This is a genomic window from Rhodococcus sp. UNC23MFCrub1.1 (genome assembly GCF_000686025.1).
Taxonomy (GTDB): domain Bacteria; phylum Actinomycetota; class Actinomycetes; order Mycobacteriales; family Mycobacteriaceae; genus Rhodococcoides.
In genome coordinates, this window is the sequence record NZ_JMLQ01000006.1 from 227,275 (window position 1) to 281,425 (window position 54,151).

The 54,151-nt window shown below is 68.6% G+C and carries 57 protein-coding genes and 1 pseudogene; 38 read left to right on the forward strand and 20 right to left on the reverse strand.

What is annotated here, in order from left to right:
- Positions 1 to 52 precede the first annotated feature (52 nt).
- The 10 genes from BR07_RS0115980 to BR07_RS24965 all read left to right on the forward strand — a co-directional run bounded on the left by BR07_RS0115980 (position 53) and on the right by BR07_RS24965 (position 9,467).
- On the forward strand, positions 53 to 937 hold the full coding sequence (locus BR07_RS0115980; protein WP_027506306.1) for a 3-hydroxybutyryl-CoA dehydrogenase: 885 nt from the start codon (positions 53 to 55) through the stop codon (positions 935 to 937).
- 131 nt (positions 938 to 1,068) lie between these two features.
- Positions 1,069 to 1,872: an MlaE family ABC transporter permease gene (locus BR07_RS24950; protein ID WP_051613460.1), complete on the forward strand. Its 804-nt coding sequence runs from the start codon at positions 1,069 to 1,071 to the stop codon at positions 1,870 to 1,872.
- A 4-nt stretch (positions 1,873 to 1,876) separates the two neighbouring features.
- On the forward strand, positions 1,877 to 2,746 hold the full coding sequence (locus BR07_RS0115990; protein WP_027506307.1) for an MlaE family ABC transporter permease: 870 nt from the start codon (positions 1,877 to 1,879) through the stop codon (positions 2,744 to 2,746).
- Positions 2,747 to 2,752: 6 nt separating this feature from the next.
- Positions 2,753 to 3,799, forward strand: a complete 1,047-nt coding sequence (locus BR07_RS0115995) for an MlaD family protein (RefSeq protein ID WP_027506308.1) — start codon at positions 2,753 to 2,755, stop codon at positions 3,797 to 3,799.
- Complete coding sequence (locus BR07_RS0116000; protein ID WP_231476395.1) at positions 3,796 to 4,821, forward strand: MCE family protein; 1,026 nt, start codon at positions 3,796 to 3,798, stop codon at positions 4,819 to 4,821. The genes BR07_RS0115995 and BR07_RS0116000 overlap by 4 nt, the downstream gene beginning before the upstream one ends.
- Positions 4,818 to 5,798 carry an MlaD family protein gene (locus BR07_RS0116005; protein ID WP_037186128.1) on the forward strand — a complete coding sequence of 327 codons (981 nt, stop codon included), beginning with the start codon at positions 4,818 to 4,820 and terminating at the stop codon, positions 5,796 to 5,798. Before BR07_RS0116000 ends, BR07_RS0116005 begins: the two co-directional genes overlap by 4 nt.
- A 1-nt stretch (position 5,799) precedes the next feature.
- Positions 5,800 to 6,864 carry an MCE family protein gene (locus BR07_RS24955; protein ID WP_051613461.1) on the forward strand — a complete coding sequence of 355 codons (1,065 nt, stop codon included), beginning with the start codon at positions 5,800 to 5,802 and terminating at the stop codon, positions 6,862 to 6,864.
- Positions 6,861 to 7,898 carry an MlaD family protein gene (locus BR07_RS0116015; protein WP_051613462.1) on the forward strand — a complete coding sequence of 346 codons (1,038 nt, stop codon included), beginning with the start codon at positions 6,861 to 6,863 and terminating at the stop codon, positions 7,896 to 7,898. Before BR07_RS24955 ends, BR07_RS0116015 begins: the two co-directional genes overlap by 4 nt.
- Complete coding sequence (locus tag BR07_RS24960) at positions 7,895 to 8,845, forward strand: MlaD family protein (protein WP_037186130.1); 951 nt, start codon at positions 7,895 to 7,897, stop codon at positions 8,843 to 8,845. Before BR07_RS0116015 ends, BR07_RS24960 begins: the two co-directional genes overlap by 4 nt.
- Positions 8,846 to 8,885: 40 nt before the next feature.
- A complete protein-coding gene (locus BR07_RS24965; protein ID WP_051613463.1) occupies positions 8,886 to 9,467 on the forward strand; it encodes a hypothetical protein in 582 nt (193 codons plus the stop codon).
- On the opposite strand, the gene BR07_RS24970 is transcribed toward BR07_RS24965, so the two are convergent.
- Entirely contained in the window at positions 9,440 to 10,267 is an 828-nt protein-coding gene (locus BR07_RS24970; RefSeq protein WP_155957055.1) for a class I SAM-dependent methyltransferase, read from the reverse strand. The genes BR07_RS24965 and BR07_RS24970 overlap by 28 nt on opposite strands.
- A 104-nt stretch (positions 10,268 to 10,371) precedes the next feature.
- Between BR07_RS24970 and BR07_RS0116035 the strand changes: the two genes are divergently transcribed.
- Positions 10,372 to 10,632: a hypothetical protein gene (locus BR07_RS0116035; protein ID WP_027506312.1), complete on the forward strand. Its 261-nt coding sequence runs from the start codon at positions 10,372 to 10,374 to the stop codon at positions 10,630 to 10,632.
- Positions 10,633 to 10,696: 64 nt separating this feature from the next.
- Entirely contained in the window at positions 10,697 to 11,737 is a 1,041-nt protein-coding gene (locus BR07_RS0116040; RefSeq protein ID WP_027506313.1) for an NAD(P)-dependent alcohol dehydrogenase, read from the forward strand.
- Between the two features lie 72 nt (positions 11,738 to 11,809).
- Here the strand turns inward: BR07_RS0116040 and BR07_RS0116045 are convergent, their stop codons facing one another.
- From BR07_RS0116045 to BR07_RS0116055, 3 genes are read right to left on the reverse strand one after another with little or no spacing between them, the layout of a single operon-like run.
- Positions 11,810 to 12,676 carry a PPK2 family polyphosphate kinase gene (locus BR07_RS0116045; RefSeq protein ID WP_027506314.1) on the reverse strand — a complete coding sequence of 289 codons (867 nt, stop codon included), beginning with the start codon at positions 12,674 to 12,676 and terminating at the stop codon, positions 11,810 to 11,812.
- A 30-nt stretch (positions 12,677 to 12,706) separates the two neighbouring features.
- Positions 12,707 to 13,498, reverse strand: a complete 792-nt coding sequence (locus tag BR07_RS0116050) for a SigB/SigF/SigG family RNA polymerase sigma factor (protein ID WP_027506315.1) — start codon at positions 13,496 to 13,498, stop codon at positions 12,707 to 12,709.
- Positions 13,495 to 13,926 carry an ATP-binding protein gene (locus tag BR07_RS0116055; protein ID WP_027506316.1) on the reverse strand — a complete coding sequence of 144 codons (432 nt, stop codon included), beginning with the start codon at positions 13,924 to 13,926 and terminating at the stop codon, positions 13,495 to 13,497. The genes BR07_RS0116050 and BR07_RS0116055 overlap by 4 nt, the downstream gene beginning before the upstream one ends.
- 347 nt (positions 13,927 to 14,273) lie before the next feature.
- On the opposite strand from BR07_RS0116055, the gene BR07_RS24975 reads away from it, so the two are divergent.
- From BR07_RS24975 to BR07_RS24980, 3 genes are all read left to right on the forward strand, one after another.
- Complete coding sequence (locus tag BR07_RS24975) at positions 14,274 to 14,639, forward strand: STAS domain-containing protein (RefSeq protein ID WP_037186133.1); 366 nt, start codon at positions 14,274 to 14,276, stop codon at positions 14,637 to 14,639.
- 120 nt (positions 14,640 to 14,759) lie between these two features.
- Entirely contained in the window at positions 14,760 to 15,794 is a 1,035-nt protein-coding gene (locus BR07_RS0116065; RefSeq protein WP_027506317.1) for a PHP domain-containing protein, read from the forward strand.
- Positions 15,795 to 15,913: 119 nt separating this feature from the next.
- Positions 15,914 to 18,163 carry an EAL domain-containing protein gene (locus BR07_RS24980; RefSeq protein ID WP_155957056.1) on the forward strand — a complete coding sequence of 750 codons (2,250 nt, stop codon included), beginning with the start codon at positions 15,914 to 15,916 and terminating at the stop codon, positions 18,161 to 18,163.
- Here the strand turns inward: BR07_RS24980 and BR07_RS24985 are convergent.
- Positions 18,089 to 19,120, reverse strand: coding sequence for a sensor domain-containing diguanylate cyclase (locus tag BR07_RS24985; protein WP_051613466.1), 1,032 nt, complete (start codon positions 19,118 to 19,120; stop codon positions 18,089 to 18,091). The genes BR07_RS24980 and BR07_RS24985 overlap by 75 nt on opposite strands.
- 126 nt (positions 19,121 to 19,246) lie before the next feature.
- Between BR07_RS24985 and BR07_RS24990 the strand changes: the two genes are divergently transcribed.
- Entirely contained in the window at positions 19,247 to 19,735 is a 489-nt protein-coding gene (locus BR07_RS24990) for a PPOX class F420-dependent oxidoreductase (RefSeq protein WP_037186134.1), read from the forward strand.
- Between the two features lie 7 nt (positions 19,736 to 19,742).
- Here BR07_RS24990 and BR07_RS0116085 read toward each other — a convergent pair whose 3' ends face one another.
- A complete protein-coding gene (locus BR07_RS0116085; RefSeq protein ID WP_155957057.1) occupies positions 19,743 to 20,318 on the reverse strand; it encodes a type 1 glutamine amidotransferase domain-containing protein in 576 nt (191 codons plus the stop codon).
- 204 nt (positions 20,319 to 20,522) lie between these two features.
- On the opposite strand from BR07_RS0116085, the gene BR07_RS0116095 reads away from it, so the two are divergent.
- Both BR07_RS0116095 and BR07_RS0116100 read left to right on the forward strand, forming a co-directional pair.
- Positions 20,523 to 20,777, forward strand: coding sequence for a hypothetical protein (locus BR07_RS0116095; RefSeq protein WP_155957058.1), 255 nt, complete (start codon positions 20,523 to 20,525; stop codon positions 20,775 to 20,777).
- A gap of 44 nt (positions 20,778 to 20,821) precedes the next feature.
- Positions 20,822 to 21,004 carry a hypothetical protein gene (locus tag BR07_RS0116100; RefSeq protein WP_027506321.1) on the forward strand — a complete coding sequence of 61 codons (183 nt, stop codon included), beginning with the start codon at positions 20,822 to 20,824 and terminating at the stop codon, positions 21,002 to 21,004.
- 6 nt (positions 21,005 to 21,010) lie between these two features.
- Here the strand turns inward: BR07_RS0116100 and BR07_RS0116105 are convergent, their stop codons facing one another.
- Positions 21,011 to 21,712, reverse strand: a complete 702-nt coding sequence (locus tag BR07_RS0116105; protein WP_027506322.1) for a TetR/AcrR family transcriptional regulator — start codon at positions 21,710 to 21,712, stop codon at positions 21,011 to 21,013.
- Between the two features lie 276 nt (positions 21,713 to 21,988).
- Here BR07_RS0116105 and BR07_RS0116110 point away from each other — a divergent pair, with 276 nt between their 5' ends.
- The 4 genes from BR07_RS0116110 to BR07_RS0116125 all read left to right on the forward strand — a co-directional run bounded on the left by BR07_RS0116110 (position 21,989) and on the right by BR07_RS0116125 (position 25,162).
- Entirely contained in the window at positions 21,989 to 23,260 is a 1,272-nt protein-coding gene (locus BR07_RS0116110) for a DUF445 domain-containing protein (protein ID WP_027506323.1), read from the forward strand.
- Positions 23,261 to 23,467: 207 nt separating this feature from the next.
- Positions 23,468 to 23,935 (forward strand): helix-turn-helix domain-containing protein, encoded by a 468-nt coding sequence (locus BR07_RS24995; protein WP_037186255.1) that lies wholly within the window; start codon positions 23,468 to 23,470, stop codon positions 23,933 to 23,935.
- Positions 23,932 to 24,801, forward strand: coding sequence for a heparin-binding hemagglutinin (locus BR07_RS0116120; protein ID WP_027506324.1), 870 nt, complete (start codon positions 23,932 to 23,934; stop codon positions 24,799 to 24,801). The genes BR07_RS24995 and BR07_RS0116120 overlap by 4 nt, the downstream gene beginning before the upstream one ends.
- A gap of 67 nt (positions 24,802 to 24,868) precedes the next feature.
- Positions 24,869 to 25,162, forward strand: a complete 294-nt coding sequence (locus tag BR07_RS0116125; protein WP_027506325.1) for a DUF2516 family protein — start codon at positions 24,869 to 24,871, stop codon at positions 25,160 to 25,162.
- Here the strand turns inward: BR07_RS0116125 and BR07_RS0116130 are convergent, their stop codons facing one another.
- The 3 genes from BR07_RS0116130 to BR07_RS0116140 all read right to left on the reverse strand — a co-directional run bounded on the left by BR07_RS0116130 (position 25,163) and on the right by BR07_RS0116140 (position 27,179).
- Positions 25,163 to 26,419, reverse strand: coding sequence for an Nramp family divalent metal transporter (locus BR07_RS0116130; RefSeq protein WP_051613478.1), 1,257 nt, complete (start codon positions 26,417 to 26,419; stop codon positions 25,163 to 25,165).
- A gap of 68 nt (positions 26,420 to 26,487) precedes the next feature.
- On the reverse strand, positions 26,488 to 26,700 hold the full coding sequence (locus tag BR07_RS0116135) for a helix-turn-helix domain-containing protein (RefSeq protein ID WP_027506327.1): 213 nt from the start codon (positions 26,698 to 26,700) through the stop codon (positions 26,488 to 26,490).
- Entirely contained in the window at positions 26,700 to 27,179 is a 480-nt protein-coding gene (locus BR07_RS0116140) for a DUF2975 domain-containing protein (RefSeq protein ID WP_027506328.1), read from the reverse strand. Before BR07_RS0116140 ends, BR07_RS0116135 begins: the two co-directional genes overlap by 1 nt.
- Positions 27,180 to 27,255: 76 nt before the next feature.
- Here BR07_RS0116140 and BR07_RS25000 point away from each other — a divergent pair, with 76 nt between their 5' ends.
- The 3 genes from BR07_RS25000 to BR07_RS0116155 are packed head-to-tail and all read left to right on the forward strand — an operon-like array spanning position 27,256 to position 29,740.
- On the forward strand, positions 27,256 to 28,137 hold the full coding sequence (locus tag BR07_RS25000; protein ID WP_231476397.1) for a MerR family transcriptional regulator: 882 nt from the start codon (positions 27,256 to 27,258) through the stop codon (positions 28,135 to 28,137).
- On the forward strand, positions 28,134 to 29,150 hold the full coding sequence (locus tag BR07_RS0116150; RefSeq protein ID WP_027506329.1) for an alpha/beta fold hydrolase: 1,017 nt from the start codon (positions 28,134 to 28,136) through the stop codon (positions 29,148 to 29,150). Before BR07_RS25000 ends, BR07_RS0116150 begins: the two co-directional genes overlap by 4 nt.
- Positions 29,147 to 29,740, forward strand: coding sequence for a class I SAM-dependent methyltransferase (locus BR07_RS0116155; protein WP_027506330.1), 594 nt, complete (start codon positions 29,147 to 29,149; stop codon positions 29,738 to 29,740). Before BR07_RS0116150 ends, BR07_RS0116155 begins: the two co-directional genes overlap by 4 nt.
- A 13-nt stretch (positions 29,741 to 29,753) precedes the next feature.
- Here BR07_RS0116155 and purU read toward each other — a convergent pair whose 3' ends face one another.
- On the reverse strand, positions 29,754 to 30,644 hold the full coding sequence (gene purU / locus BR07_RS0116160) for a formyltetrahydrofolate deformylase (protein WP_027506331.1): 891 nt from the start codon (positions 30,642 to 30,644) through the stop codon (positions 29,754 to 29,756).
- Positions 30,645 to 30,719: 75 nt separating this feature from the next.
- On the opposite strand from purU, the gene deoC reads away from it, so the two are divergent.
- Positions 30,720 to 31,397 carry a deoxyribose-phosphate aldolase gene (deoC, locus tag BR07_RS0116165; protein WP_037186135.1) on the forward strand — a complete coding sequence of 226 codons (678 nt, stop codon included), beginning with the start codon at positions 30,720 to 30,722 and terminating at the stop codon, positions 31,395 to 31,397.
- Here deoC and BR07_RS0116170 read toward each other — a convergent pair.
- Positions 31,394 to 32,131, reverse strand: a complete 738-nt coding sequence (locus BR07_RS0116170; RefSeq protein WP_027506333.1) for an LmeA family phospholipid-binding protein — start codon at positions 32,129 to 32,131, stop codon at positions 31,394 to 31,396. The genes deoC and BR07_RS0116170 overlap by 4 nt on opposite strands.
- 114 nt (positions 32,132 to 32,245) lie before the next feature.
- Here BR07_RS0116170 and BR07_RS0116175 point away from each other — a divergent pair, with 114 nt between their 5' ends.
- Together BR07_RS0116175 and pabB are read left to right on the forward strand one after the other, a co-directional pair.
- Positions 32,246 to 32,821 (forward strand): type IV toxin-antitoxin system AbiEi family antitoxin domain-containing protein, encoded by a 576-nt coding sequence (locus BR07_RS0116175; RefSeq protein ID WP_051613467.1) that lies wholly within the window; start codon positions 32,246 to 32,248, stop codon positions 32,819 to 32,821.
- A gap of 15 nt (positions 32,822 to 32,836) precedes the next feature.
- Positions 32,837 to 34,909, forward strand: a complete 2,073-nt coding sequence (gene pabB, locus BR07_RS0116180; protein ID WP_027506335.1) for an aminodeoxychorismate synthase component I — start codon at positions 32,837 to 32,839, stop codon at positions 34,907 to 34,909.
- On the opposite strand, the gene BR07_RS0116185 is transcribed toward pabB, so the two are convergent.
- The 4 genes from BR07_RS0116185 to BR07_RS0116200 form a co-directional block, all read right to left on the reverse strand.
- Positions 34,868 to 35,632, reverse strand: a complete 765-nt coding sequence (locus BR07_RS0116185; RefSeq protein ID WP_442970351.1) for a class I SAM-dependent methyltransferase — start codon at positions 35,630 to 35,632, stop codon at positions 34,868 to 34,870. The genes pabB and BR07_RS0116185 overlap by 42 nt on opposite strands.
- Positions 35,633 to 35,713: 81 nt before the next feature.
- Complete coding sequence (locus tag BR07_RS0116190; protein WP_027506337.1) at positions 35,714 to 36,217, reverse strand: DUF2505 domain-containing protein; 504 nt, start codon at positions 36,215 to 36,217, stop codon at positions 35,714 to 35,716.
- Between the two features lie 22 nt (positions 36,218 to 36,239).
- Entirely contained in the window at positions 36,240 to 36,758 is a 519-nt protein-coding gene (locus tag BR07_RS0116195) for a DUF2505 domain-containing protein (RefSeq protein ID WP_027506338.1), read from the reverse strand.
- Between the two features lie 9 nt (positions 36,759 to 36,767).
- Positions 36,768 to 38,360: a Rieske 2Fe-2S domain-containing protein gene (locus BR07_RS0116200; RefSeq protein ID WP_027506339.1), complete on the reverse strand. Its 1,593-nt coding sequence runs from the start codon at positions 38,358 to 38,360 to the stop codon at positions 36,768 to 36,770.
- A gap of 103 nt (positions 38,361 to 38,463) precedes the next feature.
- Here BR07_RS0116200 and BR07_RS0116205 point away from each other — a divergent pair, with 103 nt between their 5' ends.
- Together BR07_RS0116205 and BR07_RS0116210 are read left to right on the forward strand one after the other, a co-directional pair.
- Positions 38,464 to 39,552, forward strand: a complete 1,089-nt coding sequence (locus tag BR07_RS0116205; protein ID WP_081821349.1) for a UDP-N-acetylmuramate dehydrogenase — start codon at positions 38,464 to 38,466, stop codon at positions 39,550 to 39,552.
- A 37-nt stretch (positions 39,553 to 39,589) separates the two neighbouring features.
- Entirely contained in the window at positions 39,590 to 40,771 is a 1,182-nt protein-coding gene (locus tag BR07_RS0116210) for a L,D-transpeptidase (RefSeq protein ID WP_037186261.1), read from the forward strand.
- Between the two features lie 22 nt (positions 40,772 to 40,793).
- Here BR07_RS0116210 and BR07_RS0116215 read toward each other — a convergent pair whose 3' ends face one another.
- Positions 40,794 to 41,561: an SDR family NAD(P)-dependent oxidoreductase gene (locus BR07_RS0116215; protein WP_027506342.1), complete on the reverse strand. Its 768-nt coding sequence runs from the start codon at positions 41,559 to 41,561 to the stop codon at positions 40,794 to 40,796.
- 20 nt (positions 41,562 to 41,581) lie between these two features.
- A complete protein-coding gene (locus tag BR07_RS0116220; RefSeq protein WP_051613479.1) occupies positions 41,582 to 42,469 on the reverse strand; it encodes a TauD/TfdA dioxygenase family protein in 888 nt (295 codons plus the stop codon).
- Between the two features lie 319 nt (positions 42,470 to 42,788).
- Here BR07_RS0116220 and BR07_RS0116225 point away from each other — a divergent pair, with 319 nt between their 5' ends.
- Both BR07_RS0116225 and BR07_RS0116230 read left to right on the forward strand, forming a co-directional pair.
- Positions 42,789 to 44,117 carry an ROK family transcriptional regulator gene (locus BR07_RS0116225; protein ID WP_027506344.1) on the forward strand — a complete coding sequence of 443 codons (1,329 nt, stop codon included), beginning with the start codon at positions 42,789 to 42,791 and terminating at the stop codon, positions 44,115 to 44,117.
- Between the two features lie 22 nt (positions 44,118 to 44,139).
- Complete coding sequence (locus BR07_RS0116230; RefSeq protein WP_027506345.1) at positions 44,140 to 44,868, forward strand: mycothiol-dependent nitroreductase Rv2466c family protein; 729 nt, start codon at positions 44,140 to 44,142, stop codon at positions 44,866 to 44,868.
- Here the strand turns inward: BR07_RS0116230 and BR07_RS0116235 are convergent, their stop codons facing one another.
- On the reverse strand, positions 44,869 to 46,092 hold the full coding sequence (locus BR07_RS0116235) for an alkane 1-monooxygenase (protein ID WP_051613468.1): 1,224 nt from the start codon (positions 46,090 to 46,092) through the stop codon (positions 44,869 to 44,871).
- Between the two features lie 89 nt (positions 46,093 to 46,181).
- Here BR07_RS0116235 and BR07_RS0116240 point away from each other — a divergent pair, with 89 nt between their 5' ends.
- On the forward strand, positions 46,182 to 47,009 hold the full coding sequence (locus tag BR07_RS0116240) for an alpha/beta fold hydrolase (RefSeq protein WP_027506347.1): 828 nt from the start codon (positions 46,182 to 46,184) through the stop codon (positions 47,007 to 47,009).
- A 19-nt stretch (positions 47,010 to 47,028) separates the two neighbouring features.
- On the opposite strand, the gene BR07_RS25005 is transcribed toward BR07_RS0116240, so the two are convergent.
- Positions 47,029 to 48,237, reverse strand: coding sequence for a DUF222 domain-containing protein (locus BR07_RS25005; RefSeq protein ID WP_051613469.1), 1,209 nt, complete (start codon positions 48,235 to 48,237; stop codon positions 47,029 to 47,031).
- A 436-nt stretch (positions 48,238 to 48,673) separates the two neighbouring features.
- Here BR07_RS25005 and mshA point away from each other — a divergent pair, with 436 nt between their 5' ends.
- From mshA to BR07_RS26665, 5 genes and pseudogenes are all read left to right on the forward strand, one after another.
- Positions 48,674 to 50,053: a D-inositol-3-phosphate glycosyltransferase gene (mshA, locus tag BR07_RS0116250; protein WP_442970354.1), complete on the forward strand. Its 1,380-nt coding sequence runs from the start codon at positions 48,674 to 48,676 to the stop codon at positions 50,051 to 50,053.
- A complete protein-coding gene (locus tag BR07_RS25010; RefSeq protein ID WP_037186136.1) occupies positions 50,050 to 50,607 on the forward strand; it encodes a YbjN domain-containing protein in 558 nt (185 codons plus the stop codon). The genes mshA and BR07_RS25010 overlap by 4 nt, the downstream gene beginning before the upstream one ends.
- Before the next feature lie 130 nt (positions 50,608 to 50,737).
- Entirely contained in the window at positions 50,738 to 52,339 is a 1,602-nt protein-coding gene (locus BR07_RS0116260) for an AMP-binding protein (protein WP_027506349.1), read from the forward strand.
- A gap of 98 nt (positions 52,340 to 52,437) precedes the next feature.
- The gene (locus tag BR07_RS0116265) at positions 52,438 to 53,904 is read left to right on the forward strand and encodes a carboxylesterase/lipase family protein (RefSeq protein ID WP_027506350.1); all 1,467 of its coding nucleotides are present in this window, start codon (positions 52,438 to 52,440) and stop codon (positions 53,902 to 53,904) included.
- 105 nt (positions 53,905 to 54,009) lie between these two features.
- Positions 54,010 to 54,151: pseudogene (locus BR07_RS26665) on the forward strand (leucine zipper domain-containing protein); the annotation flags it as partial.

Below are 54,151 nucleotides of genomic sequence, written 5' to 3' on the forward strand. Positions count from 1 at the left end.
GTCTCACCCTCTCGCGTTGTCGCGCAGGGAGTCCCATTTCGAAGGAGTTTTCGTGGCCGTGGACAAGATCGAACGTGTCGGGATCGTCGGCGCCGGACAGATGGGGGCCGGAATCGCCGAGGTGTGCGCACGCGCCCACGTCGACGTGATCGTGTTCGAGCAGACACGGGAACTGGCTGCCGCGGGCAAGGCGCGCATCCTGAAGTCGCTCGACCGCGGCGTCAGCAGCGGCAAGATCACCGAGCGCGAACGTGAGCAAGCCGCCGCACGGTTGACCTTCACGTCCGAGCTGTCCGACTTCGCCGATCGCGAGATCGTCGTCGAGGCCGTGCTCGAGGACGAGGGGATCAAGACGGCCCTCTTCGTCGAGCTCGACAGGGTGGTCACGGATCCCGACGCGGTGCTCGCCTCCAACACCTCGTCGATCCCGATCATGAAGCTCGGCGTGGCCACGACCCGCCCCGAGCGGGTCATCGGCATGCACTTCTTCAACCCGGTGCCGGTTCTGCCTCTCGTGGAACTCATCTCGTCGCTGAAGACGTCCGATGCCGTCCTGGCACGCGCGGAACGTTTCGCGGCGGACGTCCTCGGCAAGCAGGTCGTCCGCGCGGCGGACAGGTCCGGCTTCGTCGTCAACGCTCTGCTGGTGCCGTACCTCCTCTCGGCGATCCGCATGGTCGAGTCGGGCTTCGCCACGCGCGACGACATCGACAAGGCCACGGTGCTGGGCCTCGCGCATCCCATGGGCCCGCTCGCACTGTCGGACCTCATCGGGCTCGACACCGTGAAGTCGATCGCCGACTCGATGTACGCCGAGTACAAGGAACCGCTGTACGCGCCGCCGCCTCTCCTGCTCCGCATGGTCGAGGCCGGCCTGCTGGGCAAGAAGACCAGTGCCGGGTTCTACGAGTACGTCAACGGTCGCATCGCGACCTAGTCCGGGGCCCGATGTTTGTCAGGCGTCACTGAACTCCCGAGAAACCGACTCGATCCCCGTTCTGCCGCGCTAGTTTTCAGCGCGGCGCACCACCTGCGTCCGACTGACTCGAGACGTACGGGGGGATCGACATGGCGCGCAGCATGCCGCTCGTCTCCCGCGTCACCACCGGCACCCGCACGCTGGGTCGTTTCGCCGACCTCGTGGTCGCTGCGTTCGGCCACCTGGTGCGGGACCTGGTGGGCCTGCGCTTCGCCTGGCGCGAGTTCCTCGACCAGGCGTGGTTCATGGTCACGGTCACCGTGCTTCCCGCCGTTCTCGTCTCGGTGCCGTTCGGCGTCATCGTCTCGGTCCAGGTGGGCAGCCTGACCAATCAGATCGGTGCCACGTCCATCGCGGGCGCCGCGGGCGGCCTCGGAGTCATCCGCCAGGGAGCGCCCATCGTGACCGCGCTGTTGCTGGGCGGCGCAGCAGGATCCGCGATCGCGGCCGATCTCGGTGCCCGCACGGTGCGCGAGGAGATCGACGCGATGCGCGTCATGGGCATCGACCCGGTGCGTCGGCTCGCGACTCCCCGGCTCGCCGCCATGCTCGTCGTCGCACCGCTGCTGTGCTCGCTGGTCATCTTCATGGGTCTGGTGTCCGGGTACGTCGTCAACGTCGGGTTCCAGGGCGGTACGCCGGGCAGCTACCTGTCCTCCTTCGCGTCCTTCGCCTCGACCACCGATCTGGTCGTCGCGATGGTGAAGGCCGAGATCTTCGGCATCATCGTGGTTCTCGTCGCGTGCCAGCGCGGATTCGAGGCCACGTCGGGCCCTCGCGGTGTCGCGAACGCGGTGAACGCCTCGGTCGTCGTCGGTGTGCTGTCGGCCTTCATCGTCAACGTCCTCGCCACCCAGTTGGTGTCGATGTTCCTTCCGCAGCGGCTCGGGTGACGCCATGACCGTCGCCCGCTACACCCCGCCCGGCACCGCGCCGCTCGTCCGCGGCGGCAAGCGCATCGCTCGCGTACCGCTCGGGCTGGTCGAGCACCTCGGGCATCAGCTCACCTTCGTGTGGCAGGTGCTCGTCGCGATCCCGCACACCCTGCGTGCCTACCGGCGCCAGACCATGATCGTGCTCACCGACATCACCTGGGGCAGCGGTAATCTCGTGGTCGGCGGCGGTACCGTCTCGGTGCTGGTCATCCTCGGCGTGGCCGTGGGGTCGTCCATCGGGATCGAGGGTTACAACGCCCTGAATCTCGTCGGCATGGGTCCTCTCACGGGCTTCATCTCGGCCTACGCCAGCACGCGGGAACTCGCCCCGATGATCGCCGCGATCGGGTTCGCCTCCCAGGCGGGATGCCGCATGACGGCGGAGATCGGTGCGATGCGCATCTCCGACGAGATCGACGCGCTCGAGGTGGTGGGGATCCGCTCGATCCCGTTCGTCGTCACCACGCGCGTCATCGCCGGCGTGGTCACGATCATCCCGCTGTACCTGCTCACGCTGATCCTGAGCTACGTCTCGTGTGCGTTCATCGTCGCCGCGTTCGGCGATCAGTCGTCGGGGACGTACGACCACTACTTCTCGGCGTTCCTGCAGCCGTCGGATTTGCTGTACTCGCTGCTCAAGGCCACCATCTTCGTCGGCGCCGTCATCATGATCCACGGCTACCAGGGCTACTACGCGACGGGCGGACCCGAGGGTGTCGGCCGTGCGTCTGGCCGCGCGATCCGCGCGTCGCTCATCGTCATCGTCGTCCTCGACATGATCCTCACCGTGGTCATCTGGGGAGTCGACGTCGGCATCAGGATCTCGGGGTAGGGGATCATGGCAGTCTTCGACGATCTGTCCCGCAGATCCGCGGGCCCTCGCTCGCTCCGGGTACGTGGCCTCGTGGTGGCCGTCGTGCTCGTGGTCCTCGGTGTGGTGCTCGGCAAGTACGCCACCGGTGACTTCGAGTCCCGTTTCGATCTCACGATCGACAGCACCGCCGTCGGTGACGGCCTCGCGGTCGGGTCGGACATCAAGTACCGCGGACTCCCCATAGGCCGTGTCGACGAGATCGAGCCGCTCGGGTTCGGATCGCAGCGAGTGCACGCCCACATCGAGCCGGCCGTCGCCTCGGTCCTGACCGACGACGTCACCGCGCGGTTCTCCTCCGCGACTGTCTTCGGAGCGACGGTCATCGAATTGTACTCGGAGGGACAGGGATCCCCGCTGCGCGAGGACACCGTCCTGGCACTGGGCGACGACACCGAGACGGCGACGGTCACCGGCGTCTTCCGCCGACTCGCCGATCTGACCGACGTGCTGGACGCGGACAACACCGAGCGGGTGCTCGACCTGGCGTCCCGCGTGTCGTCGGAGTTCGGCGACAGCCTGAAGCCCTTCTTCGACACCGCGCAGATGATGGCCGAGACCCAGCGTGCGCCGCTCGCCTGGAAGCTGCACCGCGGTGGTGAGTTGGCGGACGGGCTGGGCGCCTCCATCGGACCGGTCACCGACGTGATCGACCAGGTCGTCACCAGCAGTGAGTACTTCGAGAATCCGGAGAACAGTGCGCGGGCGATCAAGGCCATGTCCGGACTCGGATCCGGCCTCTCGATCCCACTGGGAGATCTGTTGCGCGACAACGGTCCGTACCTCCGCCCGCTGCTCGACACCCTGCTGGACGTGTTGCTGCCGGTGGCGCTCTCGGCGGGAACGCTCGCGCCGGCATACCAGCGTGTACCCGACGTGATCTCCGGCGTCGAGGACGCTTTCCCGAACGTCGACGGCCGGACCCAGCTGCAACTTCAGGTGATCGTGAAGAACATGCCCGCCATGGCCGGTCCGGCGGAAGCCTTCGCGGCGCGACTGGGCGGTGTGCTGTGACGCGCTCGTCGGTGGTGGGGACGCCGGTGGCGACCCTGGTGAAGCTCGGTGCGTTCGCGCTCGTGGCCGTGTTGTGTCTCGTCCTCGTGGGCGGCGCGCTGCGCAACGGCGGCGGCGACGAACGGTCGACGTTCGACGCGCGTTTCGACGACGTCTCCGGTCTCTACGCCGGTGACGACGTCCGCCTCTCGGGCGTGCTCGTGGGGTCGGTGAACGACATCGAACTCGACGGGAACCGGGCCAGGGTGTCCTTCGAGGTCGACTCCGACCGGCCGGTGCTCACGACCACGAAAGCTGCTGTGCGCTACGAGAACCTGCTGGGTCAGCGGTATCTCGAGCTCATCAGCACCGACGACTCGGGATCCGAGTTGGCACCGGGGTCCTCGCTGGCGGACGACATGACCGTGCCGTCGTTCGACATCACGACGCTCTTCGACGGGTTCCAGCCCATCTTCGAGACCATCGACACCGACCAGGTGAACCGGTTCGCGCAGAACGTACTCGATCTCGTGCAGGGCGACGGGTCGGGCCTCGGGCCGGTCCTGCGCGACCTGGACGGGCTGACCACCTATGCCTCGCAGCGCGAGGACCTCATCGTGCTCCTCATCCGCAACCTGGGCGCCATCTCCGGTGTGGTGGCCGAGCGCTCGGAGCAACTGGGTCGACTGTTCGCCGAACTCGACCGCGTGGTGTCGACGTTCGCCGACAGGGCCGACACCCTGCTCTCGTCCGTCGACGACATCAATTCCGGTCAGGGACCGTTCATCTCGATCGGGGAGCAGTTGCGCGACACCTACGACTCCGAGTACGGCCCGGTGGATTCGGCGTTCAAGCGGCTCGTGCCGGGAGCTCAGCAACTGGTGGACCTGCTCGCGATGGTGCCCAGTCTGCTGCGCGGTGTCGACCAGACGGTGCGCAACGCCCCCGAGGGGCAGGTCTCCGCGTGCTCGGCCGGCGACACCGAGATTCCCGGCATCGGCTCGGTCGTGCTCGGAACCCAGCGCCTGGTGGTCTGCCGATGAGCTCCGTGCGTCAGGGAAGCCAGACCGTCTGGGGAATCGTGGGTGTGCTCGCGCTCGTCGTCGCCGTGGTGGCCGCCGTCGTCGTGTACTCGCTTCCCATCGGGCATCGCACGTACACAGCGGCATTCGAGACGACCGGCGGAGCGCACGCCGGGGACGACGTCCGCATCGCCGGTATCTCGGTGGGATCGGTGACGTCGATGAAGCTGGACGGCGACCACGTCCAGGTGGCCTTCGAGGTGGACGAGAACGTCGAACTGGGCGACGCGACGTCGTTCGGGGTGCGCCTGCTGACGCCGGTGGGGGGCCACTACTTCTCGCTGACTCCCGGCGGTACCGGAGAGCTGCAGGACGGGGAGATCCCGCTCGAGCACACCCGCGTGCCGTTCTCGCTGTCCGACACGGTCGAGGCGGCGACGCCGATCCTCCGCGATCTGGACGGAACGTCGTTGCGGCAGAACATCGCCGAGATCGATCGGGCCGTGCAGGCTCAGCCGGAGTCGATCCGTGACATCACCACGACCCTGACGTCCATGACCGGTGCGATCGCCGATCGCCAGGACGATCTCGACCGGAGCCTCGACGTGGCCGACGAGTACATCGGCGAACTGGCGACCGATCGCGAGATCCTGCTGGGGCTGCTGAAGCAGATCGGCATCATCACCTCCAAGCTGGGCGCGAAGCGCGCCGACGTCGCCGCGGCCGCCGACAAGCTCTACCGGCTGTTCTCGCTCCTGCACCGACCGATCATGGCGCTCGACGAGGGGCTCGGCCCCACGATCGACGAGGTCGAGAATCTCGTGGCCTCGCTGAAGGAGCGCACGGGGTCCATCGACGACGCGATCTCCGCGGGCCGCGAGTTCTCCGAGTCCATGGCCGGCCTTCTCGACACCGGCGCCGGGCCCGTCATCGACCGCAGTGCCGCCGTCGTCACCGGATCGACGCTGTGTGTCCCGGTTCCCGGAAAGGTGTGCTGACGTGGCCGCTCGCAGCAAGGTGGTGGCAGTGGCCGTCGCCGCCGTCGTCCTGGTCGGCGCCGGGACCGCGGCGTCGTCCGCAGCCCAACTCGTCGGGACCCCGCGCTCGGATCTGTGCGCCGAGATGACCGATTCGGTCGGTCTCTACGAGGGGAACGACGTCACGCTCCTCGGCATCCCCGTGGGCGAGGTGACCGGCATCGAGCCTCGCGGCGACCACGTCCGGGTCACGATGTCCGTCGAGGACTCGCTCACGTTGCCGGCCGACGTGGGTGCGGTGACGATGTCGGACTCCATCGTCACCGATCGCCGGCTCGAACTGACCACGCCGTATCGCGACGGCGTGCCCCTCGATCGCGACGAGTGCATCCCGCTCGAGCGCACCCGCACCCCCATCGGGATCAGCGACACCCTCGAGGCGGTGAACAAGCTCGGCGCGGAGCTTCTCGGAACGACGTCGACTACCTATCCGGACAACCCGCGGCCGCCGGACGAGGAGATTCTCGGCGACACCCTGCGCTCGCTCGACACCGCACTCGACGGCAGCGGGGAGCAACTCGGGACCGCGCTGTCCCAGGTCTCCGATCTGGTCGGCAATCCGGCGAACAAGGACACCCAGGTGCGCCGCATGGTCGACAGCGTCGACACGCTGACGGCGACCCTGGTGGACCGGTGGCCGGACATCACCCTGCTGATCGAGAATCTGAAGCAGGGGCTCGGGGCCGCGGGCGACTTCTCGGAGCGGTTCGCCCAGGCGATCGATCTGACGGTCGAGTTCCTCCCCGTCCTCGAGAAGACGCTGCCGAAGTTCGCACCCACGCTCTACCGCGTGCTCGACGTCGTCGTCCCGATCGTGGCGATCATCGTCAGCAGAGTCGGCGACATCGCGAGCATCCTGTCGCGGGTGCCGAAGCAGACGGAACAGCTCGCCTCCCTCCAGGATCCGGACACGCAGGCCGCCCGGCTGACGTTCGCACCTCCGCAGTTCGCGGTGCCCGTCGCGGGTGGGTCCACCGTGAACGTCGATCTGGTCCCGCTCGTGCTCGGATCGGCAGGGTCCCGGTGAAGCGGCTCCTGGCGGCGCTGACCGTGGTGGCCGCGGCCGTGACGGCGTCGGGCTGCGGTGCCTCGATCGCCGACCTGCCCGTGCCGGGCAGTTACGTTCCGGGCCCGACCTACCGGGTCGACATCGAGTTCTCGAGTGTGCTGAATCTGCCGGCGCGGGCCAAGGTGGTCCTCGACGGTGTGGACGTCGGGCTCCTGGAGTCGGTCACCCTCACCGGCTCGACCGCCGTCGCCGCCGTGAACGTCGATCGCACCGTCGCACTGCCGGCGCTCACGCGAGCGGAACTGCGCCAGGGCACGATCCTGGGCGAGATCTACGTCGCGTTGCAGCGTCCGGAGGACGGATCCGACACCTCGGGTGCCACCCTGCAGGACGGCGACGTCATCCCGCTCGAGCGGACGACGCCGGCGGACAACGTCGAAGACGTGCTGCGCGGGCTCTCCGAGGTGGTGGCCGGCGGGCACATCGTCGACTTCCAGCGGTCCATCGATCGGTTCAACCGGGCGATCCCACCGGATCCGGCGACGGTCGACCTGATCAACGACAAGGCCCGAGAGGCGTTGCGGGACCTGGCGACCAACACGACGGAGCTCGACCGCATCCTGGGCGGCGCCGAGGCGGTGACCCGGTCGTTCGCCGAGAAGACGGACACGCTCGACACCATCCTGACGAGTGGTCCGGAACGTGTCGCGGGACTCGCGGACGCCCTGCTGGTCGTGGTCGACGCCCTGATCGATCTGGGGTACATGTCGCGGAACATCGGTGCCGTGATCAACCCGGTGGCGGGAGATCTGCACGACGTGATCGCCACTCTGCAACCCATGATCCGCACTCTCGCCACGGCCGATCTGACGGCGCCGATGCTGGCGTCCCGCATGGACGCCCTGCTGCGCGAGAAGCTGGTGCCGTTCTTCACGTCGTCGCCGAACGTCCGCATCGCCTCCGTCTCGGGCGACACACCCGCGGGAGAAGCACCCGTCGATCAAGCCGACGAGATGATTCAGGTTTTGCGATCGATCGGATTCGTGCGATGAGGGGTTCGATCCTGTCCGCCACGGCGCTCGCGGCGGTCGCCGTGCTGGGTGTCGGATACCTGTCGTTGAACGTCCTGGACATCGATCCGCGACGCGACCACGCCGAGATCACCGTGCCGCTCACGACGTCCGGCGGCCTGATCGACACCTCTCAGGTGACCTTGCGAGGATTCGCCATCGGCAGGGTCGAGCGGATCGACGTCGAGGGCGGTGGACTCCGTGCGGTCGTCAGAGTGGATGCCGCGCAGAAGATTCCGGTCGACACCGAGGTGCGGGTCTCGAATCTCTCCGCGGCGGGCGAACAGTTCCTCGACTTCCGTCCGCATTCGGACTCCGGGCCGTACCTGGCGGACGGGGACGTGGTGGACGCGGCGGACGTCTCGGTCGCTCCCAGCGTCAGCGACACCCTCGCGGTCGCCGAGGCACTCACGCGCGAGATCGACACCGATGCGCTGGGCGGCATCGTCGACACGGTCGACACCGCCACGCGTGGCCGGGAGTCGGACATCGACAACGTCGTCGAGGTGTTGCGGCTGCTGTCCCTCACGTTGGCCGACAAGAAGGACGAGATCCGGCGGCTGTATCGCAACCTGCAGGTGCTCGGCGAGAACGCGTACGCCGATGCGCTGGGCCCGCGGCTCGCGGACGCGGTTCCCGAACTGAACGCCTCCGGAGCAGGTCTCGACCACCTGATCGGTTCGTACCAGGACTACTCGTACGTCGGCGAGACCGTGTGGGACGGCGAACTGGCCCGGTTGGTGCCCAAGATCGACGAGTACCTGAGTCAGTTGTCGCCGGACCTCGGCTTCATCGCCACCGTGCTGCGCCCGGTCACACAGCCGATCCGCCCGCTCCGGGTCGATGCCGGCGCCCTGGTGACGATGCTCGAGCAGGTCTTCCCGCGCGGCGGACCGGCTCGGGTGGCCGTGACCCTGCCCGGCAACTGACGTACCCCTCCTGCATCAGACGGACGACGAGAAGGCCATCATGACAACAGAACTCGACACCACCTCGACCGAGGACGACGCGGCGCCGGACACGGCGGTGCCCGCGGTGTCGTCCCGGACGCGCCTCGTGGCGATCGTCGCCACCGTGGTCGCCGTGCTCGCGACCGTCGCTGCCGTGGTGGCAGGAGTGCAGTGGCAGTCCGCCCACTCGGCCCTGGCCGCGGAACGCGGAGCCGATGCCGACCGCGCCACCGCCGAGAACACGGCGCGGGCGTACACGGAGCGGTCGTTGACCTACGACCACACGGACATCGACGGCTTCTTCGGGGGCGTAGAGGAGGGCACCACCGACGCTCTGCGTGAGCGCTTCGACGGTGTGCGCGAGGTGCTCACGCAGATCATGACCGACTCGCAGGTGGTGGCGTCGGGTCGGGTGAACGCAGCGACGGTCACGGCGCAGGAGGGCGACACCTACACGGTGTCGGTCTTCGCGACCCAGACCACGCAGAACCTGCAGCAGCCCGAACCCGGTGCCGTGCCGACGCTTCTGACGGTGACCGTCGAGCACACCGGCGACGAGTGGTTGGTCTCGGACTACGGAGCCGACACCGGCACGTCCTGATCGCTGCGGCTCAGCCGCCCGGTGACGAACTGGGCTGCGCCGTGGATGCGCTGCTCCACATGCTCGACCCCGCGTTCCCGCAGGACGTCGGTGATGTCGTCGCGTCGGAACATCTCCAGTCCCACGGTGCTCGCTGCCGCGGCGGTGACCGCCCCGACCGGCTGTGGGCCGCGCCGCACCGTCGTCATGAGCGCGATGCGGCCGCCCGGTCGCAGCACCCGGATCATCTCGTCGAGGACCCGGTACGGCTCCGGCACCAGGTACAGCGCGGCGTAGCAGCACACCGCGTCCACGGCGTCGTCCTCGAACGGGATCTCTCGCGCGTCCCCGAGCAGGTAGGCGACGTGCTCGTCGTCGTCGGTGTCCGCCGACGCGCGGGCGATCATCGGCTCCGACGCGTCCAGGCCGATGACGAGAGGCCGACCGTGCGCTCCGGTGAGCATGGCCTCGGCCAGCGATCGCGAGAAGTTGCCGGGTCCGCACGCGACGTCCAGGACGACCGACACGTCGGGGGACACGAGACCGAGGTCACGCACCGCGTAGGCCCGCTGTTCCTCCACGGAGGGCCCGCCGGCGCCCATCCACAGGCGGAACAGAGGCCGCCACGCGCGTTCGTAGACGGCCGCGAGGGGGGAGAAGGTCATCAGGCGCCCGGCGACGGACGATGCGGAGGCGGGGGACGCCTCTCGCGCTGTGGAGTCCGTCACCCGGACGTCGAGCACTCCGCGCATCGGCGACGACGCGTCGACACCCGTTCGGAGTAGTTCTCGGGTCCGCCGTACCGCGGGTGTCTCGGCCATACCGACCACGCTAGCGCGACCACGCCCACGGCGGTGCGGACGTTGCTACTGTGACCGACGGGGTCCGGTCGGACCCGTTCGCGTACAGGGGAGGACGTCACGTCATGGCTTCGATCACGGTGCCCACCATCGCTGGAATCGGTCTCGCTGCAACAGGTGCCGCGCACTTCGTGGCGCCCGACGCCTTCCGCTCGATCACCGAGCCGGCGTTCCCGAAGGACACTCGTACGTGGACCTACCGCAACGGTGCGTCGGAGCTCGTGATCGGCACCGCCATCGCCGTCCCGGCCACGCGCAAGGTCGGTCTCGTCGCGCTCGCGGGGTACCTCGGCTTCCTCGGGTACCGGATGGCCACCGCTCGCTGATCCGTCGCCGGGGACGAATCGGACATGGTTTACGAGTCAACGATGCACGGGTAGACATGTGTACATGTCCACAGCAACCGCATACGCCGCCACCGCACCCGACGCACCGCTCGAGAAGACCACCATCGAGCGACGAGAGCTCGGTCCGAACGACATCCTGATCGACGTCAAGTTCGCCGGTATCTGCCACTCGGACATCCACACCGCCCGCAACGAGTGGGGCGGCACCACGTACCCCGTCGTCCCCGGCCACGAGATCGCCGGCATCGTCGCCGAGGTCGGTTCCGACGTCACCAGCCGCAAGGTCGGCGATCGCGTCGGCGTCGGCTGCTTCGTCGACTCCTGTGGCACCTGTGAGGCCTGCAAGGACGGCGACGAGCAGTACTGCACCAAGGGCGTCGTCCAGACGTACAACTCGAAGACGTACGAGGGTGAGTTCACCCACGGTGGCTACTCGACGCAGATCGTCGTCACCGAGAAGTTCGTGCTGGGCATCCCCGAGGGCGTCGAGCTCGACGTCGCCGCGCCGCTGCTGTGCGCCGGCATCACCCTCTACTCGCCGCTGAAGCACTGGGGCGCGGGCCCCGACAAGAAGGTCGCCATCATCGGCATGGGCGGACTGGGCCACGTCGGCGTCAAGATCGCCCACGCGCTCGGCGCTCACGTCACCGTGCTCAGCCAGACGCTGAGCAAGGAGGAGGACGGCAAGCGACTCGGAGCCGACGAGTACTACGCCACGAAGGACACCACCGCGCTGAAGGACCTGCGCGGGAAGTTCGACCTCATCCTCAACACCGTCTCCGCGAACCTGCCGATGGGCGACTACCTCGGCCTGCTCGCCCGTAACGGCACGCTCGTCGAGTTGGGCGTTCCCGAGAAGCCCCTCGAGGTCCCGGCCTTCAACCTGCTGGCGAACCGTCGTTCGTTCGCGGGCTCCATGGTCGGCGGCATCGCCGAGACCCAGGAGATGCTGGACTTCTGCGCCGAGCACCACATCGGCGCCGAGATCGAGGTCATCTCCGGCGACCAGATCAACGAGGCGTACGACCGCGTCGTCAAGTCGGACGTGCGCTACCGCTTCGTGATCGACACCGCCACCCTCTGATCCACGGGCGCAGCGCCACAGCTGCGAACACCACCTTCGGGCGCCGACCTCGCGGTCGGCGCCCGTCGGCGTTCACGGCCGCGGCAGGGACGCCAGACGCTGCTTCTCGTGCTCCACGTCGAAGTCCGCGGGCGGCCACTGCAGGTCCAACGACGTCAGTGCTCCCGTCAGCAGCTCCGTGACGGCGAGGCGGCTGTACCATTTGTGATCGGACGGCACCACGTACCAGGGCGCCCACTCCGTGTCGGTGCGATCCAGGACCGCCTGGTACGCCTCCTGGTAGGCGACCCACTTCTCGCGCGCCTCGATGTCGCTCGGGTCGTACTTCCAGTACTTGTCCGGCCGGCGCAGTCGACGAGCGAGACGCTTGCCCTGCTGCTCCCACGACAGCGCCATGGCCACCTTGACGATGGTGGTGCCGCTCTCGACCACGCGGCGCTCGAAGTCGTTGATCTCGTCGTAGCGCGTGCGCCACACGCTGGGATGAGCGAGTTCGTTCACACGGACGATGAGGACGTCCTCGTAGTGGGACCGGTCGAAGACCCCGATCTGGCCCGGTCGCGGCAGCTTCTTCTCCACGCGCCACAGGAACGGGTGCGCCCGCTCCTCCTCCGTCGGGGTGCCGAAGGTCGCGTGATCGACACCCTGGGGCTCGACCATGCCGAGCACGTGCCGGACCATGCCGCCCTTGCCCGAGGTGTCCATCCCCTGCAGCACGAGCAGGACCGACCGGTGGTCGCCGCTCTTGCCGCAGGCGTACAGACGCTCCTGAAGTTCCGACAGGATCTTGCCGCGCGCCGACATCAACTCCTTGCCGGCGTCCTTGTCGCGATCGAAACCGGGCGTCGACGCGGCGTCCACCGTCGACCACGACGTGCCCGACGCGGCCAGGGCCGCGGGCAAATTCGTGGTGAAGCCGGGCGACGGTGAGCTGCTCATCCCGCGAGCGTAGGCGTACGCCCCGCTTCTCTAGTGCAGTTCCTCGCGGAGTTGGGCGAGTGTCCGGGCGAGGAGACGCGAGACGTGCATCTGCGAGATCCCCATCTTCTCGGCGATCTGCGTCTGCGTCATGTTGCCGAAGAAGCGCAGCAGCAGCACGTTGCGCTCACGCTCGGGGAGCTTCTCGAGCAGGGGACGGAGAGCCTCGTGGTTCTCGACGTTCTCCATCTCCTTGTCGTAGTCACCGAGGGTGTCCGCCAACGACAGGCCCTCGGAATCGCTTCCGCTGGAAGCACTGTCGACCGAGAGTGTCTGGTAGGCGTTGCCTGCAGTGAGCCCCATCGCGACCTCGTCGCGGTCCAGGTCGAGATACTCGGCCAACTCGGAGACGGTCGGTGACCGCCCCTGCGTCTGCGACAGATCCGCGATGGCACGGGAGAGCTGCAGGTGCAGTTCCTTCATGCGCCGAGGGACGCGGACGGCCCATCCCGCGTCACGGAAGTGCCGGCGTACCTCGCCCATGATCGTGGGTACCGCGAAGGACACGAAATCGGATCCGCGTTCGACGTCGAAGCGATCGACCGCGTTGACCAGCCCGACGCGGGCGACCTGCACCAGATCGTCGTGCGCCTCACCGCGGCCGTCGAATCGGCGGGCGATGTGTTCGGCGAGTGGCAGGCACCGCGTCACCAGCTCGTCGCGCAGCTTGCCTCGCAGGGGATCGCCCTCGGGCAGCGTGCGGATGCGGGTGAAGCGCTCGGCGACGTCGGCGTACTCGTCCGCCGAGCGCCGTGACTTCGGCTTGCGTTCGCTTGTCGTCACTCGTCCCAGCCGTGCTTGCTCTTGGTGAACTCGATGGTGGTCGAGACGACACCGCGCTCGTCCTCGGACTGCGACGTCGACACGGAGTCGGTCAGGGCGTTGAGAACGTGCCAGCCGAAACCGCTGGCGTCGAGATCGGCGCCGGCCTCGGTCGTCGTCGTCACCGACACGTGGAGAGCGTCGTCCGCGGTGAGGAAACGGCACACCATGCGGGCACCCGGGGTGGCACGCACGATGAGGCGGCTGCAGGACTCGTCGATGGCGAGCCGGATGTCGGCGATGCTGTCCAGATCGAAGTCGTCCTGGGCGGCGAGTGTCGCGGCCACGGCGCGAGTGACCGACAGCTGGCTCGCGTCGGCGTGGACACCGAGCTCGATGGTGGCGTCGGCCCCCTCCGTGTTCGGCTCCGTCGTGATGGCCCGTGTCATGAGGTCTCCCACTTCTTCGTGTCGCGTGTCGGTTCAGACGAACCTCGTACGTGTTCGACCGGTCGAGATTACCCGGGGGCCGTCGTCGCAAAACGTGCACCGTACCGGCGGCGTCTCCCGCGGCGTCGCTCGATGTTCACCCGGATCCTCACCGAAGTGGTTGGCAGACCGCTCCGGGTAGCGTAGGTTCAGAGACAGGTTGAGTCAGCAGCCGACGTACGAAGCACCGTCGATGGTCGCTCGGACTCCTTTCCATCAACCGCCACTCATTCTGCAGTCGCGGACGGGTTCTTTCTCCTGCAGCACCATTGCTCTGCTTCTCCAGCTAGATCGGCATTTGGAGAATCATGACTGTTTCGACTTCACACGCATCCACCACCACCACTCTCGGCGACGACGTCGTCATGCTCGGCGGACTCATCTCCGTCGTGCGCACCGACTCGGAGACCACGTACCGCGTCACCGGCAGTGTGGACCTGTCCAACTCGTCCACCTTCTCGGACGTCGTGAGCAACGACGTCGAGGCGGGACGAAGCATCGTGCTCGATTTGTCCGGAGTCGACTTCTTCGGCACCGCAGCACTTTCCGTCGTGGCGGGTCTCGACGACCGCAGCGCGGCGAACGGTTCCCACCTGACCCTCGTGGTCGGCGACGCGGTCACCCGCGTCATGGGTGCCGCTCGGTGGGAGCCCACCGCACGCGTGGTCCGCTGACCACCCTGCACCGAAACTCGGCGTGATCCGGTTCGTCCGGGTCGTCGCTCCCCCCTGCCCCTGTCGCCGGTTCCCGGTGGCAGGGGCAGTGTCATGTCCGGGGCCGTAGGCTCTGACGGCATGGAACCTGTTGCCGCACTGCGAGAGGTGGCGTTCTGGCTCGAGCGGTCGCGGGCCGAGACGCGCCGGGTCAAGGCCTACCGCACCGCCGCCGACGTCCTGGCCGCACTGGACGCCGACAGGATGGCCGAGCTCGCTCGCACCGACGGCTGGACCACCCTGCGCGGCATCGGTCCGAAGACCTCCGCGGTCGCCGCGGCGGCCGCGGCCGGCGAGGTTCCCGAGTACCTCCTGCAACTGCGCGCCGAGGCACAGCCCATCGGTGTCGGCGGCGAGGAACTGCGAACAGCTCTGCGCGGGGATCTGCACACTCACTCCGACTGGTCGGACGGGGGAAGTCCGATCGAGGAGATGGCGGAGACCGCGCGCAGGATCGGGCACGAGTACTGGGTGCTCACCGACCATTCACCGCGTCTGACCGTCGCCCACGGGCTCTCCGCCGACCGACTGCGCGCCCAGCTCGAGGTCATGGACGAGGTGCAGCGACGCTTCGAGACCGACGGCGGGCGGCCGATGCGGGTGCTGACCGGCATCGAGGTCGACATCCTCGACGACGGGTCGCTGGACCAGGAGCCGGAGCTGCTCGACGACCTCGACATCGTCGTCGCGAGCGTCCACTCCCACCTGCGCGCGGACAGCGCCACGATGACGGCGCGCATGATCGCCGCGGTGACGAACCCGCAGGTCGACGTTCTCGGCCACTGCACCGGCCGTCTCGTCGAGGGCGGACGCGGCACCCGCCCCGAGTCGACGTTCGACGCCCGTGCCGTGTTCGAGGCGTGCCGTGACCACGGGACCGCGGTGGAGATCAACGCGCGTCCCGAGCGCCAGGACCCGCCGGAGCGGTTGATGGAGCTCGCTCTGGAGATCGGCTGCCTGTTCAGCATCGACACCGACGCGCACGCCCCCGGCCAACTCGACTGGCTCGGCCACGGTTGTGCGCGTGCCACCGCGGTGGGCGTTCCGCCGGACCGTATCGTCACCACCTGGCCGGTCGACCGGTTGCTGGACTGGGCGTCGTCGGACGGAGCGTGACGCGGGCAGGTACCGGTCCCCGAGAGGAAAAGCGGGCAAAGAACGGGCAGAGTGCGTCGAAGGTGGAACAATCGCGAGGTGTTGCTGGGGGCGGAAACGGGTCTGGGGGCGGAGACGTGGTGACGGGAAGCCTGAACTCGGGTGGCCTGAACTCTGGTGGTTCGGACTCGGGCGACGCCGGCGACAGGCGCACCGTTCTGGCAGCGCTGACGGCGATCTCCGAGTCGTCCCAGGACGGCGTCGTGGTCTTCGATCGCAACACCTCCGTGCGGTACGCCAATGCCGCCGCCCGCACCATCCTCGAGTTCCCGGCCCACGAGAACCCGTCCGCGCGAGACCTCGTCGCGGACACGGCCGCCTCGACACTCGACCTCATTCTCGCCGAGCTGAACGCCACGGGAGCCTGGACAGGTCGGGTCGCGGTGGGAACTCCGGCCCGACCGATCCTGGTGTCCGCCTGGGTACTCGGGCCCACCGACGGCCACGAGGTCGTGGTCGCGACACTCGTGGACGGCTCCGAGCGGCAGGAGCGCGAGGAGGAGCTCGTCGACGCCCTCACCGCCGTCCGCCGCCGAGCGCGCGAGCAGCGCATCGTCGCCGGGCTCAACCGTGCGGCGCTCACCGGATCCTTCGACGACCTCGTGGCCACCGCTCTGCAGTCCATCGTGGACCTTGTCGGTGCCACGCACGCCGTGGTGTTCCGCCGACGCGGTGCGGACCGCCTGGCCGTCCACGCGGCCACCTTCGAGCCGCCGGACGAGGAGACCCTGCCCTCGGGCACCGCGACGCTGGCCGGCTACGCGCTCGAGCGCGAGGAGGTGATCGTGTGCGCGGACAGCCGCGACGAGACCCGCTTCGACGTCACCCTGCTCGAGGACCACGACCTCCGCAGCGGTATCGCGGCTCCCGTCCGCGGGGGCGACGGCACGTGGGGTGTCCTCGTCGTCTATCGCACCGAGCCGCACACGCCGTCGGCCGACACGTTGTCCTTCGTCGTCACGGTGGCCGCGGTGCTGGCGTCCGCCGTGCGCCGGTCCGACCTCGAACGCGAGCTGCGATACCGCAGCCTGCACGACCCGCTGACGCAGTTGGCGAATCGCACGCTCGCGTACCAACGCATCGATTCCGCGCTCGGAGTCTCGCGCGAGGACGGCACGCTCACCGCGGTGATCCTGGTGGACCTCCACGACTTCCGCACCATCAACGACAGCTTCGGCCACGGAGCGGGGGACGCGGTGCTCACGGCGGTGGCGCCGATGCTCACCCGCACCGTCAGGCCCTCCGACACCGTCGCCCGCTTCGGCGGCGACGAGTTCCTGCTCGTGTGCCCGGGCCTGCGCAGCACCTTCGACGCCATCGGCGTCGCCCAGGGTGTGCTGGCCATGTTCCGCCGTCCGCTCACCATCGGGAACCGGACGACGACCGTCACCGCCTGCATGGGCATCTCGGTCGGGTACGGCGAGCACACCGCCGCGGAGATGGTCCGCCAGGCGGACGTCGCCATGGGCGGCGCGAAGAAGGAGGGGCCGGGGAGTTACGAGCTGTACGACAAGGTGCAGGGCGGAGAAGCGTTGCGGCGCTTGACCATCGCCTCGGAGCTCCGGTCCGCGATCGAGAACGACGACCTCGACGTGGCGTACCAACCCGTGTTCGACATCCGATCCGGACGCATGACCGGGGTCGAGGCGCTCGCGCGGTGGACCACGTCGAGTCTCGGCGTCGTCGGGCCCGACGAGTTCGTTCCCGCCGCCGAACGCGCGGGCCTGATCGGGCCGCTCGGCAGCTGGGTGCTGCGCCGGGCGTGCACCGAGGCCGCGCGCTGGCAGACCGGTGATCCGGTGGAACTTCGCGTCAACGTCAGTCCGCTGCAGCTTCGTCAGCGCACGTTCGCGTCGTCCCTCGCCGACACGCTCGAGCGCACCGGTCTCGCCCCGGATCTGCTGGGCATCGAGATCACCGAGACCCTGTGGCTCGAGGACACGTCCGCCGTGAAGAACAACCTCGACGAGCTGCACCGGATGGGCATCAAGATCCTGCTGGACGACTTCGGTGTCGGCCACAGCTCGCTGGACTACCTGACGCGCTTCCCGATCCTCGACGCCATCAAGATCGATCGATCGTTCGTCGCCGACCTGCCGACCGAGCAGTCGGAGGCGGTCATCCGCGCCGTCGTGTCGGTGGCCGACGCGTTCGGTCTCGACGTGGTGGGCGAGGGCGTGGAGACCACGGCCCAACTCGACAGCCTCGTCCGGTGCGGATGCGGGTACGCCCAGGGCTACCTGATGGCGCGACCACTACCGCCGGGCGACGTGACCGCCCTGGTGGCGTCCGGGGGTCGGATGAATGTCGATGCCGGACCTGCTCGGTGACCGACGCTTCGACACGTACATGTTCTCGTCCGCGAGCGACCACGACGCGGTGATGCTGCCGGCCTCGGTGACCGTGCTCCAGCCGACCGACATCGGCACATCCGCCGCGTGGGCGGAGGACTCCAGGGCCGTGAGCATGCCGTCGACGTCGGTGGCGTCGCGGTCGAACACCAGGACTCCGAACTCGTCGCCGCCGAGACGGGCCACGACGTCCGACTCGTGAGCCCACGCCCGCAGCAGTTCGGCGGCGCGTCGGATCACCCGGTCTCCCGCGGCATGGCCGTGCCGGTCGTTCACCTGCTTCATCCCGTCGAGGTCGACGACCACCACGGCGCCGGGGTCGGCGAAGCGAGTCCAGCGCGCGTCCTCGGGCTCGAGCACCCGGTTCCATCCCCGCCTGTTGAAGAGTCCGGTGAGGGGGTCGGTCTCCGCCTCGCGCCGAGCCAGTTCGGCGGACCGCTCCGCGACCGCGCGGGCGTGGTCGGTCTCGAACACCGTGGTGAGCAGCCCGGACAGGAGATCGAGCAGCGCGGTCATGCCGGCGGGCAGCGGCCCGCTGATCGGCCGCGAGCCGAAACCGCACATCGTGCCGAACAGCGAGCCGTCCGCCCGCCGGATGGGCACACCGATGTACGACCGGACCGGGTCGTGCCCGGGTACGCCGATGCGCGGGATGCCCGCGTCGTCGAGGTCCTCCACGACGGACGGGATCTCGCCCTCGGTCATCGAATGGCACAGCGACTCGTTCCACCCCACGACGAGGCCGGTGTCGATCCCCAGGCCGTTGGTGTTGGTGCGCAGGAAGATCTGCTTGTCGTCGACGACGCGCGAGACGGCCCAGGCCGTCGCGGGAAGGATGCTGTCGAGATACGCGACGACGGCCGCGCCCGCGGCGTCGAAGGTGGAGAGCGCGGAGGGCGGCGGTGCGATCGAGGGGGGACGAGGTGGAACGGTCACGGTCTGTCCTGAGGGCGGAAGGTCGACCGCGGCACCCCCGGAACCGCGTGGCCGGTGAGTCCGGACCGAGTGTCGTCTGTCGGCACCGATTCTAGCCCCCGGCGGGCGAGCACCTACCCTCGAATCATGGCACCGACGTACGCAACAGCCGACCGAGTCGATCTCGATGCCCTGCATCGCTTCGTCGCCGAGCGGCATCACGCCACCCTGGTCACCACGAAGCAGTCCGGTGGACTGCAGATCTCACCCGTGACCTGCGGGCTCGACGCGCAGGGGCGCATCGTCGTCTCGACGTACCCGCAGCGCGCGAAGACCGTGAACATCCGTCGGTCCTCGGCCGTCACGCTCTGCATCCACTCCGACGACTGGAACGGCCCCTACGTGCAGATCGACGGCACCGCGGAGGTCATCGACCTGCCCGACTCCGTCGAGCCGCTCGTGGACTACTACCGGGCGATCGCGGGCGAGCACCCCGACTGGGACGAGTACCGGCAGGCGATGGTGACGCAGGGCAAGTCGATCATCCGGATCGCCATCGACACGTGGGGACCGATCGCGACCGGCGGATTCCCGCCGCCCGCGCAGGATCAGCCGGCCGACGAGTCGAACGGCTGACCCCGGCTCACTCGGCCGCGTCGAGAGCGGTGACGGCCTGGACCACGGCCTCGCAGAACGCGGGGATGTCGTCCGGGTTGCGGCTGGAGATCAGGTTGCCGTCCACGACGACCTCCTCGTCCACCACCGTGCCGCCGGCGTTCCTGATGTCGGTACGCACGCTCGGGTACGAGGTCAGCGTGCGACCGCGTACGACGTCGGCCTCGACGAGCGTCCACGGGCCGTGGCAGATCACCCCCACCGGTTTGCCGGAGTTCACGAAGTCGCGGACGAACGACACCGCGTCGGTGTCGAGGCGCAGCGTGTCGGGGTTGGTCGTTCCACCCGGCAGGACCAGCGCGTCGAAGTCGTCGACGGAGGCCTCGGCGACCAACTGGTCGACGGCGAAGGTGTCGGCGGGTTCGGTGTCGTTCTCGAAGGCCTGGATCTCACCGTGGGTCAGCGAGAGCAGCACCGTGGTCGCTCCGGCCTGATCGAGTGCCTCGCGGGGAGCGGTGAGCTCGATCTGCTCGACACCGTCCGTCGCGAGGAACGCCACGGTGCGGCGGGCCGACCCGGAGTCGGTGTTCGGAGTGTCAGTCATCGTGAACCTCTCTCGTTCTCGCCGTGTCGCGGGACGCGATGCGGCTGTCCCGATCTACCCGGCACCCGGTGGTGGGAAACGGCACACCCTCGGCGGGTTGGATCGGCCCGGGCGCGGGTATCTGCCCTTCGACCGGATGGTGAGCACGTCCGATCGAGGCGCCGCTGCGTTCACCGAGAGGTGACGCGGGAGAGGGGAACACCAGTGAGCACACCGACAGTGGACGCGGCCGGAGCGGTCGTGCCCGACACCGCCGGCGATGCCGCCGAGGCACCCGTGATGACCTGCCTCTTCGAGCACACCACGGCGGGAATCGTCCTGATGGTCGCCCTGTGCGCCGGGATGGCGGCCTTCGTGGCGGCCGCGGTGAACTCCTTCGCCCTGGGAGCCCTGGTCGGTGTCCTCATGATCGGTATGGCCGGTATGGCCGTGGTGTTGGTTCCGGTCGAGCGCCGGTAACCTCGGAACGGCCCACGCAGACTCACCGAGGGAGGGAACGACAGATGCCCGATTTCACGAGCCCGGAACTTCCCGTCGAGGACGCTCTCGAGCAGGAGCGGGACACGGTGCGGGACGACGACACCGACGCGGTCACGCCCACGGTCGCCGTGACGTACGACGCCTCCGACGCGGACCTGCTCGAGCAGAGTCGCGACGTCCCGCTCGACGACGAGCACGACCGCTAGGCGCCTCTATTCGTCGACGAGTGGGTGGTCGACCGCGTTGAAGCGTGAGGGCGAACCGCCCGCTTCCGCGACACCGTGGATGCCGCCCCACACCATCATGGTGAGGTAGTCGATGAGGTCCGCTGCCGACATCGACCGGTTCGAGATCCACCAGTGCGTGGCCAACTGGACGCCGCCCACGATCCCGTACGACCAGGGCAGCGAGCCGCCCGAGTCCATCTCCATCCGGCGCAGGCGCTCACCGAGCACCGTCGCCAGCAGTTCGGCGATCATGCGCTCCGACTCGGCGACCACGTCGCGGTTCGGCCCCGAGCTGTTCGACATCGCGTACAGGTAGACCTCGGGGTCGTCCGCGACGGTCTCCACGTACGCGGCGACCACCTGGCGGGTGAGGTTGTACTCGTCGAGCTCGACGCTGATCGCGTCGTAGATCCGCGGTGCGAGAGTCGTCTCCACATATCGCTCGAGCGTCGCGTTGGTCAGATCGTTCTTGTCGTGGAAGTAGCGGTACAGAACGGTCTTCGAGATACCGATCTCGGTGGCGATCTCGTCCATGCCGATGTTGCGGCCGCGCAGCCGGATGGCGGCGAGAGTGCCGTCCACCAGTTCCTCGCGACGGGCGATCTTGTGCTCGCGCCAGCGTCGCTTGCGGCCGTCCGGCTTGTCCGTGCGGGCGTCGGTCGCGGTGTCGTCGGAATCCGGCTTCACCGTCTCGGCCCTGGCGGAACGGGTTCGCCCGGTCTTCCGGGCCCCGGTCTCGTCGGCGTCCTGGTCGGCGGTGTCCCCGTCGCTCTTCCTCGCTGCCGATCTGCTCGCCACGCGCGTGTACTCCGTCCCGATGTCCGACTGCGCTTCTGGCGCACTCGTGTGCGGCGGCGCATGTCACGTCGCCCACTCCAACAGTAGTGCCCGGCGCCGTCGGACCCGCGTCCGGGCGAGACGTCGTCGCCGGTCGGGGCACGAGTCGCGCGCCGACCCTGCACAATGGAGTCGGTGCAGCTCATGACATTCGACGAGGACGTCAAACGACGCGACCTCCGCAAGATGAAGATCGTCGCCACCGGCTTCCTGGTGTTCGCCTCCATCGTCTATCTCTTCTGCCGGTGGCAGGAGTCCCGCGGCGCCGGCGGCTGGGTCGGTTTCGTCCGGGCGGCGTCGGAGGCGGGCATGGTCGGCGCGCTCGCCGACTGGTTCGCCGTCACCGCTCTCTTCAAGCACCCCATGGGTCTGAAGATCCCGCACACCGCGATCATCAAGCGGAAGAAGGACCAGCTCGGCACCAGCCTCGGATCGTTCGTCGGGCAGAACTTCCTCGCCGTCGACGTCGTGTCGCAGAAGGTCGAGTCCGCGCGCATCCCGCTGCGCCTCGGCACCTGGCTCGCCGACCCGGCCCACGCCGACCGTGTCGCGGAGGAGACGGCGACCGTGCTGCGCGGCTTCCTCGACGTGCTCGACGACGAGGACATTCAGCAGGTCATCGACAACACCATCGTCAAGCGCCTCGGTGATCCGCAGTGGGGCCCGCCGATCGGACGCGTCCTGGGCTCGCTGCTCGAGGACAACCGGCAGAAACCACTGATCGACCTGCTCGCCGAGCGCGCACACGAATGGGCCCAGAACAGCCTGCCGACCATCGACCGGATCGTGTCGAGGGACTCTCCGTCCTGGTCGCCGAAGTTCGTCGATGTGCTTCTCGGAGAACGCATCCACCGCGAACTCGTGGAGTTCACGTGGAAGGTCCGGTCGAACCCGCAGCACGAGTTGCGGCTCGCGGCCGACAAGTTCCTCACCGACTTCGCCGACGACCTGCAGAACGACCCCGACACCATCGCCAAGGCCGAGTCGATCAAGTCGGAGATCATGGGCCGCGACGAGGTCACCGGCCTCGCGGCGGCATCGTGGAAGGTGGCCAAGCGGCTCATCGTCGACTCGGTGGACGACCCGAAGAGCACCCTGCGCGCCAAGATCAGCGAGAACGTGCAGAAGTTCGGGCTCCGCCTGCGCGACGACGACGCGATGCGCGGCAAGGCGGACGGCTGGCTGATGGCCGGCGTGCGCTACATCGTCGAGAACTACACCGACGAGATCACCACCGTCATCACCGACACCGTCGCCCGATGGGACGCCGACGAGGCCAGCCGCAAGATCGAGCTGCAGGTGGGACGGGACCTGCAGTTCATCCGCATCAACGGCACGGTGGTCGGCTCGCTCGCGGGTCTGGCGATCTATTCGATCTCGCACCTGTTGTTCGGGTAGCCGCCGCGGCCGTGCACGGGGTGCGTGAGGTGCCCACCCCTTTCCGCCGACTGGTCGGGGTGCGCAGCGCCGAGCAGGGTGTGTGGCTGGTCGACACCACCACCGCGTGCCCTTGGGTGTGGGTGCTAGCACAGTGCTTGCAATTGCTAGCACCCTTGGTTATCGTCGTTGGCGAGGCGCATTCGACATCAGTCAGGAGTGTTCGAGATGGCATCCGAGGAGAAGGAAGGCGACGACACCACAGTGGTGTCGGCAGCCGGAGATCTCGCCGCCCGCGTCGTCAGCACGGCGACACAGGACATCGGGAGTTTCATTCGGGCACAGCGAGAGTCGGCCCAGGTGTCCCTGCGGCAACTCGCACTCTCCGCCGGCGTCAGCAATCCCTACCTCAGCCAGATCGAGCGGGGCCTGCGCAAGCCGTCGGCAGAGGTTCTGAGTCAGATCGCCAAGGGTCTTCGTGTGTCCTCGGAGGTCCTGTACGTGCAAGCCGGTCTGCTCGAGGAACGGCCGCACAGTCCCATCATCGACGCGGTGCACGGTGACGACTCCATCACGGAGCGTCAGAAGCAGGTGCTCCTCGAGATCTACTACTCGTTCCGCCGCGAGAACGAGACCGGCACCCCCACGCTGCGATCAGAGATCAACCACGAAACGACATCAGGAGATCACACATGACCGACCCGAAGTTCGACACCGTCAAGACCCCGCTGTTCGCCGCCGTCGGCGCCGGTGACGCCGTGGTCCAGGCCGTGGCCGACGTCGTCGCCCAGGTCCGCCACCGCGCCGAGAGCACGCAGGCCGACGTCAACGACCGCGTCGACACCGCCCGCGCCCGCCTCGCCGACCTGCAGGAAGACGTCACCGAGAGCGTCGAGACGCTCCGCGGACGCCTGAACGCGCTGCCGCAGGAGCTGCCGGACGAGATCGCCGATCTCCGCGAGCGTTTCACCCCCGAGGAGCTCCGCAAGGTTGCCGAGGCCTACCTCAAGGTGGCGTCGGACCTCTACACCGCACTCGCCGAGCGCGGCGAGGAGACGGTCGAGCGCATCCGCAAGAACCCGGCGGTCGAGGACGGTCTCGAGCGCGCCAACGCCGTCGCCAACGACGCTGTCGACCTCACCGAGCAGACCCTCGGCACCGTCGCCTCGCAGACCCGCGCCGTCGGTGAGCGCGCCGCAGCCCTCGCGGGCCGCGCGTCCGATCGTGTGCAGGAAGGTGTCGACGAGGCCACCGACGCGATCAAGGAAGGCGCCGAGGACGCCGTCGACAATGTCGACGAGGCTGCCGACGAGCTGAGCGAGAAGATCGACGAGCTCGGCCAGAAGGCGAAGACCGCAGGCCAGAAGGCGTCGGATCGCGCTTCGGGTGCAGCCGGCACGGTCGAGGGCAAGACGCGCAACAACGCGGGCTCGCCCATCAAGAAGACCCCGGCCACGAAGTCGGCTCCCGCCAAGGCCACCCCGGCCAAGGCCTCGACTCCCGCCCCCGCCAAGAAGGCCACCCCGGCCAAGAAGGCTCCGGCCAAGAAGTCGACCAGCTAGTCGATCGCGACAATTCCGACCCCCGCGCTGACGAAGCGCGGGGGTCGGTGTCGTTTAGGATGACCGCATGCCCATGGCGTACAGCGCGACCAGCGCGATCATGAACATCCTGCAACTCATCGCTCTGGTGGGTGTGGCGTTCGCGCTCTTCCACGCCATCCGCCAGCGCCCCGACGCCTTCACCGCCGCGGACAAGCTGAACAAGCCGGGGTGGGTGGCCATTCTCGCGGTCGCGCTGCTGATCCTGCTCGTCTTCCCGGTGGTGGGCTTCGTCGGCATCATCGCCGTCGTCGCCATCGGTGTGTACCTCGTGGACGTGCGGCCCAAGGTCGACGACATCCAGCGCGGACCGCGCTGGTAGCTAACCCTGGCCGGTGACCGTGAGCCAGAGCAGTGCCGCGTTGAGCGCCACGATCAGGCCGGTGGTGACGACGGCGAGGACCACGGTGGTCCGTGAGTTGATGCGGGCGCCCATCACCGCGCTGCTGGAGGTCATGCGCACCAGCGGGATCAGCGCGAACGGAATGCACAGGCTCAGCACCACCTGACTCAGCACCAGCGCCAGCGTCGGATCGACGCCGATACCCAGGACCACCAGCGCGGGAATCAACGTGACGACGCGGCGCACCTGGATCGGGATCCGCTTCTGCAGCAGTCCCTTCATGATCTCGGCACCGGCGGCGCAGCCCACCGAGGTCGACGCGAGACCCGAGGCGAGCAGTCCGACGGCGAAGATCGCGGCGACCGCGGGCCCGAGATTGTTCTCGATGGCCGCGTGCGCGCCGTCGATGGTGTCGGTGCCCTCCTCGCCGCGGAACGCCGATGCGGCGAGCAGCAGCATGCCGATGTTGACGCTGCCGGCGATGATGAGCGCGAACGTGACGTCCCACTTGGTCGCGCGCAGCAGGCGGTCGAGCTTGCCGGAGTCCTTCTCGACGCCGTGGCGGTCGCGGGCGAGCGCGGAGTGCAGGTAGATGGCGTGCGGCATGACCGTCGCGCCCAGCATGCTGGCCGCGAGCAGGACCGATCCGGAGCCGTCGAACCCCGGTACGAGACCGCCGGCGACACCGCCCGCGTCGATGTCGGTGAACAGCAGGCCGGTGAGGAAGCCGATCGTGATGATGGCGAGCATGCCGATGACGACGAACTCGAAGGTGCGCTGACCCCGCCGTGACTGGACGGCCAGGATCACCATCGACACGACGCCGGTGATGAGACCGCCGACGAAGAGCGGAACGCCGAACAGGAGGTTGAGCGCGATGGCGCCGCCGATCACCTCGGCGAGGTCCGTCGCGATCGCCACGGCCTCGGCCTGCACCCAGAACGCCCGGCGGGGCCAGGGACGCATGCGGTCGCCGAGCATCTCCGGCAGTGATCGTCCGGAGACCAGGCCCAGCTTGGCCGAGAGGTACTGGATCAGTACCGCCATCGCATTGGCGGCCACGAGTACCCACACGAGGAGGTAGCCGTAGCGCGCGCCCGCGGTGAGATTCGCGGCGACGTTGCCCGGGTCGACGTAGGCGATGGCGGCGACGAACGCGGGGCCGAGCAGCGTGAACAGCCGGACGGGAGTGATGCCTCCGGATGTGGGTGGACGAGTTCCGATGCGGTCGACCATGACGGAAGTGTAGGGCACCCGGCGCGATCATGTTCGCCGGGCCGTACCGATAAGTTAGGGCATCCGCATCATGTCTCGTCGTCCACCCATTCGAGCAGGTCACCCGGCTGGCACTCCAGCACCCGGCACATGGTCTCCAGGGTGCTGAACCGCACCGCGCGGGCCCGCCCGTTCTTGAGTACGGCGACGTTGGCGGGGGTCAGTCCGACGCGCTCGGCGAACTCGCCGACGCTCATCTTGCGCTTGGCCAGCTCCACGTCGATGCGGACGACGATGGGCATCAGATGACGCCCTCGAGGTCGGCGCGCAGGTCGCTCGCCTTCCGCAGCAGGGCACGCATGACCATCATCAGCAGTGCGGCGACGCCGACGATCATGCAGAGCAGGAACAGCAGGAGCACGGGCCCCGGATCGTCCGCGCGGAACCCGACGACGAGGAACACGACACCGAGCGACACACCGGCGGCCACGATCGCGCGGACGATCGCGTCGACCCACACGAACGCGGCACCGGAGAAGATGCGATCCCGGCGGACGAGAGTGAGCAGCTTCCAGGTGGCGATGACGACGATCTGCACGCACACCACCCAGAAGATGGTGAGCGCGGTGAGGGGCCATCGGAGGTACGCGGATTCCGGGTTCTCGCGGGCCATGTGCGCGAACTGTCCCGGCAGCGACATGACCTGGAACAGGACGAGCAGGGCGAACAGGCCGGCGAGGAACACCCTGAGTGTCGCGACGACGCGTCTTTCCGTGATCATACATCGAGTATCAGCCAGAATCTATCGAAAATCAATAGGCACTGGTGCGGGAGGGCGGCAGGGTTAAGGTCTGAGGGTGCCGGACTCCCCACTCGACGATGCTCGCTCGCGTGATCCCCGGGATCTCCGCCGAGTCGGCCTGACCGAGTACCGGATCGACGACCTCGCCAGGGAAGCCGGCGTGAGCGTCCGCAACGTGCGCGTCTATCAGGACCGCGGTCTGCTGCCGCCCCCGCGCAAGGTGGGTCGGACGGGCTGGTACGACGAGTCGCACCTCGCTCGGCTGCAGATGATCTCGCGCATGCTCGACCGTGGCTACACCTTCGTCACCATCAGCGAACTCCTCACCGCGGCGCAGTACGGACTCCGCGTCGAGGACGTCCTGGGCACCGAGGATCCCGACGGCGCCGCCAACGTCGACCACCCGGCGCGGCTGACCCGCGACGAGATCGACACCATGTTCGACGGACGGATCAGCGACGACGATCTGACGCGTGCGGAAGCGCTCGACGTCTTCTCCCGCGACGGGGACGGCTACCGCATCGAGAACCCCGCCCTGGTCCGCGCGGCCAAGGTGCTGTTCGACGCGGGTCTCGCGCTGCCGGACATCCTGTCCCGCACCGAGCGCGTCCACCAGGACCTGACGAGCGTGTCCCAGCAGTTCGTGCGTCTGGTCGTCGACAGGTTCGTTCCGGGCGGCGCCGATCCGTTCACGCTCGACCCCAGCGAGCTCTCGGCCATGGCGGACCTCATCACCACCCTGCGTCCGCTGGCCAGCCGTGCCGTGCAGGCGCTCTTCTCCGAGACCATGGACGCCGAGATCGTGCACGCGATGGAGAAGGCGCTCAGCGGCGACGCCGCCACGGAGGACAGCGGCGACGCCGCCACGGCGGACACCGACGACAGTGACGGCAACGGCGCGAGCACCAGCTCGAGCAGCAGGACAGGAGACCGATGAACACTCGTGGTGCAGTGGTGACCGCTGCCGTGGCCGCGGTCGCGGTGGCCGGTGCAGCCTCGATCCGGGCGACTCGACGGGCGTCACCGCCCTCGGCGCGGATGGCGGACACCGATGTACTGCTGGCGCGTCCGGAGCTCACCCCACGGGTGCGCACGGTCGTCGCCGAGGACGGTGCCGCGCTGCACGTGCGCGAGTACGGCGACCCGGACGCCGCCCCGATCGTCCTCAGTCACGGATGGACCTGCTCCGCCGACTTCTGGGCGCCGCAGATCAACGACCTCGCCGGACGGTACCGCGTCGTCGTGTACGACCAGCGCGGGCACGGAGCCAGTGAGGTGGGGACCCGGCCACTCGGTGCCGACGTCCTGGGGGACGATCTCGCCGCGGTGCTCGACGCGACGGTCGACTCGGACACCAAGGCCGTCGTAGCCGGACACAGCATGGGCGGCATGTCCGTGATGAGTTGGGCGGCACAGTATCCCGCGCAGGTGCGCCACTACGTGAAGGCGATACTGCTGGCCAACACGGCCACCGACAGTCTGGTCCGCGAGACCACTGTCATCCCGTTGCCACCCGGTGTCGCGCAGGTGCCGGCGCGGGTGGCGTCGAGCGTGCTCGGATCGGCACTGCCCATCCCGTCGAGTCCGTTCTCCGCTCGTGCTCTGAAGTACGTGACGATGGGCGCCGAGTCCACTCCGGCGCAGGTGGCGTTCTGCGAACGCATCGTGCGCGAGTGCTCCCCTCGAACGCGGGGCATGTGGGGATCGGCGCTGTCCGCGTTGGACATTCACGACGCGCTGGAGAACATCGACGTCCCGACGTCGGTGATCGTCGGTACTCGCGACCGCCTGACGCCGCCGGTGCACGCCCGCAAGCTCGCCGATCGACTCTCCCGCGCCGGAGTGCTGGGCCGGTTCCTCGAACTCGACGGTGTCGGACACATGAGTTCGGTGGAATCGATCGCGGAGTTCGACGCCGAGCTGGTCCGGCTGGCGGAGCTGCCGGCATGAGCGACGACACGAGAGGGGACGCCTACACCGAGCGGTTGCGCGAGCTGCAGGGTGCGCGGTGGAAACGCGTTCTGCGCGTGCAGGCTCCGTATCAATGGAACATCCGACGCCATCTCGCTGGGCGGCGCGTTCTCGACGTCGGCTGCGGCATCGGCCGGAATCTGCGCAACCTTCCCGCGGGCAGCGTCGGTGTCGATCACAACGTCGCGTCCGTCGAGTTCTGCCGCTCACAGGGCATGACCGCGTACACACCCGAGGAGTTCCACGCCCTCGGCGACACGGGCTTCGACGGCATGCTCATGGCCCACCTGCTCGAGCACCTGCCGCCGGGCGCGGAGGGTGAGGTGCTGACGGAGTACCTGCCGTGTCTGCAGCCGAACTCCGTCGTCATGATCGTGTGCCCGCAGGAAGTCGGGTTCGCCAGCGACCCGACGCACACGAGTTGGTTGGACGCCGCCGACCTGCTCGCCCTCTGCGCTGCCGCCGGCATCGAGCGCACGACGTCCGCCTCGTTCCCGTTCCCGCGGCCGGTGGGAAAGGTGTTCGTCTACAACGAGACCGTCGTGGTGGGTCGAACCCCAGCCGGCTGATACGACCAGCCGTCTAGTCGAACACCACTGTCTTGCGGCCGTGCACCAGCACACGGTCCTCGAGGTGCCAGCGCAGTCCGCGCGCGAGCACCATCTTCTCGATGTCCCGGCCCTGACGGACCATGTCGGCGACCGCGTCCGCATGGTCGATGCGAATGACGTCCTGCTCGATGATGGGTCCGGCATCGAGCTCGGCGGTGACGAAGTGGCACGTCGCGCCGATGAGCTTGACCCCTCGTGCGAACGCCTGGTGATACGGCCGGGCGCCGACGAACGACGGCAGGAAGCTGTGGTGGATGTTGATCGCGCGCCCGGACCAGTGCTCGCACAACGACTCCGGCAGCACCTGCATGAAGCGCGCCAGCACCACCGCGTCGGGGGAGTAGCCGTCGACGAGGTCGCGGAGCGCGTCGAAGGAGGGCCCGCGCTCGCTGGGGTCCTCGGGGAACGGAACATGGTGGAACTGCACACCGTGTGCGCGCGTGACGGATTCGAGATCGGGGTGGTTGCCGATGACCGCTTCGATGGTCGCCGGCAGTTCTCCGCCGGCGGCGCGCCCGAGCAGATCGTGGAGGCAGTGTCCCTCCTTGCTCACCAGGAGCACGACCTTCTTGCGCTCTCCGGAATCGTGCAGCGACCACTCGGATTCCGGGCCGATCTCCGCGGCGACCGCCGCGAACCGTGCGCGCAGCTCGTCGACTCCGATGTCGATCGACGAGGCCGCGACGGCCTGACGGGTGAAGAACCAGCCACTGTCCGCGTCGGCGTGATAGGCGGCCTCGACGATCGAGCCCCCGAGATCGGCCAGGAAGGTCGAGATGCGCGCGACGATGCCCGTGCGGTCGGGGCAGCCCAGGGTGAGGACGTAGCGGCGAGAGTCGGAACGTGGAGATTCGGGCGGCATGGGCGCCATTGTCTCACTGACACCCCTCCCTTCCTGACCGATCCCGACCGGCCTCCGTCTGGAAAGGTGGAGCGCATGACAACCCTCACGCGCACCGACGTCGCCCGCATGGTCGATCACACTCTGCTCAAGCCCGAGGCGACGGTCGCCGACGTCCGGGCGCTCGTCGCGGAGGCGAAGGATCTGGGCGTCCTCGCGGTCTGCGTGTCGCCGTCGATGCTCCCGGTTCGTGACACGGGTGACCTGGTGGTCGCCGCGGTGGCGGGGTTCCCGTCCGGAAAGCACCACTCGTTGATCAAGGGTTCGGAGGCGCGTCTGGCGGTGCAGCACGGGGCGCGCGAGGTCGACATGGTGATCGACGTCGGCGCCGCGGTGGAGGGTGACTTCAACGCCGTCCTGGCGGACATCATCACCGTCCGGGAGGCGATGGGCGAGAACGCCGTCCTGAAGGTGATCATCGAGTCGGCGGCGCTGCTCGCGTCGGCGGACGGGGAGCGCGCGGTGATCGAGTGCTGCCGGGCGGCGGAGCGGGCCGGCGCGAACTTCGTCAAGACGTCCACGGGGTTCCATCCCGCGGGTGGAGCGTCGACGGAGGCCGTGAGTCTGATGGCCCGCACCGTCGGTGGCCGCCTGGGTGTCAAGGCGTCGGGCGGGATCCGCGATGCGGACACCGCCCGAGCGATGATCGAGGCCGGCGCCACCCGACTGGGCCTGTCCGGGACCCGCAGCGTGTTGGACGGCTTCGCCGACTAGCAGGTGACCTGCTGCTGACCGCCCTGCGCGGCGGGGATCGTGTACTGGCCGCCGCTGAGGGTCATGTGGATCCCGGTGTCGGTCACCTCGAGGGCGTCCGGCGTCATGCCGAGCGGGTACGCCTGCAGGCTGTCCGTGAGCACCGAGACGACGCTGTCCGCGAGGTCGGTGGGAATGCCGATGCCGAGGATCGACGCGTCCGTGGTCTGGACCTCGATCGTGTCGCCCTGCACCACGGGCTTCACGGTGAGTTCCGCGAGTCCACCGACGATGGCGAACTTCAGCGTTCCGGCCGCGGGATCGCTGGTCACACCGGACACGACGCTGCCGACGCCCTGCTCCTGCAGGGTCGCGAGGATGCCGCCGGTCGACCACGTGACGTCGGCCGAACTGCTGCCGATCTGACCGGACGTGGTGTCCGTGGAGGTGAGGTCGACGTCGTTCACGGTCGCCTGGACCTGCATGTCCTGTGCGGGCCCGAACTTCGTGTCGTCGCTCGAGATGTCGACGGACGAGAACTTCTCGGTCGCGAGGGAGAACAGGACGGGCTGCAGGCCGAGGCCGACGTCGATCTGTGAGCCGAGTTCGCTCTCGAACTGGGTCGTGAGGCAGTTCTCGACGCGGTTGCGGGCATAGAACTCGCCACCGACGAGTGCCGCGATGACGACGATGACCAGCACTCCGGCGATGAGAGGCACCCGGGAGCGTCGTCTGGGTGCGGTGTCGTGAGTCATGAAAGACAGTGTGGACGACATCTCTGAGGTTCCTCTGTGGACCGGCCGATCGGGTGCACGGCGACAGCGCCATTTCTCTGTGACGCGTGACACAACCACGTAGGCTCTTCGAGCATGGCGGGCGACGATGTGGCGGAACGTCTGGACGGCGTGGTCGCCGAACAGGACGGGTACTTCACCGCAGCTCACGCGCTCGATGCCGGATATCTGCCGTCCGAGATCGAGGCGCACGTCGCCGACGGATCCTGGACGCGGGTCGAGACCGATCTGCTGCGGTTGTCGGACTGGCCGAACCACGATCTCGAGGAGTACTCGAAGTGGTGCGTGTGGCTGGGCGCCACCGCGGTGATCTCCCACCAGAGTGCGGCCGAGTTGCACGGCATGGGCAGCCTGCACCCGCAGTTCGTCCACGTCCGGGTCAGCGGGACGGCGCGAGCGCACGACCAGCGCCTCGCGATCCATCGGGGACGCCTGACGGGCGCGGACATCGAGCTCTCCGGTGCCTTCCGCATGACGACGCCGGTGCGCACCGTGCTGGATCTCGCGGCGGGCGGCATCTCGCAGTTCACCCTCGACGAAGTGGTAGCCGACGGTCTGGTGCTCGGACGACTGGTCGTCGACGACCTCTTCGAGCAGGCTGTGGAATGCGGTGACCGGGTGGCCGAGCGGGTGGAGACGGCGCTGCGCTGAGAGGATGTTCCTCTCATGCGCACGCTGCTGATCGACAACTACGACTCGTTCACCCACAACCTGGCCCAGTACCTGGAGCAGGTGTCCGGCACCGCCCCCATCGTCGTGCACAACGACGTCCGGTGGTCCTCCCTCCCGCTGGACCGGGTGGACGCCGTCGTCGTCTCGCCAGGCCCGGGCCGCCCGAGTCGCCCGGCCGACATGGGCGTCAGCAGCAGGGTGATCCGGGACGGTGGTCTGCCGCTTCTCGGGGTGTGTCTGGGGCATCAGGGCATCGCGGACAGCTGTGGTGGCGTCGTCGATCTGGCACCCGAGCCCATGCACGGCCGGATGTCCGACGTGCAGCACGACGGCACCGATCTCTTCGCCGGCCTGCCGTCGCCCCTGCGCGTGGTGCGGTACCACTCCCTCACCGTCACGGCCCTGCCCGACGAGCTCGAGGCGACGGCGTGGACCGACGACGGGGTGATGATGGCGCTGCGTCATCGGTCACGGCCGCTGTGGGGAGTGCAGTTCCATCCCGAGTCGATCGGCACGGAACGTGGACTGCAGGTGATCGCCAACTTTCTCGACCTCGCGCGGGACGCCCGCCCGAGCACCCACACCTCCGCGCCGACCGTGGCGCCGCGTGACCCGGTCGTGCGCGACCCCCGCTACCGGGTGCTCGTGCGCCGTCTCGACGTGCTACCGGACCCCGAGGAGGTGGCGCGCCCACTCCGCGGACGGTCCACGTTCTGGCTCGACTCGAGCGCCGAGCTCGACGGCAGTGCCCGGTTCTCCTATCTCGGACCCGGTGACGGCCCACTGGCGGAGGACGTGTCGTACGACGTCGCCACCTCGTGCGTGACGACGACGACCGCCGACGGCACGACCGAGGAGACGGTCACGTCGTTCCTCGACCACCTCGGGGAACAGATCGCGGCGCGGGCCGTCGACCGGGTGCCCGCGGTGCCGTTCGACTTCGCACTCGGCTACGTCGGTCACCTCGGCTACGAGCTCAAGGCCGAGACGGGCGGAGCGGCGGCGCATGCGTCGCCGACGGCCGATGCGCGAATGATGTTCGCGGACAGGCTCATCGCGCTCGACCACCGCGATCGGTGCACCTATCTGCTCACCCTCACACTCGTCGGTGGCGACGACACCGCGGCGCTCGGATGGTTGGACGAGACCGCCGCGGCCGTGACCGCGCTGCCCCGTTCGGAGCGCGGTCGCCCGGCCGTGTCCGACACCCCCCTCGGCGCGCTGCCGTCGGTGATCGACACCCGGCACGACGACGGCGCGTATCGCGCGGCGATCGCGGACTGCCTGGAGCAGATCACGATGGGGGAGAGCTACGAGATCTGTCTGACCAACGAGATGAGCGTGCCGTTCGACGGCGACGCCGCCGACCTCTACCTCGCGGTGCGGCGCGCCAGTCCCGCCCCGTACGCGGCGTTCCTGCGATTCCCCGGGCTGGCGATACTCAGCGCGTCACCGGAGCGCTTCCTGCGGATCACGGCGTCGGGCGTCGTGGACTCCAAGCCCATCAAGGGAACTCGGGCTCGCGGGCGCACGCCGGCGGAGGACGCGGCCGCGCGCCTCGACCTGGCGACGAGCGAGAAGGACCGCGCCGAGAACGTCATGATCGTCGATCTCGTCCGCAACGACCTGAATCAGGTGTGCGTGCCCGGGTCGGTGCACGTGCCGGTGCTCTTCGACGTGGAGAGCCACACCCATGTGCACCAACTGGTCTCGACGGTCGAGGGTCGGGTGCGCCCGAGGCTCTCGGCCGTCGACTGTGTGCGCGCGGCGTTCCCGGGCGGATCGATGACCGGCGCCCCGAAGCGCCGCACGATGGAGATCATCGACCGCCTCGAGGGCGGGCCGCGCGGCGTGTACTCCGGTGCGCTGGGCTGGTTCTCGCTCACCGGCGCGGCGGACCTGTCCATCGTCATCCGGACCGTGGTGCTCGCGGACGGCCGGGCGTCGGTGGGAACGGGTGGCGCCGTCGTCTCGCTGTCCGACCCGCAGGACGAGGTGGACGAGATGCACCTCAAGGCCGACGCGCTACTGCGTGTCCTCGGCGGGAGCGACGGCCGACCACGGTAATTCGAGCACGTTGTCCCGCAGTCGTCGGCGCGGCACGGTGACCGGAAGTCCCTGTGCCGCCAGGGCTGTCAGCGCCGCACGCCACCGCACGCGGGGTCCGAACGGTGCCAGCGGCGCCGCCACGTCCCACGCCCGATCGGCCGCCCGCAGCACCTCGTGCACGCGCTCGCCCGCGACGTTGCGGTGGATCAGGACCTTCGGCAGCCGCTCCGCGATGTCCGACGGCCGCTCCACCGTGAACGGATCCCACGCGAGGGTCAGACTGCGCGGTCCCGACGCGTCCACGGTGACCCACGTGGCCCGACGCCCCAGTTCGTCGCACGTGCCGTCGACGAGGAGGCCGCCGTCCGCGAGAGCGGAGGTGATGCGTGCCCACGCACCCGGTACCGCGTCCTCGGGATACTGACGCAGCACGTTGAACGCGCGCACCAGGTGTGGCCGCAGTCCTGCGAGTTCGAAGCCGCCGCGGCGGAAGGAGACACCGTCCCGATCGGGGACGACGCGGGACGGGTCGATCTCCAGCCCGACGACGGCGACGTCCGCACGGACGGTGCGCAGTCGCGCGGCCAACTCCAGAGTGGTGACCGGACTGGCGCCGTAGCCCAGGTCGACGACCAGGGGACGCGTCGCTCCGCGGAGCAACGCTCGGACGTCGGGATCGTGCACCAGCCGGCGATCACTGCGCCGCAACCGGTTGATGTTGGTCGTCCCTCGAGTGACCACACCCTCGGGACCGATCCGGGAAATCACAGTGCCCAGCAGTTCGTTCCGCTCATCCCGACCGGCCTCCGGCCCACCCGCCGGTCAGGCGTTCTTCGTGAGCCAGTCGTGCGTGACCTCGCCCTCGCCCCGCCACAGATCGACGAGGTTGACGAGCATCAACTGTTCGAGCTTGCCGCCGATGAAGGGGATGTACACCTTGGCCTCGGACGTGGTGCGCAACGTGGAGCCGGCCTCGGTGGCGAAGAGGGACGTCGTGCCGGTGAGGCTGCCCGGGCCGGCGGGAATCGACGCGTCGTACTTCCCGGCGGTGGTCTCCGAGTACGCGTCGTGATGGATGTTGCGGGTGATGACCATGTCCTTCTTCATCACCGCCTGCGCGACGTCGGGCAGCGTGTCGCGCGGAATGATGTGCCGCATGACCACGTCGACACCGTCTGCCGTGACCTCGAAGCGCGTGAGCTCGTTCTCCGAGTACTTGCGCAGCTCCTCGATCACCGCGTCCCAGTAGTCACGCGTCGTCAGCGCCCCGTACACCTGCTCTGTGGTGAACGGGAGACGAGCCGAGTAGTTCATGCGACGTGCCATGGTCGATGAGGTTACCGGTGAGTCAGAGGTGCTCCGGCGCCCAGGTGTCGGTGAACTCCTGCTCGGCGTCGATCAGCGCGAGAACCTGCTCGATGACCGCCTGCTCGATCTTGCCGCCGAAGATCGGCACCTTGACCTCGGCCTGACCCGTCGCCGTCAGGCTCGATGCGGAGCCCTTCGAGCGCAGTGCCAGGGTGCCCGTGATGGACGCCGGGGCGCCCTCGACCTTGGCCTCGAAGGTGCCCGAGGCACCCTGCGCGTCGAGAGAACCCCAGGACTCGGTCCGGTGGATGATCAGATCGCCCGGGCGGATGCTGGTGATGGCGCCGGGCAGGAACTCCTCCGCGATGGCCTGGGTCATCGACACCCACACCGTGCGGCTGTCCGCGTCGTCGCCTGCGACGGTCACGTCGTTCAGCTGTGCCTTGGGGCCGCCGACGGCCTCGAGCCGATCGGTCCAGTACTGCTCGGTGGTGAGGGCGGCGTGGACGTCGGACGCGGCGAGCGTGGACGGGACCGTGTGATCGAACCTGCGTGGCATGAGCTGAGATTAACTCTGTGCGGCGCGCTCGGACCGCAGCGGGTGGCCCTTCGACGTGAGGCACTTGCCCGTCTCGAGGTTCCAGTCCCAGCCGTGCAGATTGCACGTGAGCGTGGTGCCCTCGATGACACCGAACTTCGACAGATCCGCCTTGAGATGCGGGCAGCGCCGCTGGATCTCCCAGCCGTCCTTGACGATGGTGGCCGTGTCGTCGTGTGCCTCGGCGAACCAGCCGTCCGCGTAGGCGATGCGCTCGTCGGTGAGGCACTTGAAGAACGTGTACAGGAACTCGTTGTAGCCACCGACCCGCTTCGCCCGGAACCGCGTCGACAGGAAGATCGAGTTGACCCAGTCGGACTCCCCGTCCCGCAGCACCGTGCGGACCAGCTCGGCCGGGATCTCGAACGTGTAGCGGAACTTCTCGTCCTGGATCGGTTCGCGCACGATGCGTTTCGGAAAATCGAGCACCACTCTGTCGGCAGCCACCGGAGGTCGACCGGCCTCCGGCCTGCCCGTCAGATTCAGCTCCACCGGGTAGCCGATGCCGTCGGAGATCTGGTCGGTCTGCGCCATGATCGGCTCGAACAGTGCGCGCAACGGCCCCAGCAGCGGCTCGCCCGCCGCGGTCGCCCACGATGCCTTCTCGGCCGCGATGACGTCGGCCTGGCGCTGCGCGTACGCCTCGATGTAGTCGGCCTTGCCGGTGGTGAAGATGGCCTCCACCTCGTCGGTGGGCAGCGGGTGCGCCAGCTCGTTCAGTTCGGAACCCGAGAAGTCCGCCGTGGTTCCCGGCATCATCAGCAGGCCCTTGTCGTGGCCGTGGCGGCGCATCTGGTCGAGGAACACCATCTGGTCGGGGAAGATGTTCGCCGGATCGCCGTAGACGTCGTTGAGCGAGCGCAGCTCGTCGTCGAGGAAGCACGGGGGACCTGCGGACGGAATGACCCACGTGGCGCCGACCTGCTCGATGTACTGCCGACACCGGTCCATCTGACGCTGCCGCTTCTGCGTCCCGAACGCGTCCTTGGCGCGCTGCGGCATGTCGTAGACCATCGGGTACCAGATGGCGCCCGAGTACTGCAGCATGTGCACGTCGATGTGGCCGAAGGCCTCGGTCATCATGTCCAGATCGACGGGCCGGGCATCGTTCATGTTGAACGCGGTGGTCTCACCGTCGCTCACCACCAGGCCCGAGTCGCCGATGGGTCCGTCGGCCGGGGCACGCAGCGCCACGATCATGACGTCCAGGTCGCCCTTGGGGCCGGACACCGTGTGCTTGACCGAGTCCGTCGTCTCGAAGAACTTCGTGAAGCCGAGCTTCTCCAGCTCCGTGCGCAGGTCCGGCACCGGGTAGTCCGGCAGCAACACGACCGCGTCCTTGTTCACGTGCTTCGCCAGGTGCTTCGGGTCGAAGTGGTCCTTGTGCAGGTGCGAGACGTAGAGGTAGTCGCAGTTGCCCAGGTCGTCCCAGTCCAGCTGGGAGTTGTCGGGGAACGGGAACCAGGACGTGAAGTACGCCGGATTGACCCACGGGTCGCACAGAATGGACCCCGCAGACGTCTGGATATGAAATCCCGCGTGTCCGACACTGGTGACCTGCACGTGAATCCTCCCGAAATATGGAACCTGGTTCGGTGACCATGGTAGGCGCGAACACCCGGTGCTCACGACGAGGCGGGGGGACAGCCGGGTAGCGTTCACCCCCGTGACGAGCAGTCCCCTCCAGTCCGCGACGGCTCCGGAGACCGGCGATCCCGGCTCCGCGACGGCCGCGCACCGCCCCGTGTCCTTCGCCGACCTCACCACGATCCACGTCGGTGGCCCCGTCGGACGTCTCGTCGAGGCGACCGCCTCGCAGGAGCTCGTCGACGCCGTACGCAGCGCCGACGCCGCCGGGACTCCGGTGCTCGTCATCGGCGGTGGCTCGAACCTGCTGGTCGGAGACGACGGCTTCGACGGCACCGTCGTCCGCGTCGCGACGTCCGGTCTCCGGGTCGACGGCACTCGCATGCACGTGGACGCCGGAGTCGAGTGGGATCTCGTCGTCCGCACCGCGCTCGACCACGGACTCGCCGGCATCGAGGCACTCTCCGGCATCCCGGGCAGCACCGGCGGAACGCCGGTGCAGAACGTCGGCGCGTACGGCGCCTCCACGTCGGACTGGCTCGAGTCGGTGACGGTGCTCGACCGAGAGAGCGGCGAGGTCGAGGTGTGGGACAACGCACGCTGCGGCTTCGGCTCGCACCGGTCGTCGGCTTTCAAGTACACCGATCGCTACGTCGTGGTGGATGTCACGTTCGCGCTCCGACGCAGCGACGAGTCGGCGCCGGTGCGCTACGCGGCGCTCGCCGAGCGGCTCGGCGTGCGCATCGGAGAGAGCGTTTCGGCGCGCGAGGTGCGCGATGCCGTGATCGCTCTGCGGACCGATCGCGGCATGGTGTGGGACGAGGCGGAGCACGACTCGTGGAGTGTCGGGTCCTTCTTCCTGAACCCGATCGTGTCGTCCGTACCGCCCGAGGCGCTCGGATCGCCGCAGTTCACGGACCCGAAGGGCATCAAGCTCAGTGCTGCCTGGCTCATCGAGCACGCCGGGTTCTCCCGCGGGTACGGCGAGCGCGTCGGCACCGGACGGGCCACCCTCTCCACCCGCCACGTCCTGGCCGTCACCAACCGGGGCGGCGCGAGTGCAGCGGACGTCACCGCCCTCGCGTCGCACGTGCGCGCGGGTGTGCAGGAGAAGTACGGAATCACGCTGATCCCCGAGTGCCGCCTGGTGAACTGCACGCTCGACTGATCGGTCTGTTGCCACAGGTAACGTCGTCCCCGTGAAGATGCAGGGGAGAACACCGTACGCAGCCGTCCTGGCCGTGCTGGCACTCGTGATCGCGCTGGTCGCGGGGTGCTCCGGCACACCCGGGTCCTCGGAGAGCGCCGCGCCGACCACCGAGGCCGCGCCCGTGGCGGCGGTGACCTACGCACCGGCGGCCGGTGCGACCGACGTCTCACCCACCGCTCCGATCTCCGTCTCGGTCGCGAACGGCACCTTCGAGGCCGTGTCGCTCACCACCGCCGACGGCCGCGCCGTCGCGGGAACGCTGGACCCGGCGAAGACGACGTTCACCGTCACCGAGCCCCTCGGGTACGACGCGGTCTACACGTGGGCAGGGACGGCAGTCGGCAGCGACGGCAAGCCGGTGCCGGTCGAGGGCACTCTCGGCACGGTGGCGCCGCAGTCGATCACGTCGGTCTCCACCAACATCGGTGACGGCCAGGAGGTCGGTGTCGCGGCGCCGATCATCCTGAAGTTCGACGACGCGATCGTCGACAAGAAGGCGGTCGAGAAGGCGCTGACGGTGACCACGAATCCGCCGACGGCCGGCTCGTGGGCCTGGCTGCCCGACGACGGCGGGTCCCGCGTGCACTGGCGTCCGCAGAACTACTGGGCCCCCGGCACCACCGTCGACGTGTCGGCGAAGCTCTACGGCGTGAACTACGGCGGCGGCGCCTACGGCGACTCGGACGTCACGGTGAACTTCACCATCGGTCGGAGCCAGGTCGTCGTCGCCGATGCGACCAGTCACCGCATGCAGGTGGTCCGCGACGGCCAGACCGTCATGGACATCCCGGTGAGTTACGGCGAGGGCAACGAGGACCGCAACGTCACGCGCAGCGGCATCCACGTCGTCACCGAGAAGTACGAGGACTTCCTGATGTCCAACCCGCCGTACTACGAGAACGTGCGGGAACGGTGGGCCACCCGCATCTCGAACAACGGCGAGTTCATCCACGCCAATCCGCTGACCACGGGAGTACAGGGCTCGTCCAACGTGACCAACGGCTGCATCAACCTCTCCACCGAGGACGCGCAGACGTACTTCCAGATGGCCGTCTACGGCGACCCCGTCGAGGTCACCGGCACGCGCATCGATCTCTCGGCGGCGGACGGCGACATCTACGACTGGGCGATCGACTGGCCCACGTGGCAGAGCATGAGCGCCCTGACTGCCGCGTGAGAGTTGGACTGCCGCGTGAGAATCAGGTCCGGCGGCTGAAACGGCCGTTCGGGGCCTGATCGCGCGGGCGCACGACGATGGTGTCGAGGTTCACGTGCGAGGGGCGGGACGCCACGAAGCCGATGACCTCGGCGATGTCGGCGGCCACCAACGGGTCGATGCCCTCGTAGACCTTCGCGGCCTTCTCCTCGTCACCGTCGAAGCGGACGAGGGAGAACTCCGTCTCCACCGCGCCCGGAGCGATCTCGGTCAGACGCACGGGCGTGCCCAGCAATTCGCCGCGGAGCGTCCGGTGCAGCACGCCCTGTGCGTGCTTGGCCGTGGTGTACCCGGCGCCGTTGTCGTACGTCTCGAACGCGGCGATGGACGTGATGGTCACGACGAGACCGTTACCGGACTCGATCAGCTTGGGCAGCAGCGCCTTGGTCATGCGCAGCGTGCCGACGACGTTGGTCTCCCACATCCACTGCCAGTCGTCGAGGTCCGCCTCGAGGATCGGGGCGAGGCCCTTCGCGCCGCCCGCGTTGTTCACCAGGACGTCCACACGCGGCAGCACCGAGGTGAAGGCCGCGACGGAGTCCTCGTCGGTCACGTCGAGGGCGAGGGCGGTGCCGTCGATCTCCTCGGCCAGTGCCTCGAGGCGGTCGACGCGGCGGGCGCCCACGACCACGTGATAACCGCCGGCGGCGAGTGTCCGCGCGGTGGCGGCGCCGATCCCGGAGCTGGCTCCGGTGACGACGGCGGTGGGGCGGTCGGTCTGGGTCGACGGTGTCGTCGGAACGCTGGTCATGGGAACCAGGCTAGATCGCGTCAGCTCGCGATCGCGCTGTAGCCCGACGCGTCGCCGGCGATGACGCGCGAGTACTCGCCCTGCACGCTGACGGGAACGTCGCCCGCGAGGGTGATGCGCTCGAGGCGGCGGTACTGGTCGTCGTAGTCGGAGACGGCGTAGTGCTGGGTCGACCGGTTGTCCCAGATGGCGATGTCGCCGAGCTCCCACGACCACCGGATGGTGTTCTCCAGGCGGGTCACCCGATCCTGCAGAAGCTCGAAGAGTGCGCGGAACTCCTTGGAGGAGAGGCCCGGGAACGACTTGGCGAAGTGGCCCAGCAGGATCGCGCGCTTCCCCGTCTCGGGATGCACGCGCACCACGGGATGCTCGACCTCGAAGTACTCGCTGCGGAACTCCGCGCGGTAGCGCTCGGCCGTCGACGTGACGGACTTCTCGGCAGCGGTCGCCGCGTAGTCGTAGATGTTGGTGTGCACGGCCCACAGCGACTCCGCGAGGGCCTTCATCGCGGGCGGCAGCTGCTCGTAGCCGGCGGTCGCCGACGCCCAGGTGGTGGTACCGCCGTACGGGGGCAGGTGCACGGCCCGCAGGATCGATGCCTTCGGCACGCGGTCGACGAACGTCACGTCCGTGTGCCAGCTGTCCGCCTTGTCGTACGTGGAATCGATGGCGAGAGTGCGGGTTCCGCGCGACCGGACCGTGGGGTGCGGGGTGGTGGGGATCCCGAGCCGCTCGGCGAACGCGTACTGCACCTTCTCGTCCACGTGATGCTGGCCGCGGAAGAACACGACCTCGTGCTCGAGCAGCGCCTCGTTGATCTCGTGCACGATCTCGTCCGGGAGATCGCCGCCGATCCGCACGTCGTCGATGCGTGCGCCGATGTTCGCGCCCAGTTTCACGGTCTTCATGGGCTCACTGTGATGCCGAAGTCGCAGGTTGTCCACCCTTCGAATCACCTCGAGCGAAACAGGCGATTCTGCAGCGCGGCGACATCGGTGCTACTTTTCGGTCATGGCACCAGCGAGGAAGTCCGCACCGCGGGTCACGTATGTGACCGCCGCGCTCGGTTCCCGTCTGCCTCTCGCTCGCGAACTCTGTTGTCGACGCGGTCTCTCACGAGTCTGATCGCGCGTCGACGGACGACCTCCATGTGAGGTCTGACGATCGGGTGTGACCGGCCTCGTTCCCAGGCTCCCGGCCCATCCGTCTCGCTTTCGAGGGATTCCCATGTCTGCCCCCACCGTTCTCGCCCAGAGTTCTGCTCCTCGTACGCCGGGTTCCGCCACGCGGTCCCCGTACGGACGTCCCCACCGGCCGAGGCCGGCGCGCGTCGTCGCGCCCGAACTGCGCGTCAGCGACACTCCGGCCGCCGTCGTCCTGCGCGCCGTGGTGCAGCGCGGCCCCGTGTCGCGCGACGTCATCGTCTCGGCCACCGGCATCAGCACCGCCACCGTCAACCGCCACGTCAGTGCGCTCATCGCCGCAGGGCTGCTGCGTGAGCGTGCCGATCTGTCCACGTCCGGCGCCGTCGGGCGTCCCCGCGTTCCGGTGGAGGTGGACCACGAAGGGCAATGCACCCTCGGGGTGCACATCGGCGCGACCACCACGCGCATCGTCGCCGTCGACCTGCGCGGCACCGTGCTCGGCGGCGTCGAGATCGCCACACCCTCCGGCCCGCACGCCGGCGCACTGCGCTCCATCGCGGAGAGTGCCGCGTCCTTCGCCGCACGGTGGCACCGGCGCCGCATCCTGTTCGTGGGTGTCGCCATCGGTGGCCGCGTGAACGTGCAGAAGGGCACCGTCGATCACCCTCGCCTCGCCTGGTCCGACGCCCCGGTGGGCGCGGTCCTGGGCGAGCGGCTCGGTGCCGTGGTGGCCGTGGCGCCCCACGTCGAGGCGATGGCGGCGTCGGAGTTGCTGCTCGCGACGGAGTCGGCCCCCGAGGATGCGGGAAGGCCGGAGGCCGGTGGGTCTGTCGGCGGCCGGCCGGGTACGTCGCTGTACTTCTATGCGCGGGAGATGACGGGGTTGGCGCTGACCATCGACGGTCGGGTGCACACCCCAGCGGGCGGCCCGGGGTCGATCGCTCATCTACCGACCGGCTCGGACGTCGTGTGCGACTGCGGGCGTACGGGATGCCTCGAGGCGACCGTGAGCGATCGGGCCGTCGTGGCCGCGGCGCAGCGCGCCGGACTGCTGGACGAGTCGGAGCGTTCCATCGCTGCGGTGTACCTGGCGGCGCGCACGGGTTCCACTGTGGCACAGGGACTTCTGAACGACCGCGCCGATGCGCTGGGTCGCGCACTGGCGTTGGTGCACGATGTCGTCAACCCCGACAGCGTGCAGGTGGGCGGTCAGGCGTTCACCGCGTATCCGGCGGCGATGGAGCGCGTCGAGGCCGCGTTCGAGTCCTCCAGTTCGGTCGCGACGTCGCGGCGAGTGCGGATCACCAGCTTCGGCAAGCGCGTGCAGGACCACGCTGCGGCGGCGGTGTCCCTCGGCTCGCTCTACGCCGATCCCGTGGTGACGATGCGGAAGATCGACGCTCAGCGCTGATCGCACGGGGAATACTGCGGACATGACAGCACCCGATCTCCGGTTCTACTTCGACCCGGTGTGCCCGTTCGCCTGGATGACCAGCAGGTGGGTCCGCCTCGTCCAGGCGCAACGGGACTGCACCGTCGACTGGAGTTTCATCTCCCTGCGACAACTCAACGCGCACATCGACTACGCGACGCACTTCCCGCCGGAGTACGAGGCGGGACACACTGCGGGACTCCGGCTGCTCCGGGCTGCCGCGAGCGTGCGGGCCGAGCACGGCCGGGAGGCGATGGGCCCGCTGTACGCCGCGCTCGGCGCGCGGATCTTCGATGCGGAGCCGGTGCCCGACGAGGCCGGTGCTCACGCGCACCGCGCAACGGCCGAGTTCCTCGCACCGATCCTCGCCGGCCTCGGCCTGCCCGAGCATCACGTCCGGGCACTGGACGACACGTCGTTCGACGAGGAGATCCAGGCGTCGACAGACGAGGCGCTGTCGCTCACGGGCAAGGACGTCGGAACACCGATCATCCACGTCGAGCCGCCCGAGGGCGTGGCGTTCTTCGGCCCGGTCATCAGCCGGCTCCCGTCGGACGACGACGCGGTCGAGTTGTGGGACCACGTCGTGGGACTGGCACGGTTCCCGGGATTCGCGGAGCTGAAGCGCAGTCTGCGGGAGCTACCCCAGCTGCGGGCTCTCGGTGTGAGCGAGGACGAGGCGGGCGTGCAGCAGGACTGGCACGGCGGTAGTCGGCGCCGGAAGAAGTAGCTACCGCGTCGGCGCGGGGTACTTCGCGAGGTACTTCTCCCGCTTCGCGGGCTGGATGTTGGAGCGCCGGAGGTCGCCGTCGTAGTGCGCGACCACGCGCTTGTCCATCAGCGCCCGCCACAGGAACGGGAAGTACGACACGAGGATCAGGGGCGCGTAACCCGCTGGGAGCTGCGGAGATTCGGGCATGCTCCGCAGCACCTGGTACCGGCGCGTGGGGTTGGCGTGATGGTCGCTGTGTCGTTGCAGGTGGTAGAGGAAGATGTCGGAGACGGCGTAGTCGCTGTTCCAGCTGTGTTCCGGAGTGCAGCGCTCGTAGCGTCCGTTCTCCTTGGTGCGCCGCAGCAGCCCGTAGTGCTCGAGGTAGTTGACGGCCTCGAGCAGCGAGATCCCGTACACCGCCTGCAGAACCAGGAACGGCAGCAGTTCGACACCGAACACGCCGACCAGCGCACCCCACAGGGCGAGGCTCATGAGCCAGGCGGTGACATTCGCGTTCGAGAAGGAGAAGGTGCGCTTCCCGGTGCGGTGCAGACGATCTCGCTCGAGTGCCCACCCGGAACGGAATCCGCCGAGAACGCTGCGGGGGTAGAACTGCCACAGGGTCTCACCGAGACGCGAGCTCGCCGGATCCTCCGGAGTGGCGACCCGGACGTGATGCCCGCGATTGTGTTCGACGTAGAAGTGCCCGTAGAAGCTCTGCGCGAGCACGATGCGCGAGAGCCACTGTTCGTACTCGACCTTCTTGTGACCGAGCTCGTGCGCCGTGTTGATGCCGATGCCGCCGACGAGTCCGATGGTCAGCGCCACGCCGATCTTCGAGGCGAGTGACAGGCCGTTCTCGAGCCCGAGCCACGAGAGGTCGTCGGCCGTCAGTAGATGGGACGACAGCCCGATGCCGAAGAACTGCATGGGGATGTAGGCGTAGACGCAGCCGCGATACCAGAAGTCGGCCTCGAGAGACTCGACCAGATCCTCGGGCGGATTCTCGTCGAACGGGACGACGATGCGATCCGCGATGGGGACCACGACGTAGAGGAACAGGGGACCCGACCACCACGCGACCTGTGACACTCCCGGTGCCCACCACTGCAGCCCGAAGACGATGCCCACGGAGATGAGCGGAAGCATCGGAGCGATGAGAGCCCACGGCCAGTAGTACCGGTTGAGGTCACGCCATTCGCCCGTCTTCGGCGAGATGGAGCGCTGGTGTGTTTCGGTCACGACGGAACTTTACCGACGAGTCGACGCTGCTCAGGCCGCTGCACGAGCCCTTCTGACATCCCACAACGTGCGCCCAATATGTTGGTGGCATGGCAATACGAGAGACGCTCGGGCGCGACGGAACATCTCTGGTCTACCGCGTCACGGGAGACGTCTCGGCTCGACCGTTGGTGCTGCTGCACGGCTGGGCCCAGACCGGAGCCTGCTGGGGCGACGACCTCCTCGCCGACCTGTCCGAGCGGTACCGCGTCATCGCGGTGGACCTGCGCGGGCACGGCATGTCCGGTGCCCCCGACGTCGGTTACGACCGGTCGGCGCTGTGGGCCGGGGACGTGCACGCCGTTCTCGAGCAGGAGGGCATCCGCTCGGGTGCGGTCCTGCTGGGCTGGTCCTACGGCGGTCTGGTGCTGTGCGACTACCTGTCGGTGTACGGCACCGGTGCGGTGGCGGGTGTCGTCTTCGTCGCGGCGATCACCGCGATCGGTCCGGACCGACCCGGCGGCGCCGTCGGCACGGCGATGCGTGCGGCGATCCCCGGCGCGATGAGCGAGGACTCGCGCGTGGCCATCAGGGCGCTCGCGAGTTTCGGCAACGCCCTCACCGGACCCGGCGAAGGACACGGCGCCGCAGCTCAGGCACTGTTCGGCGCCAGCCTGGCGACGCGTCCACGCGTGCGGTCCGCGGTGTTCCGGCGCGACGTGGGACACGACGAGACGCTGGCGGCGCTGGACGTCCCCACCCTGGTGATGCACGGCACGGCGGACACGGTGGTGGACGTCGGCGCGGGTCGGCACACCGCCTCCGTCGTGCCCGGTGCGTCGACCTCGTGGTGGGAGGGCGTCGATCACGGTCCGTTCGTCGCGGACCCGGCCCGCTTCCTGTCCGAGCTGGCGGGTTTCGTCGACTCTCTGGGTTAGTCCACACACGTGATGCATGTCAGAACGGTGGGGGGTCGTCGGTGTCGGCGACTTCGCGGGCCCGTCGGTTGCGGTTGCGGTTGCGTTCGTTCCTCCGGCGGGCATGTTTGTCCGCCAGACGTGTGCGGCGTCTGCTGGGGGGAGTGCGGGGCGGACTCGGTGGTGGAGGATCGGGCGACTCGAAGGTGACGTCGGCGAGTCCGGGGTGGATGTCGTATCCGTTGTGCGCCGGCCCCGGGACGACGAGGCCCTCGGGCGTGGTGACGGTGGAGACGACGCGTCCCGTGTCGTCCTCGGTGTACTGATCGTCGACGAAGTCGCCGAACGTCTTCACGTTGTGGTGGAACCTGCATTTGCCGCCGAGGTTGACGTCGGTCGTCTGGCCGCCGCCGTCGGGATTCTCATGGTCGTACTCCGCGATGTGGTCGAGATCGCCGGTCCACACCCCACGGTTGCAGCCGGGCCAGGTGCAGTACTGGTCGCGGATGCGCACGAACGTGTCGAGGGCGCTGGAGGGGCGGTACGGATCGGCGGGCTGTGATGCGGGGTTGGTGGTCGAGACGGGGCGGATGACGGCGTCGGCACGATCGGCGAGGTCGGCGACGTGGTCGGGCGAGATGACGCCGTGGCCGACGAGGAACCCTGGATTGCCGTCGGCGGCGGTGTCGCCGGCCATGGTGGTGGAGTCCGTGACGACGTGCACGATGAATGACGTGAGCAGGCCGTCCTCACCGGTCCACCCGGGCGCGGAGCAGTCCGGATCGTCGCACCGGCACTCGTACGCTGTGCGGGTGGCGAGGGCGAACAGGGCGTCGCTGGAACGGGCGCCCTTGCTGCGAGGATCCTTGCGACACACGCGTCCGGCCAACTCCTCCACCGCGGCAGCGACGACGACGGCATTGTCGGCTGTCATGGTTGCGCCCAGGTATGCCATGCCGTCGGGTCCCGCGTCGATCCAGAAGCTGCGGTTGTTCTCGGCGAGCACACGTCGTTCCCTGACGGCGTCGGGATCGTGGCGGTAGACGATGCGGTCGATCATGTCCCGCATGCGTTTGTCCGACCACGAGCCGCGTCGCTGTAGGGCCGCGGCGATCTCGGTGTCGACTTCCCGCACGTACGTGGTGCCGTCGACGAGGTCGGTTCGGCCGATGATGGTGTGGACGTGTTTGGGGGCGATGAGGCCGTCGCGGAGGCACTCGGCTACGGGGAAGCCGGTCTCGGAGTGCAATTGCCCGGGTCAGGATGCCTTCTCCGGCGCCCTGGCTGACGGACAGGACGGCCGAGATGCGGGCGGCGCAGTGAGTCGTCGCATCCATCCGGCGGTGATCGGACATCTCGTGAGGAACGACGAGTTGAGTGTGCAGTTCCGCTGCGGCCCGGTATCGGGTCCATTCGAGATAGGACAGTCCGGCCGAGGCGTAGGACATCGTGGACAGGAGGGTGTTCGCGGGTGCGTCGAGGAGCGTTCCGGGTAGTCCCATGGCCTCCGGATCCTGCGTCGCCCACCCCTGTTCGAACATGTGTGCGAAGTTAGCAGGGTCCTCCGACATGTTTCCATGACTCCCGCGGGGCAGTGGCGTACGTGTTCCCGGCGCTGTGAATGTCGGCGGGTTCCCGCGCATGTGTCGGCACGCCCGTAGGGGGATGACCGGGTGGGCGCGCACCTGCGACGCAATCGGACAGGGCACACTGGAACGGTGGTCCGCCGTCACAGCCCGCATCGGGTAGCCGTGTTGTCGCTGCACACGTCTCCGCTGGCGCAGCCCGGCACGGGGGACGCGGGCGGCATGAACGTGTACGTCCTGCAGACCGCCGTGCAGATGGCGGCGCGCGGAGTCGAGGTGGAGATCTTCACCCGCGCCACGTCCTCCCGTGACGAACCCGTGGTCGAGGCCGCGCCCGGCGTACTGGTGCGCAGCATCGCGGCCGGCCCGTTCGAGGGTCTCGACAAGCACGACCTGCCCACCCAGCTCTGCGCCTTCGCCGCGGGCGTCCTGCGCGAGGAGGCACGGCACGAGCCGGGCCACTACGACATGATCCACTCGCACTACTGGTTGTCGGGGCAGGTCGGCTGGCTCGCCCGCGACCGGTGGAAGGTCCCCCTGGTGCACACCGCGCACACGCTCGCCGCGGTGAAGAACCTGTCGGTGGCGGCGGGGGACAAGCCGGAACCGGCGGCCCGCCGCATCGGTGAGAAGCAGGTCGTCGAGGAAGCCGATCGGCTCACGGCCAACACTCTCGACGAGGCCCGCGCCCTCGTCGATCTGTACGACGCGGCCGAGGACAAGATCGACGTCGTCGCGCCGGGAGCGGACCTGAGCATGTTCCGGCCGGGCGATCGCGCCGCCGCTCGACGCTCCCTGGGGCTGGACGCCGACGACCCTCTCGTGTCGTTCGTGGGACGGATCCAACCTCTCAAGGCGCCGGACGTCCTCGTCGCGGCCGTCGCCGAGATCCACCGGCGGGACCCGTCGTCGCGCGTGCGCGTGCTGGTGGTCGGTGGCCCGTCGGGCACCGGTCTGGAACGGCCCGACTCCCTCATCGAGCTGAGTCGCCGGCTGGGCATCGAGGATCGGGTGACGTTCCTCCCGCCGCAACCCCCGGACAGGCTGGCGGACGTCTACCGCGCGTCGGATCTCGTTGCGGTGCCCAGTTATTCGGAGTCCTTCGGTCTCGTGGCCATCGAAGCCCAGGCGTGCGGTGTCCCGGTGGTCGCCGCGGATGTCGGGGGCCTCGGTGTGGCCGTGCGGGACGGGGAGACCGGCGTGCTGGTGCAGGGCCACGATCCGGCCGACTGGGCCACCGCGGTGCAGTCGTTGCTCGCCGACGACCGTCTGCGCACCGTGATGGCGTCGAATGCCTCACGACATGCGGAGAACTTCTCGTGGGAACACACCTCGGACGCGTTGCTGGACACCTACGCCCGCGCGGCGTGGAGATTCGGCCGTACCGCGGGTGTCGAGAGACCGACGGGTGAGTTCTCGCCTCGCAGACCCCGTGGTCTGTGGCGACTACGACGGACAGGACCGGTGAGAGCGCTGTGACGACGACCGACCAGGTGACGGAACTGATCGACTCGGTGTTGGCCGACCGGGAGTTGGACTACTCCCGGGCCACCGACACGCAGTTCGTCGTGGACCTTCCCGGTGAGAAGAAGCTCAAGACCTCGACGATGCTGACGGTCGGCAACCACGGCGTGCGCATCGAGGCCTTCGTGTGCCGCAAGCCCGACGAGAACTTCGAGGGCGTGTACCGATATCTGTTGCGGCGCAACCGCCGTCTGTACGGAGTGCACTACACGATCGACAAGATCGGCGACATCTACCTCGTCGGCAAGATGTCGACGCACGCGGTCACGGGAGACGAGATCGACCGCATCCTCGGGCAGGTGCTCGAGGCGGCCGACGGCGATTTCAACGTGCTGCTCGAACTGGGCTTCGCCGAGTCCATCCGCCGCGAGTGGGCGTGGCGCGTCTCGCGCGGCGAGTCGCTGAACAACCTGAAGGCGTTCGAGCATCTGGTGAACGGCAGGCCGGACGACGGGCCCACGTCCTGGGTACAGCCGGCGGACCGAGCGGACGACGACGACCGGGACTGATTCGGACACCGTGCAGGTAGGCTCCTCCGTGTGATGGCTGTCACCCGGAATGTCCGAAGGATGTTTATGTGACCGCCCGACACATTAAGGTTGCCTTTCTGTCGTCCCTGCTGTGCCGATGAGGAGTTCCATGAGTTTCCGCAGCCCGTACCCCGACGTCGAGATTCCCGAGCAGAGCGTCTACGAGTTCCTCTTCGGTGACCTCACCGAGGACGACCTCGCGCGCCCCGCCCTGATCGACGGCCCCAGCGGCGCCGTCACCGACTACCGCACTCTCGTCGGTCAGATCAACGGTGTCGCAGGCGCACTCGCCTCGCGCGGAGTGAAGGTCGGCGACGTGGTCGCGGTGCACTCGCCCAACGTGCCGGCGTTCGCGTCGGTGTTCCACGGCATCCTGCGCGCCGGTGCGATCGCCACGACGATCAATGCTCTGTACAACGCCGAGGACATCGCGAAGCAGCTCACGGACTCGTCCGCGACCATGATCTTCACGGTCTCGCCGCTGCTCCCGCAGGCGAAGGCCGCAGCGGAGCAGGTCGGTCTGTCGGCCGATCGCATCGTCGTGCTCGACGGCGCGGAGGGCCACGAGTCGCTGCGCGACCTCCTCACCGAGGGTGCACAGGCGCCCGACGTCAGCTTCGACCCGTCGACCCACCTCGCGGTGCTGCCCTACTCCTCGGGCACCACGGGACGGCCGAAGGGCGTCATGCTCACGCACCGCAACCTGGTGGCCAACGTGTCGCAGATCGAGCCGCGCATGGGCGCGAACCGGGACGACGTCCTGCTCGCCGTGCTGCCGTTCTTCCACATCTACGGCATGACCGTGCTGCTCAACCTCGGCCTCAAGGTGCGCGCGTCGCTGGTCACGATGCCGCGCTTCGATCTCGAACAGTTCCTGAGCCTCACCACCGAGAAGAAGATCACCTACCTCTTCATCGCGCCGCCCGTCGCCGTCGCACTGGCCAAGCACCCGATGGTGGACCAGTACGACATCTCCAGCGTGCGAATGGTGTTCTCCGGTGCCGCCGCCCTCGACGAGAACCTGGGCAACGCCGTCGCGAAGCGACTGAAGACCAAGGTGCGTCAGGGTTACGGCATGAGCGAGCTGAGCCCCGTCTCGCACGCCATCCCGTTCGACGGCGACGACATGCCGCTGAGCAGCTGCGGCACCGCCGTCGCCAACTCGGAGAACAAGCTCGTCGATCCGGCCACCGGCGAGGAGGTGGCCTACCCGGAGCCCGGCTCGGACAAGGTCAGCGAGCCCGGTGAGCTGTGGATCAAGGGCCCGAACGTCATGGCCGGCTACCTGAACAACGACGCTGCGACGGCCGAGACGCTCGACGCCGACGGGTACCTGCACACCGGCGACATCGCCGTCGTCGACGGTCGTGGGTGCGTCAGCATCGTGGACCGGCTCAAGGAGCTGATCAAGTACAAGGGCTACCAGGTGCCGCCCGCCGAGCTCGAGTCGCTGCTGCTCACGCACCCGCAGATCGCCGATGCGGCCGTCATCGGCGTGCTCGACGACGAGGGCGAAGAGGTACCGAAGGCGTTCGTCGTGCTGCAGCAGGGCGCCGAGCTCACCGAGGACGACGTCATGACGTTCGTGTCCGAGAAGGTGTCGCCGCACAAGAAGGTTCGCCGCGTGCAGTTCATCGACACGGTGCCGAAGTCGGCGTCCGGCAAGATCCTGCGCAAGGATCTGCGGGCGGCCGAGCCTGCCGCCGGCTGACACTCCCTGTACCACCCGAACACCCTCTCCAGCGTGCTGGAGAGGGTGTTCGCGTCATGTGAGGGGTGTGGGGGCACTCGGGGTGGTACTCATGAGCCATGGACACGATCACCGTCGACACAGCCCAGGGCCAGGTGCGCGGTCGCACCGACAACGGCATCGCCTCGTTCCTCGGAGTTCCCTATGCCGAGGCGCCGTTCGGACCGCACCGATTCCAGGCGCCGACCGCGCCGCCGCGGTGGTCCGGCACGCGCGACGCCCTCGAGCACGGCGCCACCGTCCCGAAGGTCGGGTACCGGCCGCCCACCAGCGAGATCCTCAGCGAGCCCGTGGTGCCCGGCGAGGAGTGCCTGAACGTCGCCGTGTACTCGCCGGACGTCGCCGGCTCCGCGCCCGTGTTCGTGTGGATCCACGGCGGCGCCTTCGTGAACGGCAGCAACGCAGTACCCGCCTACGACGGCACCGCCTTCGCGCGGGACGGCGTCGTCGCCGTGGTGATCAACTATCGGCTCGGCGTGGACGGCTTCGCGCAGATCGAGGGCGCTCCCGCCAATCGTGGTCTGCTGGACCAGGTCGCGGCGCTCGAATGGGTCCGGGACCACATCGCGTCGTACGGCGGCGATCCGGCGCGGGTGACCGTCGCGGGAGAGTCCGCGGGTGCCATGAGCGTCGGCACGCTGCTGTCGATGCCCCGCGCGGAGGGGCTGTTCCACCGCGCGGTCCTGCAGAGCGGCGCCGGCCATCACGTCATCTCGGCGGAGACCGCGGGCACCGTCTCGGCCGCGCTGGCGTCGGCCCTCGGCGTTCCGGCGACGGTGGAGGGGCTCGGCTCGGTACCCGTCGACGCCCTCGTCGACGCCCAGCGCACCCTGTCCGATCGCATCGCCACGGAGGCGTCGAGCGGCGCGTGGGGTGAGGTGGCACTGAACATGATGGCGTTCGAGCCGTGCATCGACGGTGATGTCGTTCCTGCGCTGCCGTATTCGCGCATCGCCGACGGTGCGGGCGCCGACGTCGAACTCCTGCTCGGCACCACCAGTGAGGAGCACGCGTTCTTCCTCGTGCCCGCCGGCATCGTTCCGCACATCACCGAGGACTACCTGCGGACGGTGCTCGCCGGGTATCGACTGGACCCGTCGGTGCTCGACACGTACCGCGATCGGTATCCGGACGCCTCGCCCGGTGAACTCATGATCGCGGTCATGACCGACTGGTTCTTCCGCATCCCCGCCGTGCGCGTCGCCGAGGCGCACCCGGCCCACGTCTACGAGTTCACCTGGCGCTCGCCGCTGTTCGACGGGAACCTCGGCGCGTGCCATGCGCTCGAGATCCCGTTCGTCTTCGACGTGCTGGGCAAGCCCGAGACCGCTCGCATCACGGGGCCGAACCCGCCGCAGGCGGTCGCCGACGAGATGCACCGTGCCTGGGTCGACTTCGTGCGCGACGGCGATCCCGGCTGGGCGCAGTACGGGTCCGAGCGCACGGTGAAGATGTTCGGGACGGAGCCGGCCGTGGTGAACGACCCGCGGCCCGACACCCGCACGGTGTGGGACGGTGCGCGCTAGCTGTAATGGCCAGGGACGTTGTGGACGGCGTGGCGACAACAGAGAGGTGAGGACCTCCGGTATCGGTGTGGTTACCACAACTGCACCGACAACCGAGAGGTCCTCGTGTCCCACGCTAACGCCTCCCTCACCCCTAAGGGACGATTGAAGCTCGCGAGTTCGATCGTCGACGACCACTGGTCCATCCGGCGGGCCGCCGAACGCTTCCAGGTCTCACCGACCACCGCAAAGAAGTGGGCCGACCGGT

Coding starts and splice junctions, on each gene's coding strand:
- BR07_RS24950 (WP_051613460.1), top strand. CDS start 1,069: ATGGCGCGCAGCATGCCGCTCGTCTCCCGCGTCACCACCGGCACCCGC.
- BR07_RS0115990 (WP_027506307.1), top strand. CDS start 1,877: ATGACCGTCGCCCGCTACACCCCGCCCGGCACCGCGCCGCTCGTCCGC.
- BR07_RS0115995 (WP_027506308.1), top strand. CDS start 2,753: ATGGCAGTCTTCGACGATCTGTCCCGCAGATCCGCGGGCCCTCGCTCG.
- BR07_RS0116005 (WP_037186128.1), top strand. CDS start 4,818: ATGAGCTCCGTGCGTCAGGGAAGCCAGACCGTCTGGGGAATCGTGGGT.
- BR07_RS24960 (WP_037186130.1), top strand. CDS start 7,895: ATGAGGGGTTCGATCCTGTCCGCCACGGCGCTCGCGGCGGTCGCCGTG.
- BR07_RS24965 (WP_051613463.1), top strand. CDS start 8,886: ATGACAACAGAACTCGACACCACCTCGACCGAGGACGACGCGGCGCCG.
- BR07_RS24970 (WP_155957055.1), bottom strand. CDS start 10,267: ATGGCCGAGACACCCGCGGTACGGCGGACCCGAGAACTACTCCGAACG.
- BR07_RS0116035 (WP_027506312.1), top strand. CDS start 10,372: ATGGCTTCGATCACGGTGCCCACCATCGCTGGAATCGGTCTCGCTGCA.
- BR07_RS0116040 (WP_027506313.1), top strand. CDS start 10,697: ATGTCCACAGCAACCGCATACGCCGCCACCGCACCCGACGCACCGCTC.
- BR07_RS0116045 (WP_027506314.1), bottom strand. CDS start 12,676: ATGAGCAGCTCACCGTCGCCCGGCTTCACCACGAATTTGCCCGCGGCC.
- BR07_RS0116055 (WP_027506316.1), bottom strand. CDS start 13,926: ATGACACGGGCCATCACGACGGAGCCGAACACGGAGGGGGCCGACGCC.
- BR07_RS24975 (WP_037186133.1), top strand. CDS start 14,274: ATGACTGTTTCGACTTCACACGCATCCACCACCACCACTCTCGGCGAC.
- BR07_RS0116065 (WP_027506317.1), top strand. CDS start 14,760: ATGGAACCTGTTGCCGCACTGCGAGAGGTGGCGTTCTGGCTCGAGCGG.
- BR07_RS24990 (WP_037186134.1), top strand. CDS start 19,247: ATGGCACCGACGTACGCAACAGCCGACCGAGTCGATCTCGATGCCCTG.
- BR07_RS0116085 (WP_155957057.1), bottom strand. CDS start 20,318: ATGACTGACACTCCGAACACCGACTCCGGGTCGGCCCGCCGCACCGTG.
- BR07_RS0116100 (WP_027506321.1), top strand. CDS start 20,822: ATGCCCGATTTCACGAGCCCGGAACTTCCCGTCGAGGACGCTCTCGAG.
- BR07_RS0116110 (WP_027506323.1), top strand. CDS start 21,989: ATGGAGTCGGTGCAGCTCATGACATTCGACGAGGACGTCAAACGACGC.
- BR07_RS24995 (WP_037186255.1), top strand. CDS start 23,468: ATGGCATCCGAGGAGAAGGAAGGCGACGACACCACAGTGGTGTCGGCA.
- BR07_RS0116120 (WP_027506324.1), top strand. CDS start 23,932: ATGACCGACCCGAAGTTCGACACCGTCAAGACCCCGCTGTTCGCCGCC.
- BR07_RS0116125 (WP_027506325.1), top strand. CDS start 24,869: ATGCCCATGGCGTACAGCGCGACCAGCGCGATCATGAACATCCTGCAA.
- BR07_RS0116130 (WP_051613478.1), bottom strand. CDS start 26,419: ATGGTCGACCGCATCGGAACTCGTCCACCCACATCCGGAGGCATCACT.
- BR07_RS0116135 (WP_027506327.1), bottom strand. CDS start 26,700: ATGCCCATCGTCGTCCGCATCGACGTGGAGCTGGCCAAGCGCAAGATG.
- BR07_RS0116140 (WP_027506328.1), bottom strand. CDS start 27,179: ATGATCACGGAAAGACGCGTCGTCGCGACACTCAGGGTGTTCCTCGCC.
- BR07_RS0116150 (WP_027506329.1), top strand. CDS start 28,134: ATGAACACTCGTGGTGCAGTGGTGACCGCTGCCGTGGCCGCGGTCGCG.
- BR07_RS0116155 (WP_027506330.1), top strand. CDS start 29,147: ATGAGCGACGACACGAGAGGGGACGCCTACACCGAGCGGTTGCGCGAG.
- purU (WP_027506331.1), bottom strand. CDS start 30,644: ATGCCGCCCGAATCTCCACGTTCCGACTCTCGCCGCTACGTCCTCACC.
- deoC (WP_037186135.1), top strand. CDS start 30,720: ATGACAACCCTCACGCGCACCGACGTCGCCCGCATGGTCGATCACACT.
- BR07_RS0116170 (WP_027506333.1), bottom strand. CDS start 32,131: ATGACTCACGACACCGCACCCAGACGACGCTCCCGGGTGCCTCTCATC.
- BR07_RS0116175 (WP_051613467.1), top strand. CDS start 32,246: ATGGCGGGCGACGATGTGGCGGAACGTCTGGACGGCGTGGTCGCCGAA.
- pabB (WP_027506335.1), top strand. CDS start 32,837: ATGCGCACGCTGCTGATCGACAACTACGACTCGTTCACCCACAACCTG.
- BR07_RS0116190 (WP_027506337.1), bottom strand. CDS start 36,217: ATGGCACGTCGCATGAACTACTCGGCTCGTCTCCCGTTCACCACAGAG.
- BR07_RS0116195 (WP_027506338.1), bottom strand. CDS start 36,758: ATGCCACGCAGGTTCGATCACACGGTCCCGTCCACGCTCGCCGCGTCC.
- BR07_RS0116210 (WP_037186261.1), top strand. CDS start 39,590: ATGCAGGGGAGAACACCGTACGCAGCCGTCCTGGCCGTGCTGGCACTC.
- BR07_RS0116215 (WP_027506342.1), bottom strand. CDS start 41,561: ATGACCAGCGTTCCGACGACACCGTCGACCCAGACCGACCGCCCCACC.
- BR07_RS0116220 (WP_051613479.1), bottom strand. CDS start 42,469: ATGAAGACCGTGAAACTGGGCGCGAACATCGGCGCACGCATCGACGAC.
- BR07_RS0116225 (WP_027506344.1), top strand. CDS start 42,789: ATGTCTGCCCCCACCGTTCTCGCCCAGAGTTCTGCTCCTCGTACGCCG.
- BR07_RS0116230 (WP_027506345.1), top strand. CDS start 44,140: ATGACAGCACCCGATCTCCGGTTCTACTTCGACCCGGTGTGCCCGTTC.
- BR07_RS0116240 (WP_027506347.1), top strand. CDS start 46,182: ATGGCAATACGAGAGACGCTCGGGCGCGACGGAACATCTCTGGTCTAC.
- BR07_RS0116260 (WP_027506349.1), top strand. CDS start 50,738: ATGAGTTTCCGCAGCCCGTACCCCGACGTCGAGATTCCCGAGCAGAGC.
- BR07_RS0116265 (WP_027506350.1), top strand. CDS start 52,438: ATGGACACGATCACCGTCGACACAGCCCAGGGCCAGGTGCGCGGTCGC.